The organism is Echinicola rosea, from assembly GCF_005281475.1.
Taxonomy (GTDB): Bacteria; Bacteroidota; Bacteroidia; order Cytophagales; family Cyclobacteriaceae; genus Echinicola; species Echinicola rosea.
On sequence record NZ_CP040106.1, the window covers coordinates 3,106,868 to 3,164,538 of the forward strand.

A 57,671-nucleotide genomic window follows, 5' to 3' on the forward strand; every position below is an offset into this window, starting at 1 on the left:
GAAGGATCCGGCTATGACGGCAGGAACAGTAGATAGCACTGCGAAGGAAAGCCGGAACGACTGAAAGCTGGCTGCCAGTAGCAGAAATATTACAGCTACTGCCAGCAAAAGGCCGGTGCTCAGTTCATCAAAGGTTTGGGTGAGAGGTTCTGCGAGTCCTCTGAATTTAACACTCATCCCGGCAGGTGGTTCACCCATTGCATTCACCTCATTACGTAGGGTTTTAATGGCGCTTCCCAGGTCTTTGTTATGCAGGTTTCCTGTGATGGTGATGAACCGTTGCTGGTTAAGGCGGTCGTATTCCCCAATCACGGTAGCCGGTTTCCATTTGCTCACGTCACCCACATAGACGGTTTTTCCATTTTCCGATTTAAGCGGCACCTTTTCGATATCACCGGGTTGATCTACCATATATTGTGGAAACTCTACCTGCACTTGATAAGCATTACCCGATCCGGCATCCAGCCAGTAATTGGGCTGGGTGAAACGGCTGGAAGAAGTGGAGGCCGTTACCGACCGGCTGATGTCTTCAATGGTAAGGCCCAACTGGCCGGCACGTACACGGTCGTACTCCAGGTCAATGGAAGGATAGTTCAACGGAATGCCAAACTGTACATCCCGCATAAAAGATAACCCTTCTATTCTGTTCTTTATTTCTTCAGCAAATTTTCGTGATTCAACAAGGTTTTTACCCTGCACGGCAATTTCCACCGATGTATTGGCCCCCTGGCTCATCACCTGGTCTACCAGGTCAGCAGGTTCGAAAGAGAGGCGCATTTCAGGTATGGTTTCCGCTATGCTTTTCCTGAGGGTTTCTTTGAGGACGTCCAAGTCTTGTCCTGTTTCTTTCAGCTTGATCTTGACAACTGCCTCATGCGGACCACTTGTCCATAGAAAAATAGTATTGACCGGGTAGCTCGGAGGCTGGATGCCGACAAATGCTGAAGTGATCTCTACATTTTCTCTACCCACCACCTCGTCTACTACCTCCAGGAATTTTTTTGTTTTCTCTTCAGTGTTTTCGATACGGGTGCCATCGGGCATCCTTAACCGGACTTGCAACTGTCCGGAGTTTACTTTTGGAAATATCTCTGTGCCGGTAGACTGCCAAACGGACGCAAGCATAGCAATAATGACTACCAGGTAAATACCGATGGCCCATCCGCCCATGTTTGTGATACCTTTTGTATATCCTGTTACCCGGTTTCTAAACCGTTGAAACTTTCCATCTTCGTTTTTAGGAACATGATCTTTCAAAAACCAATTGGAAAGAATGGGTACCATGGTTTGAGAAAGCAGAAAAGAGGCGATCATGGCAAAACCTACCGCCAGCGTAAGCGGTAAGAACATGGCCCGGGGCGTGCCGCTCATAAAAAAGGACGGGACAAATACGGCAAGGATGCTGATCAGGATGAGGAGTTTGGGCAAGGCAATTTCTTTGCAGGCATCCAGAATGGCCCGGGCCTTCGTCTTGCCCATTTCCTGATGCCGGTGGATATTTTCAATCGTCACAGTCGATTCATCTACGAGAATACCTATCGCCAGTGCCAGTCCGCCTAATGTCATGATATTGATTGTCTGTCCGGTCAGATAGAGGCACACTACTGCCGATAATATGGCAAGCGGTATGGTGAGAACCACAATGAGTGCACTGCGCCTGTCACCCAGGAACAGCAATACCATTAAGCCGGTAAGCACTGCTCCCAATACCCCTTCAAAGGACAGGGTTTTCAGGGAGTTGATCACGTAACCCGACTGATCAAATTCATAACTTACTTTGATGTCATCCGGCACAGCCGCCTGCATTTCCGGCAGGCTTGCCTTTATGCGCTTGACGACATCCCAAGTGGAGGCGCTCGCCCGTTTGGTTACAGGAATATACACCGAACGGCTGCCATTGATCAGAGCATAGCCTGATGCTACATCAGATCCATTTTGTACTTCGGCCACATCCCTTACATATACTGCTGGACCGGACCCTTTCTTCAAGGGAATATTGGCCAGTTCCTGAATATCACTAACCACCGTATTCTGATTTGCGATCAAGAGTTTGTCCGCTGTCCGGATGTTGCCCGAGGGAGATATGGTGTTGCCTTTGGCAATGGCCATAACCAGTTCTTCCGGGCTGATGTTGTAACTACGCAGCTTGGAAGGGTCTGCCTTGATGAGCACCGTACGCTGGTTTCCGCCAAAGGGAGGAGGAGCTGACACGCCCGGGATAGAAGCAAATTTGGGGCGTACTTTAAAAAGCGCCAGATCTTGTATTTCACCCAAGGACCGGGTTTCACTGCTAAAAACCAATTGGCCTACCGGTGCGCCTCCTCCGTCAAAACGGGTAATAAAAGGGGGTACGGTACCCGGAGGCATAAATGCCCTGGACCGGTTGACCTGGGCCACTACTTCCGCCAGGGCCTGAGACATATCGGTTCCTTCATGAAAGGTGAGCTTCATCAGGGATACACCCTGGATTGTTTTGCTTTCCACCTCCTTAATCCCATTAATGTAAAGGAAATGATATTCGTAGTAGGAGGTCATAAAACCCTCTATTTGGTTGGGAGCCAAACCTCCATACGTTTGAGCCACATATATAGTGGGTGTACCCAGCTTCGGGAATATATCGATCGACATGTTCCGGATAGCCAGCACAGCAAAAAACACGATAGCCAAAAGAGCTACCATAACCGTTAAAGGTTTCCTTAAAGCAGATATTATTAGTTTGATCATCTCTACAATTGGTTTAAAAAGATTTCCAGGTTACCATTTATGGCGGCTACATACAGTAATGCTTTCCAGGCTTCCCAATAGGATCTTCGAAGTTCGATTTCTGCTGTTACCAGCTCATTCCGGGCTTCAATCAGCTCCGTAAAGGTTATCAGCCCTGCCTGGTACTGGGATTGTATGGCTTCATACGCATAACGGGCATCCTGGAATTGTACAGGTGTTTCCCCGGCAATGGCCAGTGCAGTGATTAATGTGTTATCAGCAACGGACTTTTGCTTGTTGAGGGCCAGGCGAACTTCTTCCAGTTTCTGTTTATCGGCTTCAGCTTCCAGTTCCTTTGCTTTCCACTGGGTTTGATAGCGGCTGATCTGGGTCAGCGGTATGGCAAGTTGTACACCAATGCCATAATTGAACCGGTTGATATTAAATCCGTCAGACGGGTTATCGACAAAGGTGGTGCCGTTGTTGCTGAGCTGCACACCGGAACCACGACCATAAGCAGTACCCAATACACTTAGGGTGGGCAGCCAGCTTAGTTTCTCCGCTTTATATTGGAATTGTGATGTTTTCCACTCGGCTATAGCCAACTGTTCTCTCGGATGGATCATTTCTGTATCTCCTAATAACTGTGGTAATATTCTAAAAAAGGTCGAATCCACCAGGTTTTCAGGTAAATCAGCCGCAACCAATTCCGACAGTGTTGCTTTATATTCATGAAGGATATTTTGTTGTTGCAGGATCTTAATTTTCGTCTTGGATAGTTCGGTATGAAAACGTGCCGTATCCACCCCCGAAACCAATCCGGAAGTAGCCAGGCTTACGGCTTGTTCGTAATTTGCTTCGGCTCTTTTCCGATCGCTTTCCAGTACATCCAGGATTTGAAGGGCGAGGAGGTAATCCAGGTAGGTGCTAGATAATTGCACGTTATGTTCCAATAGCGTAAGGCTTTTCATGGCCACCCCGGCCTCATAGGTGCTTTCGGCTGCTTTTATCTCATTGCCTCTGCGTCCGAAGGTGTAAGGCTCCCATTTCATGAGCAAACCGGCAGCCGAACCCCAGACCATATTGTTGAGATTCTCAGTAGATGGGGGACCGCTCACCGGTAAAATGTATTCAGGATAGAACATCCCGGTGAGGTTGTTATAAGTCGAATAGTTGGCCTGGGCAGAAGCATTAATATCGGGTATAATTGTACGCCTGGTGGATTTGACCCTTTCTCCGGATGCCTCCTTTTGTGCCTCTGCGGCAAGAATTGCGGGGTAGTTTTTTGTGGCTGTTTCCAGTAGCTGTTTTATAGGAACCTGGGTCTGGGAATGTACATTCGTCCAGGCAAAGGTAATGATGGCTACTAGCAGGGGGATCTTGAATATTCGAACCATTTTTCAATTTTGTCATTAATTATCACAAACCTATGATGCGATTCTGTAGAAATATGGGAATGGAGAGGGAAGATGGAAGTTGGGAGAAGGAAGCTGGAAGAAAGGAGAGATGGGCGGTTCATCATCATCATTGTAGTTTTTTCCGATAAGCGATATCCCTGTTATCTTTTATGTTTTAAGTTAAAAACTTCCCCCTTCAATCTCCCTTCTTCCTTACAATATAAAATAATACAGGATGCCGCATATTATACTGACCAGGATTGTTTTCAGCATGTCCCATTTCAGGATGAAATAAACAAATGCAGCAATAAGTCCGATTACCAGTGAAGGGATGTTAATTGTAGACCACTCAGGCATCATCCACCTTATCCCCAGGGAATGGCTTTCGTTTACTTTTCCAAAAAGTGTATGGATAGCGAACCACACGCCAAGGTTGAGCACGACTCCTACAACAGCAGCCGTAATTCCGGACAAGGCAGTAGTGACGTTTTTATTGCCTCTTAAATACTCAATATAGGGAGCTCCGGTAAATATAAACAGGAAGCAAGGCACAAAAGTAGTCCAGGTTACCAGTAAGGAAGCTAAGATTCCGGCCAGAAGTGGATCCATCGTACCAGATAAACGATAAGCTCCCATAAACCCGACAAATTGCACAACCTGAATGAGCGGCCCGGGGGTGGATTCTGCCATGCCCAATCCGTCAAGCATTTCCCCACTTTTGAGCCAGCCGTAATCCTCCACAGCTTTCTGGGCTATATAAGCCAACACTGCATAGGCACCACCAAAGGTGACCACAGCCGTTTTGCTGAAAAACAGGCCTTCCGAAAAGAAAATATTTTCTGTTCCTATCCACAGGGCGATCAGTACTAACGGCAGTGCCCATAAGGTTATGAACAGCAAAACTGTTTTGACTGTTTTCTTTATTGAAGGCTTAACGGGCTGAATATAACTGTCAATGAAATAATTATTCTCCTGATCCGATTTGGCCTCATGTCCTTTTATTACATGAAATTTTTCTTCCCAAATTCTGCCACCAATAAAACCGGTCAGCCCTGCCACAATAATGATGTAAGGAAAATCCACCTCGAAGAAAAATATGGCCACAAATGCCAGTGCAGCCATTATTATCATCACTTCATTTTTTAGCGCCCTTTTACCTATTTTGATGACCGCACCAATAACGATGGCCAGCACTGCTGGCTTTATACCAAAAAATATGGCTTCAACGATTCCTACGTCCCTGTAGGCTGCATAAAGAATACTCAGGATTAGAATGGAGATGAATCCCGGCAGGATAAACAGTAATCCGGCAACCAGTCCTCCTTTGGTCTTGTGCAATAGCCAACCGATGTAAGTGGCCAGTTGTTGTGCTTCAGGGCCCGGCAACAACATGCAATAATTCAATGCATGTAAGAAACGGTTCTCGCTGATCCATTTTTTTTCTTCTACCAATATTTTGTGCATCACGGCAATTTGACCGGCCGGGCCTCCAAAACTGTAGATGGCAACTTTAACCCACACTTTTAGGGCTTCTTTATAGGAGACCTGTTTATCGATCATATATTATCTATATATGCTGAATATACTGGTGGTAACAGAGGAGAGGTCATGTGGTCTTAGTTCTATATTCCAACAAAAATTATCCGTGTAATTTTTTAGCTGTTACAAACCGTTCTGCCACATTGTCCCAATTGATAATTTCCAATACAGTGTCGACAAATTCTGCCCTCTTGTTTTTGTATTTCAGGTAATAAGCATGTTCCCATACATCAATGACCAACAGGGGAACCACACCCCACTGCGTGAGCTTCTGGTGGTTTTCGCATTGCAGTAAAGTGAGGGATTGTGAGTAGGGCTGATAGCCCAATATTCCCCAGCCACTCCCTTCTACAGATTTGGAAATTTTGGAGATGTATGCTTTCAGGTTATCAAAAGAGCCAAAGTCTTTCTCTATCTGTTTCAGTAATTCCGCTTTGGGCTGTGTTTTTTTATTGGTCAGATTAGACCAGAATATGGAATGCAGGACATGACTTGAAAAATGATAGGCCAGCTTACGAGTCCACATATCTACTTGATCCATCTCGCCTGATTGAAGGTGTTTTTTGATGTTTTCCAGGTCTTTATTCGCCCCTTTTACTGCTCCTCCATGATGGAATTCATAATGCAGGTGCAGGGTTTCTTCATCCATGTGTGGTTCTAAGAATGTCTTGTTATATGGAAGCGATTTTTGGATGAAATTACCATTGCTGTCCACCAGTTTATCCATGCCATTTTCTGTTACATTCTGTGAAAAAACGTTGTTGATGGGAAGGATGCTCGCTCCACCCAATATTGCCGAATTCCTGAGAAAATCCTTTCTGTTCATCATTGAGGTCATTTTATTTTAGATAATACACGTATTTATAAAGGTAAAGTAAATCATCAAATCTGTAGAAATTTGGGAAGATCGTCTGGTTACCCGAAATCCACTTCAAAAATGTGCAACCCTTCTTCTTCACGGTAATGAAGCTCCCACCCACTTGTATCGGCTATCTTGCGGGCAATTGCCAACCCTAGCCCCCAGGTATCGGGATTACCCGATTGTTTGTAAAAACGGCTGAATAATTTGTCTTTTTCTAATACCGTCCCTGTTTCTTGTTTTTCATGCCCTGTATTGGCAATCATGAACTTTCTCTCTTTTGTTTGAATGTTCACCGTGCCATTTTCCCTGTTATGCAGAAATGCATTTTTAAGCAGGTTCTGTACCAGTATCTCGGCAAGCATCGTATTACCCTGCACGATCAAATTATTTTGTATTTCCGTTTTCACCGATATATTCAGGGCAGCTTTCTGTTCTTCATAATATTCCATTGATCGGCTGATTATTGTGTTTATATCAACCTGTTCTGAAAGGAGAAACTGCCGGTTTTCGATTTTAGATAAGAGCAGCAGGGTTTTGTTCAATTTTTTTAAGCGCTGTGTGGAGCCGATAATGCCTTCCACAATTTCCGCCTGCTCTTGTGTGAGTTCTGCCTGTCCGATAAGCCCTTCCAACCTAGACTGGATAACAGACAGGGGTGTTTGCATTTCATGGGAAGCATTTTCGATAAATTGCTTCTGGCTTTCAAACACTTCCATATTTTTCCGGGTCAGCTCATTCACAGCTTCATTCAGCATCCGGAACTCATCAATATGTGTAGATGGCAGTGCAGGAAATTCTTGTTTATCAAATCGAAAGAGCCGGAGTTTTTCGAGTATTTCGAAAAACGGGCCCCATATTTTCCGGGAGATAACGCGCTGGGATACATAAAAAGAAAGCAACAGGGCCAGGAACAAAGATCCCAGCGTGATAGCAATGGTTCCGATCATTTCAGCCGCTTCCAGGTGAGGTTTTATGATTTCCAGCCGGTAATGTTTGCCATGTAGTCTCACAAAAGTGTTCAGCATGCGGTACTCATCGAACTCGTCATCAACAGGCTCATAAATGAGGGTATCGGTATAACTTTCGTATCTTTCCTGAAAAGCAGCTTCTTCAACAAGATAAAAAGTGAAATCGTCCAGCGGATTGTCCTCTTTAAACGGTGCTTCAGGGTTTTGTTCAAGGTAAGCCAGTAGGTTGACTTTACGGTTGTACAACACTTCATCTACATTTTGAAGTACGTTCCAGCTTAGCACCAGGTAAAACAATATGGAAAAAATTCCGAAAAGCATCAGGAAATAAAGCAATTGAATGCGGGAGGTGTAAGTAAGCAGCTTCATAATGCCTGGATTTGATAACCTACCCCATAGATGTTGTTGATTTCTAGCTGTGCCCCGGCATCTTTCAGCTTTCTTTTGAGGTTCCTGATCTGAGAGAACAGAAAATCAAAACTTTGGGCCTCATCCACATAGTCGCCCCAAATATATTCGGCCAGCGATACTTTGGAGATCACCCGCTTATGATTATTGATCAGGTGTGTAAGAATAGCATACTCCTTTTTTGTAAATGAAATAAGATTTTCAAGGTCGTTTACCCCGACCAGATACTGGTCCGGTTCTATAACCAGGTTTGCAAAGCGGACAAGTTTGTTGGTTTTGAATTGTTTTCTGCGGATGATGGCTTTTATCCGGGCATTGAGTTCCGAAAAATAGAACGGCTTGGTGAGGTAGTCATCAGCCCCAAGTCCCAAGCCTTTCAATTTGTCATCCAGCGAGTTTCGTGCTGAGAGGATGATCACCCCGTCCGTCTTTCCATTCTTATGAAGTGTTTCCAGCAGATCAAATCCGCTACCATCAGGAAGGTTAATGTCCAGTATTATGCAATCATATTCATAAAGGGAAATACGCTCCATAGCAGACTGAAGCCCTGTTACAGAATCATAAATAAACCCTTCTTCGGAAGCAAACTCTTCCAGGCTTTTTAACAATTGCGGCTCATCTTCGACAATTAACAACTTCATGCATTCAAAATAACAATTTAAATCTGTAGAAAAACGGGATTGCTGCGTTAACCATTCTATTACATCTGCTTCTTAGATTTAAAATTGCATGTAGTCCTTTTTTAGGCTCAAATCCTAGAGAAAGTCCGATATTTGCTCAATTGAAAAGATTTCATAATCAACACCAACTCAGCAACCTCAAATCCTCCACCAAATGGTTCAAGTTCAGTCCAGTCAGCTCCTTAAAACAGGATTAAAGGATATTATTTGAGCTTGAGGTATTTTGGCAAAACCACAATATTCCAGCACTTCTCTCTGGCTAGAGAATTTTATGAAAGCAAACTATGCTTAAATCAAATTTTTAGATTTAAGCATAGCATAAAGCCCCTCTAACAATCGTAAATCCCGTAGAAAAAGGTTCGACATTTGTTCAATAGAGGCTCCTTCACTGAACACAATATTTCTCATAAATTAGCTTACAAAGACCAGTTTAACAACCTCAAATCCTCCGCCAAATGGTTCAAATTCAGTCCAGCCAAATCCTCTAAAGTCCTATAAATGGTAGAAATCTAGATTAGTCAAAATCCATCATCCCATCAATTAATTTCTGATCACTTTTCTCATCCAGAATACTATCAATGTAAGCTTTGGTGGTCTTAATATCAGAATGGCCTAGCGATTCACCGACATATTCAATTGATGCATTTTTCCTGATGGCCATGGTAGCAAAGCTGTGCCTTGCCCAATAGGTACTGATATCCTCTTCAAATCCGGCATGTTTTGCAAAACGCTTCATGTGTTGGTTTACTAATCTAGTGAAGTTTTGCTTCGCTTTGAATTTTTCCTCTTCATTCATTTGATGATTGAGCACAGGGAAAACATAATCTTCTTGCCCTTTTTGTCTACCTCCATATTTCTTGATTACTTTTTTAGAGAAATCGGAAAGGGGTACTCGAATAATCAATTGGGAATCTGAGGTGTCTTTTGTCTTTTCTCTTATAAATTCCAAATGATTCCTGTTTACTTGCTTCCATTTGAGGTAGATGATATCTTTCATGTTCATGCCTTTGCAGACGTAGGAGAAAAACCAAAAGTCTTTGGCTTTCTGTTGGAAGTCATTTTGTGGATTGGATTCAAATAGTTTCTTTAATCCTTCTTTGTTAATGGCTTTCTTTTTGTTTCTTCCTTTGGGTATGGTGTATCCATCTTTCCCAAAAGGATAATTTGAAGGATTGGCTTTATTGAAGATATGCCTAAGGGGTCTAAGGTAAATCCCTACAGATGATCTTGATTTTCCATTTGAGATCATCCAGCTTTCGTACTTTTCTAAAAACCGGGGAGTAATTTCAGAAAAATACAATTGTTTAGGAACCCTGTTTTTGGTGGCTTTTAAAAACCTTTGGATTGATTTTAAGCTAAACAAGTAGCTCTCCTTGGTACCCAATTTATTTTTTTCTTCCAATTCCTGGATTTTGAGCTCGTATTGGTAAAAGACATCCAAGACATCACCTTTGGGTTTAAATAGGGTTTCCTCAAATTTATCAAAAGTAAAATCTTCTATGGATTCGGCAACTCGTTTGTAGTCTAACAGTAAGGATTGAATTTCCTCCCTAAGAGCTTTTTCCTCTTTACGAGGTCTTACTGTTTCAAAGACCTTCTTGTAGGTTTCCGTATTCATATCATAACCAGTCCCATAATATTTGTTTTTCTTGGTAGCTACAGAGTACAATCTTATCTTCAAAGGGAATAGTCCATTGGACTTTGTCCGTCTTGTGTCCAGATCAAGAGATAAAATAACCTCTCTTTCTGATTTAACTCTCTTATTGTCTGTCATATATCAAATATAATATTTGCAAAAAATTTGCAAAAGGAATAGCCCAAAAACATATAAAAATAGGTAAATAGACAATAAATGATATTTCATAAAGCACTGAAAATCAATTGTATTAATATTTGTAACTTTAAAAATTCATATTACTTTCTTGACTCATAATCAAGGGGTCCCTGGTTCGAGCCCAGGTGGGCCCACGAACCCCGGGAAGCCGGGGTTTTTTATTTTCTCGGGAGATTAGCTCAGTTGGTTTAGAGCACTACCTCGACAAGGTAGGGGTCACTGGTTCGAGCCCAGTATTTCCCACGGATAAAAGCCGCTTACAATTTATAATCGTAAGTGGCTTTTTTATTTGCAAAAATCTGCGCTTTATCCATGATCAGTCCTGAAGAGTTGGCCTTTAAAGCTGCAGCAAAGACAAGTTTAGGGTCAGCGATTGTTCCGGGAGTTCCACCAGTCGATATGTTGACTATTCCCAATACCCTGTTGGATCGGTTAAGTAAAATGACTTTAAACTGCTCCACGAATTGGAGCTTTGATTTGTCCCAGTTTTCCAAAAGTACGTTATAGGCTTCTTTGGAAGAAGTTATCTTCGGAACTTCGGAAAGTTTGACTTGAGGTTGGTAACTAAGAACATATCCATTTTGTAAAAGCAGAGGTGGAGAGGAGCTGTATGAAGGAGAATATTTTATTTCTATGCCAATGAATTTTGAAATCACCTATGGAGATAAAGAATTTATTCTAAACAGTTCTAAAATAAATGCTCACTTTAAAATTGAATAGATGAAAAAAGTTCTACCTGTTTTAGTCTTAATCTTTTTATGCTGCTAAAACAATGAGGTTATTTTTGATGTTTACCAAGGGTATTGCCCATGGCTAAGGTTATTACGTCCTTTCAGGGCTTTTTAATGCTATTTGTCTTTTCCACTTTAAGAAAACAATCAGCTATCGCAGTTATCATGCTTATCATTATTTCAGCTATACTTTTGGTGGAGGTGTTACCCATTCTCAACCATATGATTTTAGGTGGATGCCCCTTGATATTTGCCAATTCATAAAAGTCAGCATCAAAAGTTACAATTGTATAATTGTTTTGTTTTGCGTATTCCCAGATTTCCAAATCCCTGGCATTTTCCAATCCGAGCAACTTAACCTGTTTGGCTTCTGCGTAATGGTCTTTTAAAAGGTTAACTATCCGGAAAGAAACATTTTGGTCAAACAATACTTTCATCAAGCTACCCGGATTTTATGCTCCCTGTCAGCAGCATAGGCAAGACAGGCCTGGATATGTTCCTTGCTTATTTCGGGAAAATCTTCCATTATCTCTTCATAAATCATTCCATTGGCCAGCCAGCTTAGAACATCATATACCGCTATTCTACTTCCTTTAATGACTGGTTTTCCAAATCGGATATTGGGATCGATGGTGATATATGCTTTGTAATCTATTATTTATACATCCTTTTTCAGCAAGATATGAAAAAACAATGTCAGGGTTAAATATTTATGACCATCACTTACCTATTTTTTGACTAGTATTACCCTCGCTGATGTCCATCAGAAAATTAAATTTCGGAGGGAAATTGATGATAATTCAAGTGAATCTCAATGATGCTTAACCCATAGAAATCATATTAAAAGTTGGGCAGTAAAATTTACTTGCCGACCTTACGATTAATAGAGGAGTTCTTTTTAACCAAACAATTCCAGCAGCCCCTTAGTATCCAGAGACTTAAATAGCCCTTCCTCAGCCTGTTTTGAAGCGGTACCATTGGTAAGTTGATGAAAAGCCTGATAGTACATTTGATTGGTGTTCAGGAATTATTAAATACGCCAATCTCATAATTTTAATATTGGTATTGGGTGATATTGTACAATGAATGGGTAATGGTGGTCGGTATTTGGAAGGTTTACTTTTGTATGTTTGTAGATGTTTGATATCTTCATTCTGCTTATAGAACAAGTTACTACATGATGCTCCGGATACCTTTCCTTTTTATATTTTGTCTCTCCGTCCAATTGGTCCTTGGACAGGAGGATGCTCCGATAAGGCTGACAGGGTACGAACGAAATTATATTGGGATAGAAAGCGGCCTGTCCAATAATGCGGTAACGGCTATTTACCAGGACAAGAAGGGGTTCGTATGGATCGGTACCTACGATGGCCTGAACAGGTATGACGGATATGACTTTTTGGTGTTCAGGAATCAGCCTAGGGACAGTTCATCCTTGGTCCATAACCGGATCGTGAGCATTTACGGCCACCGGAACGAGGTATGGGTGGGCACCAAAAGAGGCCTCAGTGTTTATGATTACCACACAGGGAAGTTCCAAGCAAGGTATTACCTGGATCCCAAAACCAAGAGAAGGCATAAGCTCACGGCCAACATCAACGACATCACCGGTAGGCACGGCAAAATTGTAGTGGCTACGGCAGGACAGGGAGTGATGGTACGGACTGATGGCGGTCCACTATCAAGGGTTCCCTTGTGGGATGCAGGGGAACGGCATTATGATTACCATGCCCAGGGAACAGTAGTGGACAAGGACCAAAATATCTGGACCTTTATCCAAGGATATGGACTGGCCGTAAGGAAAAAGGAGGATTACTGCTTTAAGGTGGTATTAAAGGATATAAAAAGCGCCAACTGTATCGAGCTGGACAGCGAGGGGGATATTTGGATTGGCTCGGACTATGGCTTGGCCCGTTTCCATGTCCAAAAGAAGGATTGGTATTTATATCCAGCACAAATTACCAAAAACAAGATTACAGATATCATGAACGTCGCAGATGACGGACAGATATGGGTCGCCACGGATGGAAACGGGTTGCTGGTTTTGGAAAAGGGATCGAAAAAATCCTATTATCTGAAAGAAGGTACTGTCGCATCCGATTTGGTCAGCAATGCCGTATATGGCCTGGCCCTTGACCGACAGGGAAGGAAATGGGTAGGCACCCTGAGGGGAGGGATCAATATCCTTGAAAAGAAGCAAAACCGGTTCATTACCATCGATAACCCCGATAATCAGGAAAATGGCCTGCCGAGCGATTTTATCCTTTCTTTTTGTGAAACCAGTCGTGACAGCCTATGGGTCGGTACTGACGGAGGCGGAGTAAGCATATGGGACCGGAAGCGTGACCGGTTCACCAATTACCGCCACCATAGCGGAAAGCCGGGCTCTCTTCCAAATGATTTCGTAACGGCCATCGTGGAAGGGGAAAACAACCTGTGGCTTGCTACATACGGTGGGGGCGTTTGCAGGTATGATAGCGGAGCCGATACCTTCGTCCCCTATACCCTGAGCAACCCGGAGGGTATGGCTCATTGGTACATTTGGGTCCTGTTCAAGGACTGGTCAGGTGATTTGTGGGCGGCTACCTCAAACGGGGAAGGGCTCTATCGGTATAACAGTCGAAAGGACCGTTTTGACTTTGTGGACGTGGGGATATATGGGATCATCTCGATGGCCCAAGACCATAATGGGAATTACTGGGTAGGGACTTTTGACCATTTGGTGAAGCTCGACCTATCCAAGGAGCAGGACCATGAAGTAATCGATATAGGCTATCCTGTCAGGGATATCCTGTCCCTAGGGCCGGAAGACCTTTTGGTGGCTACCGAAGGCAGTGGGGTCTGGAGGCTCGACAGGGAGAGGGGGACTGTCAAAACCTATCTTCAGGAAGAGGGGCTGCCCAATAATTCGGTTCTGAAATTGGTGGGTGACGGACACGGAAAGGTTTGGATGAGCACCTACAGGGGGTTGGCAAAATTTGATCCCATAGGGGAAAAATTCACTAGTTTTTTTGCCTCTGACGGACTGCAGAGCAACCAGTTCAATTACAACGCCGGGACAAGGCTCTATGATGGGAAATTGGTCTTTGGTGGCATAAAGGGTTTTAACCTCATAGATCCCTTGCACCAAGAATGGGAAAGGAGTTTTCCCAGCATTCACCTTACCCAACTTAGGGTGAATAACCAACCAGGGCACCCTGACGGCAATACCATATTTTCCCTTGACAAGCTTGAACTACCATATGACCAATCCATGGTCTCCCTGGATTTTTTGGCATTGGAGTACGCACATCCCGAAAAGATAGAATACGCATACCACATGGAGGGTTGGGACGAGAAGTGGCACTTTGTCAAGAATTCCAGAATGGCCAATTATTCCAAGCTTAGGGAAGGGGAATATACTTTTCATGTTAGGGCAACTAATGCTCAGGGAGAATGGAGCCCCCAGGTGGTTTCGCTCCCTATTGTCATTCTGCCACCGTGGTACAGGACCTGGTGGGCCTATGGACTCTATATTGTCATTGTTGGGGGATTGGCAGGCATATTGGTCCTTTACCAAAGAAAACAGGACAAGCTGAAGTACCAGGTAAGCCTGTCTAGGGAAATGGCCCACAGGGAAAAGGAACTCAACGAAAAAAAAATGAATTTCTTCACCAATATATCCCATGAGTTCAGGTCTCCGTTGACTATGATTATCAACCCGTTAAGGGAGGTGATGTACGGGGAACGGAAACAGTTGGAAGCGGGGGCCGTTGAGGTGGTCTATAGGAACTCGAAAAGACTTCTAAGCCTGGTGGACCAACTGCTGCTCTTCAGGAAGGTTCAGACCGAAGTGGGGAATGTCAAAATGGTAAAGCTGGACGCCATTGGTCTTTGTAAGGAAGTGTTTACCTGTTTTATCCACCATGCCAAGGGGTTGGACATTTCCTATCAATTCCATGCAGACCTTGATTCCTTCGAACTTATAGCAGACCGGCAGAAATTGGAAATTGCGGTGTTTAATCTGGTATCCAATGCCCTGAAATTTGTGTCCCCTCATACGGGAAAGGTCTTGGTCAGTGCCATACAGGCCTCTAATAGGTTTATGGTAACGGTGGAGGACAACGGAAAGGGAATTGGAGAGCAGGACCGTGAAAGGATATTTGACCTGTTCTACCAGGGGAATTCCCAATCAGGGGCAAAGGGGTTTGGAATTGGACTCTATTTGGTGAAAAAGCTTGTTGAAGAGCATAAGGGATCCATTGACCTTACCTACAGCAAATGGGGAGGGGCAAAGTTTACCATTGGCTTGCCTACCGGTAAATCCCATGTCCCGGACGGCCTGGTCCATGAGGACGTTGGGGAACAAATGGTATTCCTGGAGGAACTGCTTGATTTTGAAAATAACCACATGCCCCAAAAAACGGAAACAGGGGACGGGCTGGTCACGATCACCGATGGAGTCGTGACGGCCAAAAAAAGGGTGCTGGCAGTCGATGATAATCCCCAGCTCCGCCAATATATCAAGAAAATTTTTGAAACACAGTTTCAAGTAGTGCTGGCAGAGAGTGCAGAGCAGGCACTTGAAATTGTGGAAGGACAAGAGATCGACCTGATAATTTCCGATGTGGTCATGAAAGGAATGAATGGTGTGGAGTTGTGCAAGGAGCTGAAATCCAGGGAGGAATATCGCTATATTCCAATGGTGCTCCTGACGGCCAGTGCCTCAGACAGCGTCAAGCTCAAAGGCATTGAAGTAGGAGCCGATGATTACATTACCAAACCCTTTGATAAAAATTACCTCATGGCCAGGGTAAAAGGGATACTGAGGCAGCAGGAATCGGTTCAGCGACATCTGCTGACATCGGTTTCCAAGAAACCCACGGACAGGAAACTATCCAAGGAAGACAAGGAATTTATCGATAAAATGGTAAAGGTAATCGAAGAAAATCTGGACAATGAAGAGTTTTCCATCCAAGTGCTGGCCGTTGACATGTGCATGAGCCATTCCATGTTGTACAGGAAAGTAAAATTGGCCACCGGTAAAACGGTCAACGAGATAATTCGCTTTGTGAGGTTAAGGGCGATCGCCACTACCCTGATCACCACCGATGCCCAGGTGAACGAAGCCGTATCAAGCGCCGGCTGGCACGACCTTAAATATTTTAGGAAACAGTTCAGCCAGCAATACGGCATGACCCCTTCGGCCTTTCAGAAAAAATATAAGGGAGCGGTTACCGAACGCCAGTATATCCTGAATGCAGGCTTTTTAAAATTATAGCCATAATATTGCCTGCAGGTTACCATTCAGGTACTTATGTTTCCCAAATGTTATTTTACCCCCCTTATTAGCCGAAAAAACCCCGCCCATTGTTGAGCTTTCCATGCCAAATTTGAAAAGATCGGGGAAGTAGTCCGGATCTTGGAATTTATTGTTTACCCAAAATACTGATGTAATGAGAAAACATTTACAGTGCATGGGCATTCTCTTGTTTGCCCAACTGCTACTGTTGCTGTTTCACGGTGCTGCTGCTTACGGGCAGCAAACTACCGTAAGCGGAACAGTGACCTCTGGGGAAGATGGAACCACCTTGCCTGGTGTGAATATCCTTTTAAAAGGTACCGGAAAGGGTACCATTTCGGATATCGATGGTAAGTACTCCATCACCGTGCCCTCCACGGGCACCTTGGTCTTTACCTTTATTGGCTATAAGTCCAGGGAAATGGCCATTGGGAACCGAACGGTGCTGGATGTCGAAATGAATCCAGACCTCCAGGCGTTGGACGAAGTAGTGGTAGTGGGATTTGGAGAGCAGAAGAAGGCGACCATGACAGGGGCGGTGGCCAGCATTGGAGACAAGGAGCTGGTACAGAGCCCAGTGGCCAATATCAGTAACTCCCTTGTAGGCCGGCTACCAGGGCTTATTGCCGTGCAGTCCAGTGGGGAACCCGGCTATGACCAATCCAGTTTGAAAATCCGGGGAATTGCTACCCTCAATACAGGGGCCGAATCAGATCCGCTGATCTTGGTGGACGGCGTTCAGCGTTCCAACCTTAACCAGATCGATCCGCATGAAATCGAAACTTTGAGTATCCTTAAGGATGCCTCTGCCACTGCGGTATTTGGGGTGCGGGGAGCCAATGGGGTGATCCTTATCACCACCAAAACCGGTAGCAAGGGAAAGCCCGAGATCAACTACACGGCCAATTTTGGGCTCCAAAGTCCAAATTCACTGCCAGATTTGCTGGACAGCTATCAGTATGCCATGCTGCGAAACGAAGCCAGCGTCAATTCCGGACAGGAACCTTACTTTAGTGAATCTTCGCTGGAACTGTACCGGAACGGGGGCGATCCCTACTTCCATCCAAATGTGGACTGGTTTGACCTTGTGCTAAAAGACTATTCTGCCCAACAACAACATAATTTTAATATCAGCGGGGGAACGGACAACACCCGGTACTTTGTATCCCTTGGATATTTTGACCAGAACGGAGCATATGATGTCCAAGATGTGCAGACAGCCTATTCGGCCAATCCAAAATTTAAGCGGTATAACTTCCGCTCCAATTTTGATATTGACTTCAATAAGGACTTTTCCGCTTCGGTAAAGCTCAGTGGCCAGTTTACCGATTCCAATTATCCAGGCTACGGGGCAGGAGAAATCTTTTTCAGGATCCTTAATTCCAATCCCATGATGAATCCCGGGGTCATTGAAGGGAAACTGATCTCCGGTGTGGAAGGGCTTCCTTCCAGCTCGGGAAGCCCGTTGGATGCCATTGTCAATAACGGCTACCAACGGAATTTCGGGAGTACCATGAACACCAATGTGAGCCTAAAGCACAAGTTGGGCTTTATTACAGAGGGATTGAGCGTACGGGGGATGGTGGCCTATGACAACTACTACCAGCATAATGTGAGCAGGAGTAAGGAAAGCATGAAATACCGGATCGTAAAGGATCCAGAAGACCCTACCCAACCGGTGTTTTTGCCCCAGGGGATGGATGCGCCGTTTTCCTTTGGTGAAAGCTATGGAAGGAACAGAAAGACCTATTTTGAAGGGGCTGTGGACTACACGCGCAGTTTTGGGCAACACAACATCACTGGTATGGCCCTTTATATGCAGGAACGCTATACCGCTCCCGGACAGGAATACAACGTGCCCAGAGGCTATCAGGGGCTGGTCGGAAGGGTGACCTATAACTATAAGGAAAAGTACCTTTCCGAATTCAACATGGGCTATAATGGTTCGGAAAACTTTCCAGAAGGCAAGCGGTTCGGTTTTTTCCCTTCCTTTTCCTTGGGCTGGGTGCTGACCGAAGAGTCCTTCATACCAACGGGAGATTTCTTGTCTTATATCAAGATACGTGGTTCGTATGGTGAAGTAGGGAACGACAAGATCGGCGGGGCTCGGTTCCTTTACCTGCCATCAGTCTTCTATCCCAACAGTGGAGGGTACCATTTTGGCCAATATGGAAACAATTACCAGTGGTATTCCGGATCCCAGGAAGGCCGAGTGGGCAATCCTGATGTTACTTGGGAGAGGGCAAAGAAATTCAACCTTGGGATAGAGACCGGTTTTTTTGAGGACAAGCTCCGGATCAATGCCGATATCTTTGCCGAAAAAAGGGACAATATCCTCTGGTACCTGGGTACCGTGCCTGATTTGGTGCAGGCTGACCTGCCCCCAGTGAACATAGGTAAAGTGGAAAACAAAGGTTTTGAACTGGAAGTGAACTTCAACGACCAAATCGGGGAATTCAAATACTGGGTAAAGTCTAATTATTCCCTGGCCAAAAACAAGATCCTGTACATGGACGAGCCCAATAGGGCCCATGAATGGCTGCAGCGTACCGGGCATCCGGTAGGTCAATACTGGGGATTGCAAAGCGATGGTTTTTACAATACCGAAGAAGAGCTCGCATCGGCCCCGACATCGGCATTTACGGCCGAACTCCAAGTAGGGGATATCCGCTATATAGACCAAAATGATGACGGTACCATCGACCAGTACGATGAAGTGCCCATCGGGAATTCAAATTTCCCACAGGTCATCTATGGGCTTTCCTTTGGAGGACAGTACAAGGGCTTTGATTTTTCGGTGCTGTTCCAAGGTGCCGACAGGGTGTCCACTTACATCGACCAGATGGGTGCCTGGGCATTTGATACCGATTGGCGGAATGCCACTTCCCGGCACTTGGAACGTTGGACGCAAGAGCGGTATGAGCAGAACCTTCCCATTACCTATCCGCGGGTGGAACTGTCCCCCACATCAGGGAAGCATAATTACCGACCTTCTGATTTTTGGTTGGAGGATGCCAGCTATATCCGCTTGAAAAATGCGGAGATCGCTTATAATTTCCAAAGCCGTTTTTTGAACAGGCTCGGAGTGACCAACCTTCGGGTATTTGCCAATGGTAACAACCTGTTGACCTGGAGCGATATGGTGAATTTTGACCCTGAAGCACCTGCAGGAAGGGGTGGTTTTTACCCTCAGATGCGGGTGTACAACTTGGGACTGAACGTCCGCTTTTAACCGTAAACCTTAAGATGATGAAAGCCATAAAAAGAACGATATTATATATGGGAATGGCCACAGCCTGTTTGCTGTCGTATTCCTGCGATGATGAATTTTTGGGCAAGCCAGAAAGCAATGATGTATCCATAGAGGACATCTTTTCCAATAGGGTGCAGGCCGAATCCTTCCTTTGGGAAACCTATAACAGCTGTATGCCACTTGGATTTCCCATTGATTGGGGAAAGCACAATGGTATGTATGCTTCCATGTTGATGGCCGCAAGTGACGAAGGGGACGTGTACGACACTTGGCCTTCCTCAAATGACCATAACACTGGGGTCTGGAGTACCGCCGACAACAGGGAAGACGATTTTGGCACACACTACAAGGGGATAAGGAACACTTGGATTTTTATCGAAAATGTGGACATGGTACCCGATATTCCCGATAGTGAAAAACAACAGCTAAAAGCTGAGGCGATGGTTCTGATGGGCCTCCAATACCATGAACTCATGAAACGGTATGGGGCAGTGCCATTGGTGACCGAAGTGCTGAGTGCCTCTGGGGACATCATGCTACCGAGAAATACCTATGGAGAATGTGTCGAATTTATCGTCAATAATTGTGAAGCTGCCGCCGAGGTACTTCCAGACAGCTATCCTTCGGAATTCATGGGGCGGATTACCAGAGGGGTGGCCCTGGCACTCAAGGCACGGGTACTGTTGTACGCGGCCAGTCCATTGCACAATACCGACGCACCCTATCTGCCGGGGGAGGAAACCCTGACCGGCTATGGGGATTATGATGCGCAACGGTGGCAAAGAGCGGCAGTGGCCAACAAGGCCGTTCTTGATTGGGCAGCTGAGAACGGGACCCACCTGGTACGGGCTTCGGAAGATCCGGCAGCCAATTATCGAGAGGCCGTAGAGGTACAGGGCAATCCGGAGATGTTGCTAGCCAACCAGTCCAATGGATGGTGGGGTGCATGGAGCCCCATGTTTCAGCAATTTGTCATGCCCCGAGGGATCTACGGAGGATGGTATGGACACGGAGTGACCCTGAACCACGCCAACCAATACCATACCCTTTCAGGGGAGGATCAGGTATGGGAAGACCAGGGCAGCTATGCCGAATTTACCTCCAAAATGCAGGCCATGGAGCCTCGCTTCCAGTATTCTGTGTTCTATTCCGGGTCAAAATGGAACGATGAGATTGGGACGAGGGAATTTTTTAGGCGCACGGACGGCACCTGGTCGGACGGTGCCCCGGTCAATGGAGTAGGCTACATGAAAAAGTACTTGGGAAGGGGCAACTGGAGCGGTGGCCAGTTCCATTGGATGGTCTTCCGTCTGGCGGAGTTTTACCTGAATTATGCAGAGGCCCTAAACGAAGCCAGTCCCTTGGATCCGATGGCCATCGAAGCGCTGAATGCCATCAAGGAAAGGGCAGGTATTCCGGCCATAGATGCCGCAGACCCACGCTACAATACCCAGGATAAGCTTAGGGAAGAAATCAAACGGGAAAGGGCCATTGAACTGGCCTTCGAGGAACACCGGTTTTTTGACGTGAGGAGATGTAGGATTGCAGGGCAAGAGGGAGTCATGAGCGGCCAGATGTGGGGACTAAACCTTTATGAACAGGAAGCCGGGAACTTGGTGTACCGTAGGGAGCCATTTGAGTCTCGGGTATGGGAGGACCGTATGTACCTGTACCCAATCCCGCAGAGTGAAATCGATAAAGGTTACCTACAGCAAAATCCAGGTTGGTAAGGGAAATGCAACCTAAGGCATTTCCAGGAAATCGTTAAATCTGAAATACCAAAATCCATGAAAAATTCATTAATCAGCTATATAAAACAACCGGGAACTCGGATGATGGCAGCGGGGTGCCTGTTGGCAGCATCCGTTACCTTTTCTTTTCCTTCCATGTCCCAGTCCATGGCTCCAAGCATTGCAATGGAGCGGGATTCGATAAAAAAGGAAAATACCGCAATCCCCGCTTCCTATGAAAGGAACACCCATATTGCTTATGGTACCGAACGGGCACTCCGGGTTACGGGATCGATGGCAACCATAAACGGTGAGTCCTTGCAGAAAACCTTTGTGCCCACCCTGAGCAATACGCTCTTTGGCCGGCTCCCTGGCCTTACGGTCATGCACGGTTCGGGGGAACCGGGCTATGACGAGCCCAATCTATTGGTCAGGGGCCTAGGGACCATGAACGATGCCACTCCCTTGGTCATGGTAGATGGTTTTGAGGCTTCATTTGACCAGCTTTCTGCCTATGAAATCGAAAGTGTATCCGTACTCAAGGATGCCGCAGCAGTAGCACTGTACGGTATGAGGGGAGCCAATGGCGTATTGCTGGTGACGACCAAGAGGGGAAGTGCAGGGGATACACAGATCCGTTTTACCGCAAGGACAGGGTTCCAAAAACCCACCAGGTTGCCCGATTTTGTCAATGCCTCCCAATATGCCAGCCTTTATAACGAAGCCCTTTCAAACGATGGCCTCCCTTTGCGGTATTCGGAAGAACAGTTAGAAGGCTACCGCAACGGGGCAGATACCTACCTTTATCCAGATGTCAACTGGTACGATCAGGTGTTGCAGCAAAGTGCTCCCATAAGCGATTATAACCTTTCTTTTTCCGGGGGGAGTGAAAATACGCGTTATTTTATCCTGTTGGGCTACCTGCAGAACCAAGGGCTGTACGCTAATACCGATGGGGACAGGAAGGAAAATTCCAATGCCCATTTTGAACGGGTGAATTTCAGGTCAAATATCGATATAGCCCTTTCTCCAAAAGTGGCTGCATCCCTGGATTTTGGAGGAAGAATAGAAGACCGGTATTTTCCAAACTATAATGGTGCAGCCCTATGGGAAAACATGGCCCGCTATCCGGCAGGTGCATTTCCGGTAAGGAATCCCGATGGTTCTTGGGGAGGGAACACCATTTATCCGGATAATCCCGTAGCCTCCGTACTGGGCAGGGGATATACTTCCTCACATGACAGAAACATCATGGCAAACCTCAGGCTTTCTGAGGACTTGGGGGATTTTGTTCCCGGCCTGCGGTTTTCCCAGGCACTGGGGATCAATAATTGGCATCGCGGGAATTACAACCGGACCAGGAACCTGGCGTTTTACGAACTTTTGCCCGGAGAGGGCACAGAGGATTACCGCTATATCCAGCGGGGGCTGGACACAGGTTTTACCGTGGACGAAAGCGGGAATGACCAATGGAACAGGTTGAGTGTACAGGTGGGATTGGACTATCGCAAAAATTGGGACAGCAGTGAGCTTTCGGCCATGCTCATGTACCATCAGGACGTACTCTTCGTAGGAGGAAACAATGTGCCCTACGCACAGCAACGTCTCATGGGAAGGTTGTCATATGGTGTGAAGGATACCTATTTCACCGAACTTGCCTTTTCTTATAGCGGTTCGGAGCGGTTTGAAAAAGGGAGCCGGTTTGGGTTCTTCCCGGCCCTGTCGGCAGCTTGGCTGGTCAGCAATGAGGACTTCATGAAAGGGAACAATGTGCTTACATTTCTTAAAGCCCGTGCCTCGGTAGGCCTTGTCGGCAATGACCAATTTGGCGGAAGCCGGTTTGCCTATACCCAGGATTTCTACTATTCGGGGGACTACAGGCTCGGGGCGGACAACAATTCCATCGGCACCATTGTGGAGGGGCCCTTGGCAAACCCCGATATCGGATGGGAAAAGGACCTTAAGTTCAACTTTGGCTTGGATGGGCAATTGTTCAAAAAACTCGATGTCAATCTTGACCTGTTTTACAACCGGCGCAATAATATCCCCATTGATGGCTCCAATATCTTCCCAGGTTACCTGGGCGTAACGGCTCCCTACCTGAATTATGGCACCGTGCATAATAGGGGCTTTGAGGTCAACCTGCTTTATAAAGGTAATTTCCGCAATGGTGGATACTACCTTGGCGGTAGTGTATCCTATGCGAAAAACAAGATTATGGATATGCAGGAAATGACCTATCCCGAATCCTATATGCAGCGGACAGGCCACCCCATAGGGCAGCCTTTTGGCTGGTTGTCAGATGGCTTTTACCAAGAGGATGATTTCAACGCCGATGGCAGTCTTCGGGACGGGGTGGTGTCGTCGGCCTTTGCACCGGTCAGGCCAGGCGATATAAAATATAGGGACCTGAACGGTGACGGAACCGTCGACCAAAACGATGAGACGTCCATTGGTAACCCTTGGCAACCCATGGTAAACTATTCCTTTACCCTGGGGATGAACTACAAGGGATTTGATCTGGAAGCGCTGTTCTACGGATTGGCAGGAAGGGATGTGGCCCTTAACGGGACCTATTTCTGGGCCCTCCAGGACGACGCCAATATCGGTGTGAATGCCTTGGGGAGATGGACGCCCGAAACAGCCGGATCGGCCACATATCCACGGTTGACCACACTTTCCGATCCACACAATTACCGGCCTTCGGATTTTTGGCAGGAATCGGGGAATGTCCTGCGCTTGAGGAATGTGGAGCTAGGCTATACCCTCCCCGAAAGCCTGACAGAAAAAATCAGCGTGGATAGGGTAAGGGTGTTTGCCAATGCGGTAAACATGTTGACCTGGGACAAAATGGAAATGGTAGATCCGGAAAGTTACGGGGGATATCCACCGTTAAAGTCATTTAATTTAGGATTGAGTGTCCAGTTTTAAACCGATAAACCCGCAATGATGATGAACATAAAACAAATGATACCGATGTTGGCACTGTTGCTTGCCTGTGCATGTGTGGAAGATGTGCTGGACAGGAGAATGGATACCAATTATACCGAGGAACAGGTGTTTTCCTCCTATACCACTATAAGGAATTTTGGAATAGGCATTTACAGCCACCTTCCGGCGGGCTTTGACCGTTTTGGTGGGGGCACACTGGCCTCGGCAACCGATGACGCCCTGCATTCCGGACAGGATGGCCAAGTGCAACAATTGGCACAGGGCAATTGGGGCGTCTTTTCCAACCCTGATGACCAATGGGGAAACCTATATGATGGGATCAGAAAGGCCAACCTGTTTCTGGAAAATTCCGTGGACTTTGAAAATACCATCCTGCGCGATACCATTACAGAACAGGGCAAGCAGACCTATCAGACACAGGTAAACGACCTGGGATGGTTAAGGGCAGAGGCACATTTTCTAAAGGCTTTCTTTTACTTTGAGCTGACCAAAAGGTACGGAGAAGTGCCCATTATTGAAGAGGTGTTGGACCTAGAGGACGTGGCAGGATATGAGCGCCGTCCGTATGGGGAGTGTGTGGATCATATGCTGTCCGAACTGGACCTGGCTATGGAAGGAATGAGGGACACTTGGGAAGGATATGACGAAAACAGGATGTTGGGCAGGGCGACCACTGGAGCAGCGATGGCACTTAAGGCAAGGATCCTACTGTATGCAGCCAGTCCGCTCCACAATCCGGAAAATGACCTGTCCAAATGGCAAAGTGCGGCCCAAGCGGCATATGAGGTGATCAACAGTGGCAGGTATGGGTTGTTTGATAACTATGGCAACCTGTTCAGGAGCAGTGACAATACAGAGATCATTCTTTCTCGCCGATATGCGGCCTCGAATTCCCTGGAGCGGAGCATGTATCCTGTAGGGTTTACCGGAGCATTGGGCGGCACCAATCCCTCCCAAAACCTGGTGGATGCCTATCAGACCATTAATGGCCTTTCCATCACTGAGGATGAACGTTACGACCCCCAACACCCTTATCAAAATAGGGATCCCCGCTTGCAGATGTCCATCCTGACACATGGGGCAAGCTACAAGGGCCGACCCTTGGAAATTTGGCGAGGGGGACTGGATGGTCCGGGAAGGGCCAGGGCTACCAAAACGGGATATTACCAGAAGAAATATGTGGATGAAAACCTCGACCTTCTGCAGAACAGGACCAGTGTCCACGCCTGGATTTATTTCAGGTATGGAGAGATATTGTTGAACTATGCCGAAGCCATGAACGAGGTACATGGTCCTGATGGAACTTCGGAAATGATGCCCTGGTCAGCAAGAGAGTCACTGAACGCGTTAAGAGCACGGCCCGGCGTAGGGATGCCCCCTGTAACCGCTGACAGCAAGGAAGCGTTTCGCACCATGGTCAGGAACGAACGAAGGGTGGAACTGGCATTTGAGGAGCATCGGTACTGGGACGTGAGAAGGTGGATGACTGGAATGGACCACTTCAACAGCGCTGTACGAGGAGTACAAGTGGAAAAAATCTCCGAGAACGAGTTCTCTTTGGAATACGTGGAGGTGGATGACCGTTTCTTTGCCCCTCAAATGAACCTCTATCCCATCCAAGCGGAAGAAATCAACAAGTCTAAAGGAAGCCTTTCCCAGACACCTGGATGGTAACCGTAATAACCTTGAAACCATAAAGATAATGATAAAGACTACCATACTGGCAATGGCCTGTTTGATCAGCATCACAGCGTTAGGTCAGCACGCAAAACAGCAGCACTTTTCTCCTGGAAAGATATGGGAGGATACGGAAGGAACACATATTAATGCCCATGGTGGCGGTGTGCTTTTCTATAACGGGACCTACTATTGGTTTGGAGAACATAAGACTGCCGGCAGAGGCGGAAACAGGGCCAATGTGGGCGTGAGGTGCTATTCATCCCAAGACCTTTATAACTGGACCGATGAGGGGGTAGCCCTGCCAGTCGCAGCCGAAGGAAGCGGTTCGGACATTGAAAAAGGGAGCGTCATTGAAAGGCCAAAGGTCATCTATAATGCTTCCACTGGGAAATTTGTGATGTGGTTCCATCTTGAACTCAAAGATCAGGGCTATAATGCCGCACGTACAGGGGTGGCCGTCAGTGACCGACCGGAAGGTCCCTATACCTTCCTGAGGTCACTACGGCCCAATGCCGGGACCTGGCCGGTAAATTTTCCCGAACCTTGGAAATCTAAAGAAGTGACCGAAGCGGACCTGGAAGCTTGGAGTCCTACATGGAAAAAGGAAGTGGCCGAGGGCTTGTTTATCAGACGGGATTTCGGTACCGGGCAGATGTCGAGGGACATGGGACTTTTTGTCGATGATGACGGAAAGGCCTACCATATCCATTCCGCAGAAGAAAACCTCACCCTGCACATTTCAGAGCTGACTGATGACTACCTAGGATTTACTGGGAAATGGGCAGTGATGGAACCGGCCGGCCATAACGAAGCACCTGCACTCTTCAAAAAGGACGGGAAATACTATATGATCACCTCAGGCTGTACCGGGTGGGATCCCAATGCGGCACGTTCCTTTGTGGCAGATCACATCATGGGGCCATGGAAGTCCTTGGGGAACCCCGCAAAAGGGGAAGGGGCCTCCATAACCTTCGATTCCCAAAGTACCTATATCCTTCCTGTCCAGGGCAAGGAAGATGCCTTTATCTTTATGGGCGATCGTTGGGAACCGAAAAATGCCATTGATGGCAGGTATGTCTGGTTGCCCATTGAATTTAACGATGGGAAGCCAGAGCTGACATGGCGTGAGAAGTGGTCTTTGGATTTCTTCGATCAATAAACGAACAATTACTATCATAAACCTATTAGACCAATGAGAAGAATATTTTCTATCCAGCTAGGAGCAATATGTAGTGCCTGGCTTCTTACAGGGTGTGCCAGCGGAAATGCCTCGAACAATTCAACCGAAACCCCTGACTCACCTTACCAAGGGTATGAGTTGGTATGGCAAGATGAATTTGATATCGATGGAAAGCCTGACAGCAGGTTCTGGTCCTACGAGGAGGGCTTTGTCCGGAACCGGGAACTGCAATGGTACCAAAGGGACAATGCCAATGTAAAGGGAGGGTTCCTAGTGATTGAAGGGAAAAGAGAACAGGTACCCAATACTGGCTATGAAGAAAATAGCAGGGACTGGAAGAAAAACAGGCCCCATTCCGAATACACTTCCGCCAGCATCAATACGGCCGGAAAAAAGACCTTTCAATATGGAATAGTAGAGGTAAGAGCCAAGCTGGATACTGCACTGGGCATGTGGCCTGCCATATGGACCCTGGGAGAATCAAAGGGCTGGCCAGCCAATGGGGAAGTGGATATCATGGAGTATTACCGCGTCGATGGACAATCGACCATTTTGGCAAACGCCGCCTGGGCACACGAACAAAAAAGAGCGGCTTGGGATGAAGCAAAGGTGCCCTTTTCGGAATTTTTGAAAAAAGATCCCAGTTGGCCGGAAAAGTTTCACATCTGGAAAATGGAGTGGACACCTGAAACTATCCGTCTTTCCCTGGACGGGGAGTTGCTCAACGAAATAGACTTGGCCACCACATTGAACCCAGATGGCAGCAACCCCTTTCACCAGCCCCATTATATTCTGTTGAATCTGGCCATTGGCTCGAATGGTGGCGATCCTGCCAAAACCGACTTTCCAAAAGAGTATCTTGTGGACTATGTTAGGGTGTACCAAAAAAAGTGAATGGGGAAGATTGTTGGTTAGTGGGGAATGCTTTAAGGTCATGAAAGGAGTATGCCTCAAGCAAACTTCTTTCATGACTTTTTAAGCTGTTCATTAACAGGGTGGCTTAAAAGTATTTGATTATATATCATGGTTTTTTAGTGCTGGATAACAGGTTTGGTCGTACAAAAAAAATACCGCTATTTCTTTGAACTTGATTCCCTGACTATCAATTCAGTCTTTAGGGTGACGATTTCCGATTCGATCAAATCCTCTCCATCTTCTTCAATTTGCCTGATAAGAAGTTTGGCAGCTGCTTGGCCCATTTCGAATGCCCGGTCGTTCACCGACGATAGGTTGGGCTCAATGATCTTGGAAATGGGGTAATTACTGAAGCCAACAACAGCCACTTGGTCAGGGACCTTGAACCCATTTTTTTGGAATACCTGAATGGCACTGACTGCAGTATAGTCATTGGAACAAAAAATACCATCTGGCTTGACAGGGTGGGATAGGAGTGCTCTTGCTGCGGAAAGACCTTCGTCATAGGTTAAACCTTTTGTAAACTGGATGAATTCGGACGAAACCTCAAGATGGTGGTTTTCCAAAGCTTTTCTAAAGCCTTCATACCTGGATTTGAAAATCCCGGTTGTTTGGGGACCACCAATATGGGCTATGTTTTTACACCCCTTCTCGATCAAATGCTCGGTGGCCCGCAATGAAGATTCGAAATCATTGATGATCACTTTGTTCGCTTCAAACCCAATGGGTACGCGGTCGTAAAACACCATGGGCATTTTCATTTTTTTTAGTTTCTTAAAGTGGTCTATGCCCCTTGTTTCGGCTCCCTGGCATATGATCACCCCTGCAAACATATTGTTCTGCAACGTTTCTGTAATTCGTTTTTCCCGTTTAAACGAGTTTCTGCTTTGGAAGATCGTTACGTTGTAACCCGACTTGTGTGCATATTCCTCTATTCCGCTGATGACAAGGGAATGGAAGTGGATGTCTATTTGAGGCACAATTACTCCGATGGCAAGTGTTTTGCTTTTTCTGAAACTCGAGGCAATGGAATTCCGCGTAAATCCCAGTTCAACAGCTTTTTGCTTGACCCTTTCCTTCGTTTCTGGGCTTATTCCAGGATGGTCGTCCAAGGCCCGTGAAATCGTAGAAACAGCGAGGCCCAGTTCTTTTGACAAATCCTTTAAGGTAATTCTTCTTTTATTCATGGAAAACTTTCGGCAAACGTTTGCAATATAAGCATTATTTTTCAGGGTTCTATGTGGTTTACTGTGGGTAACTGGTTTAACCTTATTGCTCAGATTCAGTCTGGTTTTCATTTTTACTGTTGTTACTTTTTTTTCTACAGGTAAAAAAAGTAAAAAAAACGCCGCTGTGTAGCTATTGAGCTAAAATTAAACCCCGCCCTCATGCAGGCAAACTCCTCTTGTTTAGCCACCAGCCACCTTTATTCTCATCACTTCGTCAAACAAGCCTACCTCTTTTTCCACGCGCTTGTTTTATTTCTTTACGCCCAATAGCTGCAAGGCGGATAAAATCTATCAGGCTATTTCATTATAAGAGAAAAGGCTAATGGAGGAATAATTTACCCACTATAATCCGCATAGAACCTTTTTCAGAAAGGGCTTTTGCATAAACTTGCTGAGGCGAAATCGCTCTTTCCAGAATGAAGCTCAGGACGACTATAGCGCTAAACTTCCCTTAACTTCATAGCAATGAGCCCATTAAAGGAGAAATCACTTCGGTTGAGAAGAAGCAATCTTCCGATTTTTCAATCTTACAACTTCCCAATCCTATTATTAAGCTCCCCTCAACCTTCTGACTGATCCAAGAAGAGTCAGGCCCACATCTTTCGGCGGGGAGCCAAAAAGGGATTTTCCCGAAACTGGCCATAAATGCTCCCATTCCACGCGGCAACCCTGCTGTATTACCATTTGGATAAATAAATATGAAAAATATATGCAAACGTTTGCTATTGTTTTGCATTGAGTTTACATTTGGATAATACGATTTTGATAATTCTTCTGATAACATTTTAATCCAAATTCTATGGGGCATTTTAACAGGTTTGTACAGGCCAAACCATGGTTTTCAGTAATGATTATTCTATTAAATATGGTATGGTCTTTTAGTTTGTTTGCGCAAGGGGAAAATGTGGCAGGAGTGGTAAAGGACGGGGAGAATGGGGAGCCTTTGATCGGGGTATCTGTGTTAGTAAAAGGTACTTCCAAAGGCGTGGTCACCGATTTGGATGGGGCTTATTCTATTCAGGGCGTGTCTATGGAAGATGTGTTGATTTTCTCTTATTTGGGGTATTCCACGAAAGAAATCCCCATTAGTGGGCAGTCAGTACTTGATGTGACACTTGTTTCAAGCGCAAGTGATTTGGACGAGGTGGTCATCGTCGGGTATGGTGTCCAGGAAAAAAGAAACCTGACGGGGTCTATTGCCTCTGTGGGAAGCGATGAGGTGCGCAAAACAAATATGCAGGATCCCATATCGCTTTTGCAGGGAAGGGCGGCCGGAGTTCAAGTAACATCCAATTCCGGGGCACCTGGGGGAGGCATGACAATCAATATCAGGGGAAGTTCCTCTCTCAATGCCGGGAACAGTCCCTTATATGTGGTGGATGGAGTACCGATCGAAGCCAACGTAACGTCTTCCTTAAATGGCTCAGAGAATTTCGGCCTCAACCCATTGGCAGCCATCAACCCAGCGGATATTGAATCAATTGAAGTATTGAAAGATGCTTCCTCAACGGCCATATACGGTTCCAGGGCGGCCAATGGGGTTGTGTTGATCACTACAAAAAGGGGCAAGGATGGCAAGGCGCAAATTACATTGAACGTACATTCAGGAGTGAGCCAAATCACCAGAAAGCTGGATGTGCTCAATGCCAGCCAATATCGGAGTGCCGTACTCGATTCCTATGCCAATTCCGCTGATGGCCGGGAGCCGATTTTTGCAGTCGTCGATTCATTGAGCGCTACAAACAATGGGGATGTGGATTGGCAAAGTGAACTGCTGAGAAAAGCCGTTCAGACAAATGTGGACCTGTCCGTTCAGGGAGGATCTGAAAATGTCAAGTACGCTTGGAGCTCCTCGTTTTTGGATCAGGACGGTATCGTCCTCAACTCGAATTACCGTAGGATCACTTCCCGGCTCAATGTGGATTTCAATGTAAACGATCGCCTCACGGTGGGCCAAAGTATTTCATACTCAAACGGTGTGAACAACAGGATCAATGCCGCAGGTACGGGCAACCTGAGCATCATCCGCGAATTGCTTATTCGGCCTCCATCTTATTCGATGTACCTTCCGGATGGCTCCATCAATGGGTACCAGTTTGGAAAACGGAACCCGGTGGGGCTTGCGGAGCTGTCCACTAACCTCAATAAAACCAACCGGATAATTGCCGGACAATACTTTGAGTACAAATTGGCCGAAGGCCTGAAGTTTAGGACTTCTGTCAACGTGGACTTCCTTTCCATGAAAGAGGACACGTTTATTCCCTCAACCCTGGATTATCGGGAGGGGTACAATACCGGCTCGGTAAGATCAACCAATAACCTGACCTGGTCCAATGAAAACATAGTGACCTACCAAAAGCAAATTTATGGAAAACACAATTTGGGTGGACTTTTGGGATTCAGTTATCAGGATTGGGACTATGAACGAACAGGTTTGGACGGGATGTTTTTTCCCAGCGATGACATCCGAACCCTAAACGGGGCGGGGACCATTTCCAACCAAGGTGTGAACATCGCCACGTCACATTCCCTGCTGTCTTACTTTGGAAGGGTTTCTTATGACTATGACCGGAGGTACCTTTTCGAAGCCAATTTAAGGGCAGATGGGTCCTCCCGGTTTGGAAGTGAAAACCGATTTGGATTCTTTCCTTCGGCTTCTGTCGGTTGGAGGTTTTCCGATGAACCATTTTTGAGTGGTGCAGGAGTGCTTGATGATGGCAAGTTGCGCTTTAGTGCCGGTCAGACAGGTAACGAGGCCATTGGAAATTACACTTCACAAGGTGAGTTCATGGTGGGAACCAACTACTTGGATTATTCGGGAGCTGCCCCTACTGTTATGCCCAATTCGGGGTTGTCCTGGGAAACCACCACACAGTATAATGCGGGAATAGATCTGGCCTTTTGGCAGGGACGGCTGGGTCTGACCGTAGATGCATACATCAAGGATACAAAAGACCTGCTCTATAACGTGCCCATACCAAGGGAAACTGGCTTTGGTTACATCACCCAAAATATCGGAAAGATCCAGAACAAGGGAATCGAAGTGGTGCTCAACACACACAATGTGACCACCCGGCATTTCAACTGGAGTACTAGCCTTAATATTAGTAAGAATACCAATGTCATCAAGGAATTGCCAGAAGAACTGTTGACCAATGGGTTTATCCAAAACGGAAATTACCATATTCTCCAGGAAGGTTTTCCGATCGGTACGTTTTACGGATGGCGATTTGATGGTGTTTATGCCAGGGATGAAGACAATGTCAACGGCATCACCAACGGAACCCAAGGGCCTGTATTTGAAGGAGGTGACCCTATTTGGCATGACCTTAACGGTGATAATGTGATCGATCAAAATGACAGACAGATAATTGGTGATGCAACGCCGGATTTTTTCGGGGGGATCACCAACGACCTTTCCTACAAAAACTTCAGCCTGAGCTTTATGTTTCAATTTTCCTATGGTGGGGAGATCTACAGTGAGATCAACCACCAGCGCAATTCGATTGTACGGTACAACAACCTGTCCACAGCTGCACTAAACAGATGGAGAGAGCAGGGAGACATCACGGATTTTCCCAAGCCGGTACAGGATGATCCATTGCAGAGTGATAGCAGGATACAGAGCAGATGGGTTGAAGATGGTTCATACATTAAACTGAAGAATGTCAACTTCCGCTACTCCTTTCCACTGGAGTTGGTCAACCGTATTGGGCTGTCCCGGCTGGATGCCTATGTGACAGGAACCAACCTGGTCACATGGACAGATTACACGGGATTTGATCCTGATGTCAGTTCGTACAGTGGACTGAGAATAGGAGTGGATGAGGGATCATACCCCCAAAGCAGAACGGTGATCGTAGGCTTATCAATTGGACTGTAAATGAAAAAACTTATGAAAATTAGCAGGAATATCTTTATGTCAATGTTGACGCTCGTTTTCTTCTCATGTGCAGAGAATTTGCTGGAAAAAGAGCCGGTCAGTAGTTTTTCCGCCCAGGGATTTTATAAGACTTCGAGTGATGCACAGTCCGGGGTGTATGGGATATACGATGCCGCACAGTCCGCCTTCTCCCTGAACTTTTCCCTATGGGGAGAGGGGAGGGCGGATGCGGTCAGTACCAACCAGTCCGGAGATCCTTTTTTGCTCCAGGAAAACAACCTGAACCCCACATTGAACTCGGCCAGATGGGATAACCTCTATGAGACCATCAGCAGGGCCAATTATGCCATTAAATATGTTCCCCCTGTATTTGAGGAAGGAGAAGAGTTTGGCTTACAGTTAGTGGGGCAAGCCAGGGCCTTGAGGGCTTTGTGCTATTTCTATGCCGTACGGGTGTGGGGCGACGTGCCGTTGATTTTGGAGCCTTATGAAAGTGTCCAGCAGGACCTGTTCAATACGCGCACCGATGCCGAAACCATCCTCGATCGCATGGAGGAAGACCTTTTATTTGCCGCTGAGCATTGTAGGGCTAGTTTTGGGGGCGAAAGGGATCGGAATCTGATTACCCAAGGAGGTGCCAATGCCTTGTTGGTCCAGCTGTATATGTGGCGAGGAGAATATACCAGTGCCATTGCAGCGGCAGAAAAAGTTATGGATAACTCATTGTACCAGTTGGTATCCATCAATGACTGGTCAAAAATCTTTACGCAAGGGTACTCTAACGAAAGCATTTTTGAAATAGGCTACAATGAAGTGCAGACCAATTCCCTTCGTGTACTGTACGCATTGGGTTCGGACAGTAATTTCTTCCCCAGTGAATCCTTTCGAAACTCATTTGAGGAAAGTGACCAAAGGCAAGCCCTCATATATGATGTAACGGCTGCCCAGCCTCGAAAGATCTGGAAGTTTTTTGGAGAGGGCTTCAATGACGAAAGTCCCGATCCATCTGCAAACAATATTGTTATGGTCAGGCTGGCAGATATCATATTGCTGAAAGCGGAAGCCCATAACCAACTGGGAGAGGTCGATGAGGCCTTAGCCTTGCTGAATACCATTCGGGCCAGGGCGGGGTTGGAAAGTCTTACCTTGAACTCTGCCCAGACTCTTTATGGAAACCTGGAGACTGCCATTTTGCACGAGCGCTCGATCGAACTTTGTTTTGAGGGACATCGGTGGTTTGACCTGGTGAGGACAGGGAAAGCCATGGAGGTAATGGGGCCCATCAACGGCTTGAGCCAAGAGGCAAATTTAGTATGGCCTTTACATCAGGACGCCATTAACAGGAATCCGAACTTGGTTCAAAATGGGTTTTATGATTAAAGCTTTTTGCCAAAATTTTCAACGCAAAAACCAAAAGGAATGAAGAGTTTACCGATAAAAATAAATGGAGCCATACTTGCGCTCATCCTTGCCGGAGCGGTGATTTACGGCTGCACGGTCCAAGAGGACTTTGACTACCAGCCGGCAGGCACCACTGGAAAGCTGGGGGTGTCAGCATTGGAGTATTTCCAATCGCACGAATCGTTTACCATGCTCGGTTCCGCCATTTCCCTAGCCGGATTGTCCGAAACGTACGATACAGACCAAATCAGGACCTTTATCGCGCCTACTGATAGGGCTTTTGAGGAATACCTGCAGGCAAATGCCTATGAAAGTTTGGAAGATGTGCCAGTGCCGATCTTGAAGAATCTCCTGAGATACCACATCGTCGATAATAAGGTGTTGTTTACTGATCCTGAATTGTTCGAAAGCAATTTACCGATAGCCTATCCTACAGAAAGTGGCCAGGTGATGTACCTTTCCCATAATACCAACTTCGTGGGGCTGGTCAACCAAGGGACCAGCAAGCAATGGGAAATTTCCACCTCAAATCTGGAACCTACCAATGGGGTGATCCATGTGGTAAATGAAATAGTCTATTTTTCGGCAGCATCTACGGATCTGGATGAGCTGGATCCTTCCGTAAAAACGGATACCATATTCCCCTTGGCAGACACGTATATCAATGGGGGAGCAGCAGCCAATAGAAATTTCGGCGCTGACAATCTGTTAAAAGTGAAGAACGTGACAGGGGATGGGGATTATGACCGAAAGGCCTATTTAATGTTTGATTTGAATGAGTTGCCTGCGGAGGGTGTTATCACGGATCTCCGGCTTGAAGTGGGCGTATCCTTTACCCATGCAAAAAATCTGGACATGAACCTTTTTCAGGTTCCCGATACCACGTGGACCGAGATGGGCCTGAACTGGAACAACGCCACCATGCCTGTTGACCCGCCAATCACGACCATTACCACGACCAAAGTCAGTTCCTTCAATTTTGATTTGACGGATTTCTTCGGAAGGATGGAGCAAAGAGGGAAACTTTCGCTGATGATCGATGGACAGGATACGGGAGATGAAACAAATGATTTGGCCTCCAAAGAACACGAAACCCTGCCTGCACCGATGATCATCGCCATCATCGCCACTGGAAACAGTGTACTTGACTTGGTGACCAATACTGGAATATCCGTGGAGTCAGGAGGTAGCGTGGCCTTGGACTCGGAGATGCTGGAAATAACTGGAGCCTCCGCCAATGACATCATCTACACCGTGGAGGAAGTGGCTCAGCATGGCTGGTTGATCAGCGGTGCGACCATATTAAAACCTGGTGATCGATTTACCCAAAATGACATCAATGTCATGAACCTAGTCTATATCAGTAATGGTGAAGGCAGTGAAGACCATCTTGTCCTTTCAGCAAGAGATAGGGCGGGAGCCAAATTAGATCCATTCGAGGTGGAGGTAATTATTGATTGAATTTAATTGCCCCCAAAAGGAATTGATATTTATTGAATTAATAGCGTTATAACTAACTTAATAGTGGGTAAGGGACGGTCTTATCTGGTTGCAGACGGAGATGTCCTGCCCACTTCTTATAAAAAAATGATAGACCTTCAAAAAGACATATATGTCTTTTCCAACCGAGAACTTGCGGGAATAGCTGCAGGTAAAGAAGTAGAGCAATGCATCGTGAACTTGCAGGCTGCGCAAGATGAAGTAAGAATTGTTTTTGCAGCAGCACCCTCCCAAACAGGAATGCTATCTTATTTGGCTTCATCAAATAAAATACGATGGGAAAAAGTTGTAGCCTTCCATATGGATGAATACATAGGTTTGGAGAAAAATGCCCCGGAGTTGTTCGCATCTTATCTAAAGGAAATATTGTTTTCCAAATTGCCTTTTAAAGAAGTAAATTTGATCAAGCCCCAAGGAGATTCACAAGCTGAACTTGCCCGATATGAGCGCTTGATTGCCAAAGCACCCATAGACTTGGTATGTCTGGGGATCGGCGAGAATGGACATATCGCTTTCAATGATCCTCCAGTTGCGCAATTTGATGATCCACAGGTGATTAAACTAGTTGAATTGGAGGAGGCATGTAGGGTCCAGCAAGTAAATGACCAGTGTTTTGACCAATTGGAAGACGTGCCGACCACCGCTGTTACGCTTACTATCCCTACCTTAATGGCCGCAAAGGCAATGGTATGTGTCGTATTGGGTGAAAATAAAAGTCAGGCTGTCAGCGATACATTGACCAAAGCGGTCAGCACAGATTGTCCTGCATCCATCCTGACTACTCATCCCAACTGCAAGTTTTATTTTAATCAGGCGGCCGTGAGTAAGATCGATGGCCAATCCTATACAGTAATAGAATAAATACAATTATATTAAATAAGCATCCTCTTGGTAACAAACAACAATAGCAACAACTGGCACAAGCAATCTCTACCTACACTTGGAGTCTTTCGCTTGATTATATGTCTTCTGTTCTTTTTTCAGTCCATCGCTGGCTATTCTCAATCCAAGAATGATCCGGGAGACAGTGACTTTAAGGTGAAAGGCTTCCATTTGGATCTCCGCGTTCAAGTGATGACGCCCGAAGCGTTGAAGCATTTTGCTAGGCAAATGGCAGATTTTGGATTGAATACGCTCGTGATGGAATGGGAGGCGACCTATCCATTCAAGGAACACTTGACTATCGCCAACCAGTTTTCATACAGCCGTGAGGAAATCGATGATTTTATCGCTTACTGTGATCATTTGGGGATTCAGGTCGTTCCCTTGCAACAAAGCTTGGGGCATGTGGAGTATATTTTAAGAAATCCCAGGTATAGTGAGCTGAAAGAAGACAGGAAGGACATTTCCCAGCTATGCCCGATGAAAATAGCACAAAGTGAAGTCTTGTTCCAGTCCCTTTTTAAGGACTTGGCAGCAACCCATAATTCCGATTATATCCATATTGGTGGAGATGAGACGTATTTGCTGGGGCACTGCGACCTTTGCAGTGCTAGGGCCGAAGAGGTCGGCAAGTCCCAGCTTTTTGTGGACCATATGAAAATGATTGCCAACTTGGTAATTGAAAATGGAAAAACGCCGCTAATGTGGGCGGATATCATCCTAAAGTACCCTGAAGCTGCGGCCGAGCTGCCTAAAGAAACTGTATTTGTCGATTGGAATTACGGTTGGAAAACCAACCACTTTGGAGATGTATCCAAACTCCAGGAGTTAGGGTTTACATTCTGGGGAGCGCCTTCTATCCGCAGTCATCCAGATAACTGGTACATGACCAATTGGTCCACGCATTTTAATAATCAACGGGACTTTATTCCCTATGCCAGAGCAAGCCAGTATGAAGGAATGATCATGACATCTTGGTCCACTTCCGGGCTTTATGGATTTACTTGGGACGTTGGCTACGATGTGGCCGATATGGTCCAGATCAGAAATACCTATCCGATGTCAGGGTTTAGGGTTTTGATCGCCAGCTACGCTGCGGCCTTGTCCCATCCAGAGGAGTTTCAGCCACAGGAATTTGTGGTTAATTATGCTTCTGATAGGTTTGGCCTCAACGAAAAGGAAGCCAATCAGCTGTGGGAGTTTTTGGTGTTTCCTCGGGAGTTGATCTCCAACGCTAAACCCGTAAAAAGCAAAAGCGTGTCCGAGGTAAAGGAAAACTATCGGCAAGTCAGCGATCCATTATTTCAGCTTAGTCCAAACCAGCACGAAGAAGAGTTCGATCATTTTAGGCTAATGGCCAACTTGCGGATGCTTTATTTGGACTACAAACAAGTCGATGAAGTGTATAATTCGCCTGAATTCACCAAGCTCCTCCTTCCAGACCTTACCAAGCAAATGGAAGCCATTCTGGAAAGGTCAGAAGAACTGAACAAAGCGTTTTACAAATTGAATACAGGTTTTTTATACGATGCAGAAATAGAAGAACTCAATAGGCAGAGAGTACTGCCAATAAAAGTTTTGTACCACCGACTGGCTAAGTTAAAGTAACATGGAGCTGCTGGATTGGATCGTACTTGGGCTATATTTTGTCATGCTGCTGTCCATTGGGCTGTGGGCTTATCTGAGGGTAAGGAATTCCGAGGATTTCTATACGGCGGGAGGAAAACTTCCTTGGTGGCTTTCTGGAATTTCCCATCATGTTTCTGGATATAGTGGGGCCGTATTTGTGGCCTATGCGGGGATAGCCTATACGCATGGTTTTACCATTTATGTTTGGTGGGCTTTTACGGTGGCTGTGGCCGTTTTTGTGGCAGCCTTCTATATCGCACCCAGATGGGCGAGGCTTCGGGTGAACTTTGGAGTCCAGTCTCCCACAGAATACCTGTTGATGCGATATAATCTTCCGACACAGCAGGTGATTGCTTGGGTAGGCACCATTATCAAAGTTTTTGATACAGGAGGAAAGTTGGCCGCGATCGCCATTTTATTGAATGTGTTCAGCGGTACTTCCATCACTTTTGGTGTACTGCTGGTCGGATTTATCTCTTTGATCTATATCACTATTGGAGGGCTATGGGCTGATGTATGGAATGACTTCGGCCAGTTTTTGATCCAATTGCTGGCGGGGGTGACCATGTTTGTGATGATCCTGTACAAGTTGGGTGATGGTGTTTCAGGGGTTTTCACTCTCTGGGACCGGCTTCCCGAAGAGCATGCCGCATTCTTCCATGATCCCTATACCATCGGTTTTGCAGCCGTTTTGCTGGTGATCAATTTCTTTAGCTACAGCGGTGGAACGTGGAATCTCGCTACTCGCTTTATTTCTACGACCTCCGGAAAAGTGGCCAAAAGAGCAGCATTGCTATCTTCTGTACTTTATTTTACTTGGCCTTTGATCCTTTTTTATCCCATGTTTGCTGCGCCGGTTTTTTTCGAAAATCTGGCGGACCCAACGTTATCCTATGGCAAAATGGTATTGGAATTTCTCCCCAATGGGCTTATAGGGCTGGTACTGGCATCGCTTTTTGCCAACACCCTTTCCATGACCGCTTCGGACTCCAATACTGTTTCAGCGGTCATAAGTAGGGACATTTTGCCTGTTTTGTTTCCACATGTCAAAGAATTTTCCAAGGCCCAAGCATTGACCTTGGCACGGGTTACTACATTCTGTTTCACCATTTTGACCATTTTCACAGCCATCAATGCGGCCAACTTCGGAGGTGTATTCGGTTTGATGATTTCTTGGTTTGCAGCCTTATTGGGCCCGATAGCAATTCCTATGATCTTGGGGTTACTTCCTGCATTCAAAAGGAGTGATGCCATGTCCGCCATGTGCGCCATAGTTTCTGGACTTGTCACCTTTATTTTGCTCAAAATTTTTCCTGTGAGTTCTTTAGCTTTGGAAATAGGAGCACCAACGTTGGTTTCCTTTTTTACCTTCGTCGTGACAGGTTTTTTCAGAACTGTAAAAGTAGCCCCAAAGGTCGATGAATTAATTAATGGATTAAGCAAAAAGGATTAGCATGGAAAAAATAAAGCATGTCGATGGTATTCACTACCAAACACAACGTCCTATCCGACTAACGTTTGATCACGGTTTGATCAGCGGAATGGAAGCATTGGAAGAAACGTCCTCTTCCATGCTAATAGCTCCCGGGTTGGTGGACTTACAGGTAAATGGATTTCAAGGAGTGGACTTTAATGCCCCCGACCTTTCGGTAAATGATGTGGTATTTTGTACTGAGAAACTTTGGGAAAATGGCGTGACTACGTTTTTGCCGACATTGATCACCGCTAGTGAACAGGCCTTGTCTGAATCCATCAAGAAAATAAGCCATGCCTGCGAAGATCCGCTGATAGCCGCATCAATAGCCGGGATCCATTTGGAAGGACCTTTTATCAGCAAGGATGCAGGGCCTCGGGGAGCACATCCCCTGGAGTTTGTGCAGGAGCCAAACTGGGAATTTATCTCCCGTTTGCAAAAGGAGGCAAATGGTAAAATTAAATTGATCACCCTTTCTCCAGAATATCAGGGGTCAAACGATCTGATAAAAAAATGTGTACCCGAGAATATCCAGGTAGCCATTGGGCATACCGCTGCCCAAGCGGGTCAGATAAATAAAGCCGTTGAGGCAGGGGCGAGTCTTTCTACCCATTTGGGAAATGCCGCCCATTTATCATTACCGCGACATCCTAATTATATCTGGGATCAGCTGGCAATGGATGACCTTTGGACAAGTATGATATCCGATGGGTTTCATTTGCCGGATGCTGCTATGAAAGTATTTATGAGCGTAAAGCCGGATAAAACTTTCTTGGTGAGCGATTCGACCAAGTTTGCTGGCTTGCCAGCTGGAACGTATCAAAGCCCTATTGGTGGGACGGTGCAGTTGACTTCGACAGGGAGGCTCTGCATGCAGGACAATCCGGATTTACTCGCAGGATCAGCAGTTTCCCTCAAATCTTGCCTGGAATATTTGGTCCAAACAAACTTGGCGACATTGCCCAATGCGATTAACATGGCATCCGTCAAGCCATTGTCCTACTTGGGGAAGGGCAGGAAGATCAGGGCCTTCCAAGAAGGAAGCAAGGCAGATGTGGTCCTGTTTGCGCACAACGACAGTAAAATGGTGATCTACAAGACCATCAAGAGCGGAAGGCTAGTTTATTCATCAGAAATATAGGACGAGTTACTCGGAATTAAATTGATTATGAAATACGCTAAATCAGTTGGTTTTCTCTTTATTTGGGTAGTAGGCTTGATGGCCATTACCGATCTGCGAGCCCAGGTTATCCCATATCCCTTAAGTAAAATGGCACTAGAGGGAGAATTTGTGTTGAAGGCAGGAATGCCAATTGTTGCCGGGGAAAGCTTAAGGACAGAAGCCGAGTTTTTGTCCACCTATTAAAATGTATCCATGCTACCCGGTAATCCTTAGCGATTGGATAAGATTTTCCTTGATGGTGAAGTGGTATTTTAGAATAAGGGGACTTCCTGGAAAAGTCCCTGAGTTTTCTGTTGTCAACAGCACTTTGTCCGTCATTTCTTCATACTTCAGGGGCACCACTACAGTATGGTATTTTTTATTGGCCGCTGCAATCCATTTTTCAATTTCACCTCTTCCCTTAAAGGTTTTTTCTTCATCAAAAACGACCGCGTCCTCGGAAAAGCAATTGGCGTAAGCATAGCTGTCAAAATTCTTTTGTGCCGCTATCAGGGCGGAAATAATGTTTGGTAAGTTCATGATATTTGGTTTTCTGATTGATCACTTTATTTAATTCCTTCCACTAGTATGCCGTGATAGACCGCTCCCTTTTGTCTATGGATAGCCGCCTTTTTATAAGGTTCGCTATTGTACCATTTTTTGGCAAGTGCCATGTCGGGAAATTTAGCGATGACGACTCCCTCGATTGGCTCGCCCTCAAGGACCTCAAATTTACCGTAGGTTACGAGGACTTCGACAGGGTATCCTTCCATGGTTTCTTCCACTAAAGCCCAATATTTTTCCAACTCCGATTTATCGATTGTTTTTGTTCGGGTAAAGATGATGTATGCTGGCATAACGGTATGGTTATATGGTTGGGATGGTTCCTCCATCGATCACGTATTCGGTACCTGTCAAATACCCCGCCCTTGGCGAGGCAAGAAAGCCGACCAGTTCAGCAACCTCTTCTGGAAAGGCAGGTCTTCCATAGGGGATTCCTCCCAAAGCCGTCATGATGGTTTGGGTTGCTTCTTCTATTGTCAGGTTGTTGCTTTGAGAGATTCTCTCGGTCATCCTTTTAGCGGCATCTGTCAAGATCCAGCCTGGAGAGACCGTAAGTACCCGTACTCCCTTTGGTGATACCTCCTTGGATAATCCTTTGCTATAGTTGACCAACCCCGCTTTAGCAGCGGCATACGGAAGGGTGGAATCGTACAGGGGCAGTCTCCCTTGGATCGAGGCGATATGGATGATCACACCACTGTTTTTTTCAAGCATTTGTGGTAAAAATGCCTTGTCAAGGCGTACCGGCGCCAGTAAATTTATCTGGAGTGCTTCTTCCCAATCCTTGTTAGAGAGTGCGGCAAACCCACCTCCGTGCGTTTCGGCACCGCCCAGGTTGTTGACAAGAATGTCCAGCCTGCCAAATTTCTCCAGTACTTTTGAGGCCACGGTTTCGGCTGCTTCCCGTTTGCTGAGGTCTGCGGCTATGAAATGTACGCCATCATTGGAAGGCTCGGGCTGGTTTCTTGCCGTGACAATGGTCTTTGCCCCAGCATGTAGTAAACGGTCGGCGATTGCCTTTCCGGCACCTTTGGTCCCCCCGGTCACGAGCGCGACTTTTCCCGCTAATTCTTGTGGGTATTCTTGATTATGTTGCATCTTAATTTCTTTTATGCAAATTTGGAGCGTACTGCCCTTTGAAACAAGTAGGGAATTTCGATTCAGGTAGGGATAAATTATTCCCCTATTGAGTCTTAAGGGACATAGGCTTAATTTTGTACCATGTATAAAAGAAAAATAGTGCCCAACTTAAATTGTGGACTTGACCTGGTAGGAGAGGTCCTGTATGGAAAATGGAAGATGCGGTTACTTTGGTTTATCGATCAAGGACATAAACGGCCCAGTGAATTGCAGCGCAAAATTCCCGATGCTTCCCGGAGGGTTTTGAACCTCCAGTTGAAGGAATTGCAGGATCATGAGCTGGTGAGCAAGGTCATCTATCCAGTGGTACCTCCGAAGGTCGAATATAGCCTTACCGCTTTCGGGAAGAGCTTGATTCCGATAATAGCGGCAATAGGGGAATGGGGAGACAACAATGCTGACAGGTTAAAGGAGTTGATAATTAAAGGGTTGTCTGAAGATGGTGAATAGGTCAAAATTTGATTTGATGAAGTGATATCTTATGGCCATTTTCAATGGGGTAGTTTTTTTGGTTTCAAGTTTTAATTGCCCATTTCACCGTTCTGGTGTATAAATATCATTTAACTCTACATGTTAAAAGAAAATCACTTACGATAACCAGGGACATTGTCCGGAACGAACATCACATCATCTATTTGACAACTAGCTCCAGCTTCTCCATGGGCAACAAACCCAATTTCGACTTTTCCATTGGTCACGGATATATCCTTAAGTGTAACGCTGTTCCATTTCCCTTGATCCTTCTCCAAGGTGATGCTTTTTTGATGGCTTCCACTTTCGGCATATGCTTCCAATTGGTCAAAATGGCCCGTATGTTTAACTTTCAGTGACAGGGTATAGGTACCGTCCTCTAGGGGCACATATGGCGTGGAGGTGATCATCTGATAAACCTTCCTCTTAAAAGTAACATTATCAGCGATATTGAGACTTCTTTCCCCGATGACATGCATGCGGTCCTCTTGGGTATTGTCATGGTTCAGTACGGGGGATTGGTCCGAATCAATTACGATGGTATTGCCCTGCTTGACGTCTGAATACCAGCCCAAAAGCTGCTCTTGGATCGGTTTTACGGAGCTTGGGATGGCTTTCCTGTCAGCTTCGAAACTGCTGTTCTTTACAAAATTATTGTCCTCGGCAACGCTCCATTCCCCGGTGGATTCGTTCAGGTTCCAAGAGTTGAGGGAGTTAAAGAAAGGCGTCTCCCCATCAAAGGAAAGCGGACACCATTGGTTATAGCCCAAGCCATTTCCTGCAAAGTCTGCCCAGCGGTCCCCGCAGTAAATGACCGTTTCCTTTTTACTGCCCTTTACATTGACAAAAAAGCCCGTCTGGGTAATGTGGGCATAATCATCATAACTTCCGGGAGTGATCAACATGTTGTTTTCGGGTAAATAGGGGCCTCTGATGTCATCGGCCACCAAATAAAAAGCATGACTGGAATCCCAACCGTACAGATTGGAGGCAAAAACATAGTATTTTCCTTTGTGTTTTACCATACAGTTTCCTTCACGGCCTGCTCCCTTGAATATTTGGGTGACGTCAAGCAGGTCCACTTTTCCGTCCTTTACGCCGATTTCGGAAATGTAAATCTTATGCCTTCCCTTGCCATAAGAATATACCAAGTAGGAAATGCCCGTGTCTGGATCAGTGAATACCGTTTGGTCACCGGTGTTGGGAGTTCCGATCCTTTCGGTCATGTCCAGTCGATTATGGGGTTTGAAAGGCCCCGCAGGACTGTCCGAAAGGGCAATGAGCACATTGCTGTTGTGCTGGACAAGCAGGGCATATTTATCCATCTCTTTTACATAGGCTACCCCCAATCTCCCCATCCAGAATATCCGTTGGTAGGCTTCTTCCACCGCTGCTTTTTCCAGTACGTTGCCTTTGGATTTCCAGTTGACCAAATCCGTGGAGGTATAACAGGTTACGCCTTTAAAGTGTGTTCGTTGATAGTTTACAGAAGGATCTTCCCGGTATTGTTCTGCTTCTTCATAATGTACTCCGTACCAAAAGTACTTTTCTACCCCATCTTCGGGGTCGGTAAAAGTAAATATGCCGCCTCCCTGGCTATAAATGGGATTGCCGTCCTCAGTGTCCCAGAAAGTGTCGTTCTTAATATTGTAGCTTTGGGCATAAACACCAGGGCAGCTGATGAGAAGTAGCCCCACTATCATAGCAACTACCTTGGCCCGAACTTGTGTCTCTTTTTTTAAATGATGCATTGGTTTGCTGTTTTGGGTTATTCTTGTGTTCAATTAGTTTTCCACCGATTCATAAAACTCTATTTCTACAATATCCAGCTCCCCTTTAGATTTCTTCTCATCTCCAGAAGGCTCCACCTTACCGGTGATTTCCACGATACCAAAGGCATCTCCATCGATGTTTGCACCGATCAGTTTGATCAGAACTTTTTTCCCTTCAGTAGGGGGAAACTCCATGGTGACATACCCCAGGCTTTTGGGGGTGTTCCCTGAATAGACTTCTTTGCCGTCAATGCTAATGGAGATGGGATAGCTCCTGTTTCTCCAGTTGCTCAGTTTCATGGTGATCTCACTGAGGGCGGCCTCCCGTTCAAGTTCATACTCGATCCATCCAGTGGAAAGTTCACCGTCATTTTCCCAGCTGGTCATCTCATTGTCATCGTAGGAATTCCTCACCGTTTCCGGATGTGCCTGCGCCTTGGCGGATTTGATGCCAATCGGAATCCTAGATACTTCATAGGAAGGACCTTTTGGCGTTGGTCCCCTGTCCAAATAGGAGTGCAGTTCCTCACCAGGGAGGGAATTACTAAGGCCATTGTTCACTTCAAAGGGCCGGGATGTCCAGCTGATGGTTGCGGGTTTTAGTCCTTTGGCGGTGGCTGTTAAGGTAATATTCCCGGGAGTTTCAGAAGATCTGACGAATACCCTGTTCACCCCACCTTCCACCGGTAAAGATTTGGAGAGGACATAATTGTCTTCAGGACCTTGGGCTATTCCGCCCCGCCATTCTCCAGCTCCTTCAAGGTCAAATTTCACCATGTCCAAAGCTGTTGGACAACGGTTTCCTTCCTTGTCCACTACTTCCACTTGGATGAGCCCAAGGTCATGGCCATCGGCCACCATGCCATCAGGATGCTGGGTAAGGGTCAGTTTCAGTGTAGCAGGCTCACCGGCGGTAATGATGCTGTCTTCACTTACCCTTTCACCGTGCTCATTGTAGCTCACGGCCTTTATCGCTCCAGACTTCCATTGGACATCGGGAAATGTAAAAAGGAAACGGTGGGATGGCGTTCCCTTTCCGATTGATTGGTCATTGACAAACAGTTCTACTTCTTCTGCATTGGAGACGACATAGATCGGTTTTTCCACCCCCTCTTCATAATTCCAATGACCAATAATATGTGTTCTTGGATGCTCAGGATCTACCCAGCCATCCCACATGACCTGATGGGCAAAGTAGCCATCTTTGGGAACGCGCATGGGATCCACTTCGCCACTTCGTCTATAATTTTCCGCACCTCTAAAATGGGTCTGGGTATCGGAGAAGATGATGTTGACACCTCCTGAGCTTACGCGCTTGCCGGTACCGGGACGCTCCCGGTAATAATCATTCCACCTGACAATGTCCTCGATGGCATGGGAATCCTGGTTTCGGTTATAGATGCTTGCATCTTGGCCTTTGTAAGGTGGGCCGTCTCCATCTTTATGATAGGGAGGAGTGTATTCGTCCCAGTATTTGCGAAGGCCCTCGTCCCTGGAATATTCAGTAGCCCACATGGGTTGGTCTGCGCTTTTGTTGATATAGAGCATTTCTCCACCATATTCTGCGACTTTGCTGTCCAGCATCTCACGGCTGCCAATGGCCCTTCCACCATAGGGGTCATATTGGTTCCGGATTTTTTTCATTTCACTCATGTGGGGCTCACTGATATTGTCATTTCCACATTCGTAGAATAAAATACTGGGGTTGTTGCGGTTGTAGATAATAGCGTCCCTCATCAGGTTTTTGCGCTGTTCCCACCTGGTGCCTTGTACGTCTCTTTCTGCATCACCGGCGGGCATGGCCTGTATCAGGCCAACCCTGTCACAAGACGCTACATCCTGCTTCCAAGGCGTGATGTGCATCCACCTCACGAGATTGGCATTTCCTTCTACCATCATCCTATTGCTGTAATCGCTGATCCATGCAGGGACAGCCATCCCCACACCCGGCCATTCGTTACTGGTGCGCTGTGCATACCCCTTCATCTGGAGCACGCGGTCGTTAAGGTAAACCATTCCTTCTTTGAAGGCGGTTTTTCTAAAGCCTGTGGTGGTCTTTACTTGGTCCACGGTTTTCCCATTTACGATTAAGGAAGTATAGACATCATACAAATACCCGTAACCCCAGCTCCAAAAATGAAGGTTGTTTACCTCAGCAGTTGCCTTGAGTTTGGTTGTTTGCCCTGGAGACAGGGTAGTTTGAAACCCCTCAAAGTCTTTGACCAAGGTACCGTCCTTTTCTTTTATGGTCACTTGGTATTGGACGTCTATGGCTTGATCGTGCTCGTTCCGGACTTGGCTTTCTGCTGTTACCAATGCCGTACCACTATCCACTTCTATTTCCTGGGCATAAACATAGGTTCCTTCGGTTCCCAGATTGGAATACAATGGCAAGGTTTGGTATAGTTTTGAGGTAATGTGTAAATAGACATTTTTGGGAATTCCTCCGTAATTCACATTAAAATTACGGTCGCTCCATTGGAATTTGGTATTGGTGGACTTCTCCCTATAATCCCAGTCATTGTCGGTACGGACGGCAATGACATTAGTGGCAGGAGCGGGGTGTAACAAGTCTGATATGTCAAAACCCACTGCCATGGCACCATTTTCATGGCGGCCAATATGGTTGCCGTTGACATAGAATTCACCTCCTTGGCGCACACCCTCAAATTCCAAAAAGATTTTTTTGTCATTGGCACTCTCCGGAAGCACAAAGGTCTTTCTGTACCAGGCAATGCCCGTGGACATACTATGGATATCGACCTTAAAAGCTTCATCTTCGTTCCAGGCGTAAGGAAGCGTGACTTCTTTCCAGTCGGAATCGTCATATGTGGGCTTTTCAGCTAATGAGGGATCACCGACTTCCACTTTCCATTCAGCATTGAAATTGTAGGTCGTTCGCTGGGCTTGTAAGGAAGGGATGGAAACGATCCACCAAAAAAAGAACAGTAGGCTATATTTCATGGGTAAAATTGGTTGTTGTTAAATCAAGTCGCACTTTTTTGACATGCCCAACTGACCGGTAACAGGGAGATCATAGGTTTCGGTTGTGCCTATGGTTGGATAAAGACAAACCATTTTGCACATTGAAATACCGCCCTATACTATTTTTTATTAGCCATGGACATCATTCAAAGCTTTTGTGAAAATATTGAAGAAATGGAAGGAAAGTATGCTGTATCATGCTGTACAAGGAGTTTGTAAATGGATTACCTGTCTCAAATTATGGTTATAACCTCGGTACGATTATAGAACCGTCATCGATAGGCTTAGGGGGGCAATGCTCTTAAGTTAGGAGGAAGTACAACACGCTTGTCACCCTGAGCAGAGTCAAAGGGTAGTGTAGGACCTCGACTCCGCTCAGGCCTGACCTCTCTTAATTTCATTAACTTAAAAGCATTTTTTGGGGAGGGTTGGAAAAGGGTGTGGCAACTCGCCGCGGCGAGCTGCCACGGCTTCCACGCTCAGACCTACCTCTAAGCCTCGCACTGACGGTTTTATAATCGAACTGAGGTTACGAAGTGAACCCTTTCGGGTCAAGCAATATCTCTTGGAGGGAAGAATGTTGACATGGTCGTATGAAAGAAAATTTCATGCCGTTAAAACGATGGGCTTCCTCCATCCGCATGAAGGGGGGTAGCGGGAATTTTTTGGGAATTGGAAGGGAAATGCGGCTAAAACGGAAAACCTTGGATGGGCAATTTACCAAGGGCATCACCCATGGCTATACATATATCGCCCCTCTGGGGCTAGCTTTTGCGTGTAATCTTTCAATTCCGGTCCAACATGCACTTGGTGCCTTTGTGGCATTTTTATGTATCGGTTGTTTTTCCATTAAGAAAACTGGCAGCCCCAACTTTTCCTCTTGATCTAGGTTCAATATACCCTATAAAATACTATGACCATCAACCATAAAATATCAAAAACCTTTATTTCCAGAAATTTTAAAACCAACAAGTAGTTGGACGAATACTTATTTTAATCGATCCTTTACATATTCAATTTGATGTTTGCCATGGGGCTTTGGTAGGCCATCTTCTCCTAGATTGACCATAATGATTTCATCAATGGTGATGATGGTTTCCCGGGTCATTTTATTCCTTACCTCGCATGATAAAGTAAGGGAGGTTTTGCCAAATTTTGTAGGCTTGATGCCGATTTCAATTATATCGTTGACACGGGCGGAAGACATAAAGTTGATGGAGGACATGTACTTGGTCACCACATGCTTGTTTTCCAATTGAATGATGGCATATAGAGCTGCTTCTTCATCTATCCACGCCAATAAGCGTCCACCAAAGAGTGAATTATTGGCATTAAGGTCTTCCGGTTTAATCCATTTTCTGGTATGAAATCGCATAAGCTTAGTCTTTTTTGAGTAAACATGAATTTATCGATAATAATTTCAATGCATTTGGATATTTTTCACCTGGATCAAGTCAAGAATGCCATCTGAGGCCAGATGAATAACTACGGGAAACGAACAATAGGCTTGTCCCTGTTTTGTCATAAAGCCTGCTAATCTGTTGATGGCAAATTTGGTTTTTATAGAATCGTTCACCGATGGAAACTAACAGTTTAAATGGACTAAAATATAGTATTTTACAATTATTGACTTTGCGGAATAATAGAGAATAAATTTTGATACTTATTAAAACATGAAGACAAACAAAGTAATCCGAATAGCCCAAAACCTGGTTGTTTTTGCTCTCTTAATTACATCAATGAGTGCTTTGGCACAGGATACAGATCTTACTGGGGGAGTCTCGTCGTCCGGTCAGATTCCGCCGCATCCTCCTCGCTTACCAGAAGGGGAGATACCCGCCTTTCCAGGAGCGTGGGGTGGAGGCATGTTTACTTCGGGAGGCCGTGGCGGAAAAGTAATCGCCGTGACCAACCTGAACGATCGAGGAGAAGGCAGCCTCAGAGCGGCTTTAGAATCCGAAGGACCCCGGATTGTAGTTTTTAGGGTAGCTGGTAATATTAAGATATCGGATGACATCAATATAGATCATCCGCATGTCACTATTGCAGGTCAGTCTGCTCCAGGAGATGGTATCTGCCTTCAAGGCACCCTTAACATCAATACGCATAATGTTATTATGCGACATCTGCGGGTTCGACGCGGCGTTCCGCAAGGGGGACAAGGAGACGATAATATCGGTGGTAATCCTGAGGATCATATCATTATCGACCATTGCTCTACCAGTTGGGGCATGGATGAAAACATTTCACTCTATAGGCATATGCGGTCATCTCTTGATGGAAAAACTAGAATAAAGGATCCGGCAAAGCACATCACGATTCAGTGGACCATTTCCAGTGAGGCCTTGGACACAAGAGGGCATGCTTTTGGTGGTACTTGGGGAGGAAATCCATCTACTTTTCATCATAATCTTTTTGCATGTAATACGGCAAGAAACCCATCCATTGGGATGTCAGGAGATTTTGACTTTCGTAACAATGTCATCTTCAACTGGCAACACCGTACCATGGACGGTGGGGATGAAACCTCGCAAATCAATGTGATCAACAATTACTATAAACCCGGTCCTGCTACCAATGAGAACATGAAGGCCGTGTTTGCGCGAATCGAGTCCCGTCATATGTATTCACCGGGAAGTGCTTGGGCCGCAGGCGGTTGGTATCCAGAGGCGGATGACAGGCCAGGTAAATGGTATGTCGCCGGAAATATCATGTACGGAAACCAATCTATAAGCCTTGACAATTGGAAAGGGATGCGCGGGCCGACATCGCTTGCGAAGGTCAATACGCCCTTCGTAGGGTGGCCGGTAGCGCCGCACCAGACCGCAAATGAGGCTTTTGAGGCTGTTCTGGAGAAAGCAGGGGCGACCTTGCCCAAGCGTGATGCAGTGGACCAACGTGTCACCCAAATGGTACGTACCGGCCAGCCTTCGACCCCAACAGGAGTAATTAAGGATATTTCAGAAGTAGGTGGGTACCCCGATTTGCAATTCGAAGTAAATGAGGTTCCCGTGGACAGCGATGGGGATGGAATGCCGGATGAATGGGAGCAAAAACATGGTCTTGATCCACAAAATGGTAAAGATGGGGCAATGGACAGCGATGGAGATGGCTATACCAATGTAGAAGAGTACCTAAACGGTACCGATCCTAATGAAAATATAGACTATAGAAACCTCGGCAATAACGTGGATAGCATCAGTTGATCCGATGCTAGTGTCAAGTCAACCCTAAACCTACGTGTAACACGGTGCGTCTTTTGGCCGATCTCTGTGTTCAAAAAGCCTTCTCTAGCTGCGGCTAGGGAAGGCTTTTGTGCCTTGATCTAGTCCATATCCCACTGCCGCCTTACCCATCATTTAAGCATTGACTTGACACTGGTGTTCCTTTCGCCGGGAACATTGGATGTAGCCTGTTCTTCCTTGGTAGAATCTGAAATATTACCTAATAAACGGCATTCACTTCGGGTTTAAGGAAAGGGATCCTCAAATGAAGCGGGGTCCAGACGGAGGGCTTCTTCATAAGAGCATAAACAAGTTTGAAGTTCGTGTTCGATTTGGTTTTGGTCCAGCACGGTGCCGATGATCACCAACTCATTTGTACGGTCTCCAAAGTCTGGATGCCAGTTATTATGGAGGGATTTTTTGATTTCGGAATAGTACGGATGGTTTTGCCATTCAGCCTGTGGGATAGAAGCCCACCATTTGCCGTAAGGCTCTGCTTGGACAGATTTTCCAGCTTGGTTCCAGAGAAGTGCCTGGTCAGGTCTGGAAGCTATCCAAAACAGCCCTTTGCTTCTCAAAACAGCCGATGGCCAGTTTTTCGTGATAAACTTCCAAAACCTCTGTGGATGAAATGGTCTTTTCTCCCTGAATACAAATGAGCCAATGCCATATTCTTCCGTTTCAGGTGTGTGTTGGTTGTTCAGCTCTTGAATCCATCCCGCTGACTGGGAAGCTTTATCAAAGTCAAACAGTCCTGTATTGATGATTTGGTGTGGTGATACCTTACCACGTGTAGTTTCGATCAGTTTTGCCACAGGATTGAGCTTTTTGATCAGTGCTTTTACCATTTCCAGCTGTGGAATTGTTACCAAGTCAATCTTGTTCAGGATAATTACATCTGCAAACTCTACCTGGTCTGTAAGCAGGTGTACGATGGATCTGTCATCTTCTTGTCCTTCTTGCATCTGTCGGTCTGCCAGTTTATCAGCAGAGGTATAATCTTGCAAGAAATTTAGTGCATCCACCACCGTAACCATGGTGTCCAACCGTGTGAGCTTATCCAGATCCAGTAGTGGCTCTCCCGTTTCGAAAGTAAAGGTCTGAGCAACAGGAATGGGTTCCGAAATCCCCGTGCTTTCTATGATAAGGTAATCGAACTTGCCTTGGATTGCCAACTTTTGGACTTCCTCTATGAGGTCCTCCCTCAGGGTGCAACAGATGCAGCCATTGCTCATCTCTACGAGTTTTTCTTCTGTCCTTGAAAGCTTGACCTGATTTTCTATCATTTGGGCATCGACGTTGATCTCGCTCATGTCATTGACGATTACGGCCACTTTCAGGCCTTCGCGATTGTGGAGGACGTGGTTTAGGATTGTGGTTTTTCCAGCACCCAAAAAGCCACTTAGGACAGTTACTGGGAGCTTTTGACGGGTTGAATTCATAGTATGCTTAACGGTATATGTATTTCCAGTTGATGAAATGGGACAAGGCGATGATGCAAGCTCCTACGCTTATGATAATGTGGCTGAGACTGTGGGTATGATGGTCATGTAGAAGATGACCGATCCCAATAATCATAAAACCTGATGCTGCAATACTCAACGGTAAAGGACGGTGGTGGTGCTTTCGATATCCATGCCCTAGCGAAAGGGTCGCAAAGATAAAGCTGATGACCAGTACACTATACTCGATCCAAGGTTCAGAAAGAAACTTGAGTCCTGCGAGGGGTGTCAGGAAGAGAATGAACGGCAGGGCAGCACAATGGATACCGCAAAGAAGAGATGCAGAGATTCCAAAAAAATCCAATGGACTGTCTTTGAATATGGTTTTCATGCCTTTTTTGTTTTTTTGCAACGGTAGGGCAAATATATAACAAATTATATAAATGCAACTATGTTGCAATTAAAAAGTTCAGATCTATCGAAAGAATCGCAAAAGCATGTGGGCTTGCTTTTCTCAAAAAAAGATTACCTTAGCAAAGAGGCAAGGGCTTTTCGGTCTAATGGAGGTGGTTTTACCTGATTCTGGTCATTTTTCTTGCTTCAATGAAGTTTTAAACAATAAAGATACCCGTATTCGATAAAGTATCTTTTTTAATAGCAGGGCAAATACTGTTGAAATTTGGATCAACAGTTTCACCTTTATCCAGATAAAACCCGATTAATGCATTAGGACTGTTATGGGAGCTGAAAGTGCATGAAAATCAGTTTGTTTGGAGGGGTGAGCGTAGCACTGCTAAAGTTATGCTGTCATGCTGCCAATTAGAGCCAGAAACTAAATCGAATCGTTTGATTTTAAGGTAGTTTTGTGTCGAATTAATTGGATACCGTGGCGTAGAAATGCTAATGCTATTTCGGGATAAATAATCTATACATACCCCTTATGAAAACACATGTTTTATTGCTATTTCTTCTTGGCTCAATTACGCATTATGCCATTGGGCAGGAAGTAAAGGACAACCGTCCAAATATTGTTTTTTGTCTTGCCGATGATTGGGGCTGGCCGCATGCAGGGGCATATGGAGACAGCCTGATAAACACCCCAAACTTTGATTGGCTTGCCAAGGAAGGCGCACTCTTTAATCATGCCTATGTTTCCAGCCCTTCTTGTACGCCCAGTAGGAATGCCTTTATTACCGGAAAATATCATTGGGAGCTTGGTGCTGGGGCTAATCTTTGGAGCACACTTCCTGTGGAACATCAGAGTTTTATCCATCTTTTAGCGGATGAAGGCTATGTTACGGGAAGGACTAAAGCAAAAACCTGGGGACCTGGAGATCTTGAAAGCTGGATTTCCCACCATGGAGCGCATCCCTCCAATAAGGCTTACAAAGATTTTGAGGAGTTTGTCACCAATACGGCGGCAAAAGAAAGGCCATTCTTTTTTTGGCTTGGTTCTGCGGATCCTCACCGGCCATATCAAAAAGGTGTGGGCCAGAAGAACGGCATAGACCCGTCGAAAGTCCACCTGTTCAAGCATTATCCAGACGTGGAAACGGTGCGAAGTGATGTGGCCGATTATTACTGGGAAGTGCAGCGATGGGACAGCCTGGTGGGATCGGTCATTGCGCAGCTCAAGGCCTTGGATGTGCTGGACAACACCATCATTATCGTGACGGGAGACCATGGTATGCCCTTTCCACGGGGTAAAGGCAATCTATACGATTCGGGTGTTCGCGTGCCTTTTGCTGTGTACTGGGGGAGTCAGGTGTTAAAAGGCCGCCAGGTGGAGGATTATATTTCCTTTGCGGATATTGCCCCGACGTTATTGGAAGCGGCTGGTGTGGCAGTACCCACTGATATGACGGGCCAGAGCTTTCTGGATATTTTAACGTCAGAAAGATCAGGAAGGGTCGATCCGCAAAACCGTTCCGACATCGTGTTTGGTAGAGAACGGCATGTGCCTGCCCAAGAAAAGCCCAACTTGGGAGGCTATCCCTCCCGTGGATATCGTAATGACGATTTCCTTTATATCCGAAATTACCAACCTGCCTTATGGCCGGCGGGAACCGGACTGCTGGGATCGACCAATTATCCAAATCAATGGTACGCGGATTGCGATGGCGGCCCCACCAAGGATTATATCATTGCCAATAAGGACAAGAATCTGGAGCACATTTTTGCTTATCAACTCTGCTTTGCAAAAAGACCTGCAGAGGAGCTTTATGATCTAAAAAAAGACCCAGACCAGCTGATCAATGTTGCTGCACAGGCAGACTATGCTGAGGTGTTGGAAAGTCTCCGGCAAAAGCTACAGCAAAGACTACTTGAGTTAAACGATCCACGGGCCTCAGATCCGGATTATGATGGATTTGACAACCATCCCTATTTAGGGGGAGGAGGTGGAAAAAAACCATAGCAGGATCTTTCCAACATCAGGAGTTTTCGTGCAGAAAATCAACTTGAATCAGAATTCAAGAAGGTATTGGCATGGGCTTCTGCAAGCCCAAACCCACTTTGTACCTTTTTTAGAAACGTGAAGATGTCGATTTATTTCAGTGCTAATTTGATTTAGCATTGAAATAAATCTCTGCTAAAATATTGGGGATGTTGATTTGATGCGTAAATTGTACGTTATCTTCACAATAATTCCCATGGACCTATGAACTATTGTACCATAAAGGACGTATGCTGTTTCCTTTTTCTATTGATCATTTCCGGAAATCATGTTTTTTCGCAGGAACATACGTCGAACCAAAGCTTCTATCTTCAGAATAAAGCACCATTGGCACCTTCGCCCTATTTAGCCCTTCCCTTGGGGAATATATCTCCGGAGGGGTGGCTAAAGGAGCAACTGGTACGAATGAAAGATGGGCTTACCGGAAAGCTGGACTCCATCTATCCATCAGTGATGGGGCAGCGGAATGGTTGGCTGGGAGGAGATGGAGACGGTTGGGAGAGAGGCCCCTACTGGATTGATGGGCTTTTGCCCCTTGCATATATCCTGAAAGACGAGCAGCTGATCACCAAAGTCCAGCCTTGGGTGGAGTGGACACTTGAAAACCAAGCCGAAAATGGCTATATCGGACCGGTACCATTTGCCGAGGAACCTGCCTATGAAGCGGGTTTGCAAAAAGGCATGAGAAAGGACTGGTGGCCAAAAATGGTGATGCTGAAGGTCCTCAAGCAATACCATGAAGCCACGGGTGACCAAAGGGTCATCGACGTACTTACCAAGTATTTTAAGTACCAATTGCAGGAGCTGCCCAACACGCCATTGGACAAATGGACCTTTTGGGCCAACCGTCGTGGTGGGGATAACCTACAAGTAGTTTATTGGCTATATAATATTACGGGAGATGAATTTTTGATGGATCTTGGCGACCTCATTGCCGAACAAACCTTCCCGTGGACCAGGGTGTTTTTGAATGATGAAAATAACGTGGATCCGCAGTCCCCGTGGTATTTTTATCAGATGAAACGATATCCTTTTGATCAGGAAGAGATAGACCTCTTGACGGTGTCCAAAATAGGAGGGATCCACACCGTGAATTTGGCACAAGGCTTAAAAATGCCTGCGGTCAGGTATCTTCAGGATAAGGACAAGCAGCATCTTGCCGCCACCAAAGAAGCGCTTGCCGATATTAGAAAGTACCATGGTCAGCCACAGGGGATGTATGGAGGGGATGAGCCATTGCATGGAAATGACCCTGTCCGAGGCGTGGAATTTTGTTCTGTTGCAGAGGGAATGTTTTCGCTGGAAACCATCCTAAAGATAACCGGTGACATGTCCTTTGCAGACCAGTTAGAGAAGATCACCTATAATGCTTTGCCTACACAGGCATCTGATGATTTTATGACCAGGCAGTATTTTCAGGCTGCCAACCAGGTGAAGTTGACCGATAAAATGGAAGTTTCTTTTGAGACCAACCACCATAAAGGGACAGACTTTGTTTTTGGGACGCTGTCCGGTTATCCCTGCTGCACCTCCAATATGCACCAGTCTTGGCCAAAATATGTGCAGAACCTTTGGTATGCCACTGCGGATGGAGGAGTGGCAGCGCTGTTATATGCTCCCAGTGAAGTAGCCCTCAAAGTAGGGAATGGGGCAACCTTGAAAGTAAAGGAGCAAACAGGGTATCCTTTCCGGGAGACAGTTAATTTCTCGATGACACTTAGTGAGCCTGCAGCATTTCCTTTTCATCTGAGAATTCCCGCTTGGACCAACAACCCCCAAATTCGTATTAATGGAAATTCTTGGAAAGGAACCATCAGGGATCAAGTAGCCATCATCGACCGAGCCTGGAAAAGCGGTGACCAGGTCACTTTGCAGTTGCCAATGGAAATTAAGTCATCCCAATGGTACCAGTTTTCTACGGCCATCGAAAGGGGCCCTTTGGTTTATGCTTTGAAGATTGAAGATAAAAAAGTGCCAAAGGATCGGCACGATGGATACGGTAAATTTTATGAAGTACATCCTGTGTCCGACTGGAACTATGGCCTCTTGCAACATGAACTGGACGACATACAGGAGCATGTGAAAGTAGAAGAGGCAGATTGGGATGGAGCTTATCCGTGGAACCTTGAAAATGCCCCTGTCCAACTCAAAATGTCAGGTGCTAAAGTGCCGGAATGGAGCCTTCACCGGGATGTGCCTGTGATGCCGGGTTTTTGGAGCAAATCCATTCAGGATACCTCCTTGGTTGAGGAGATTACCTTGGTGCCCTATGGCTGTACTACTTTGAGGATAACAGAATTTCCGGTGTATAATGTGCCTCACTGAAATTGATAGTTGTTTTCTAT

General features: G+C 46.0%; 39 protein-coding genes and 1 tRNA gene (1 of these 40 cut by a window edge). 20 read left to right on the forward strand and 20 right to left on the reverse strand.

Features of this window, described 5'->3' with window-relative positions:
* From FDP09_RS12530 to FDP09_RS12560, 7 genes are all read right to left on the reverse strand, one after another.
* A protein-coding gene (locus FDP09_RS12530) for an efflux RND transporter permease subunit (RefSeq protein ID WP_137402988.1) crosses the window boundary here: on the reverse strand, positions 1 to 2,724 show its 5' portion. 411 nt of this gene lie to the left of the window's left edge; the window shows 2,724 of its 3,135 coding nt (coding positions 1–2,724); it begins with the start codon at positions 2,722 to 2,724; its stop codon lies beyond the left edge, outside the window.
* Between the two features lie 2 nt (positions 2,725 to 2,726).
* Positions 2,727 to 4,100 carry a TolC family protein gene (locus FDP09_RS12535; RefSeq protein WP_137402989.1) on the reverse strand — a complete coding sequence of 458 codons (1,374 nt, stop codon included), beginning with the start codon at positions 4,098 to 4,100 and terminating at the stop codon, positions 2,727 to 2,729.
* A 213-nt stretch (positions 4,101 to 4,313) separates the two neighbouring features.
* Positions 4,314 to 5,660 (reverse strand): chromate efflux transporter, encoded by a 1,347-nt coding sequence (chrA, locus tag FDP09_RS12540; RefSeq protein ID WP_137402990.1) that lies wholly within the window; start codon positions 5,658 to 5,660, stop codon positions 4,314 to 4,316.
* A 79-nt stretch (positions 5,661 to 5,739) separates the two neighbouring features.
* Complete coding sequence (locus tag FDP09_RS12545) at positions 5,740 to 6,468, reverse strand: superoxide dismutase (protein WP_226334942.1); 729 nt, start codon at positions 6,466 to 6,468, stop codon at positions 5,740 to 5,742.
* A gap of 86 nt (positions 6,469 to 6,554) precedes the next feature.
* Positions 6,555 to 7,838: a sensor histidine kinase gene (locus FDP09_RS12550; protein ID WP_137402991.1), complete on the reverse strand. Its 1,284-nt coding sequence runs from the start codon at positions 7,836 to 7,838 to the stop codon at positions 6,555 to 6,557.
* Complete coding sequence (locus tag FDP09_RS12555; RefSeq protein WP_137402992.1) at positions 7,835 to 8,518, reverse strand: response regulator transcription factor; 684 nt, start codon at positions 8,516 to 8,518, stop codon at positions 7,835 to 7,837. The genes FDP09_RS12550 and FDP09_RS12555 overlap by 4 nt, the downstream gene beginning before the upstream one ends.
* Before the next feature lie 553 nt (positions 8,519 to 9,071).
* Complete coding sequence (locus FDP09_RS12560) at positions 9,072 to 10,331, reverse strand: tyrosine-type recombinase/integrase (RefSeq protein WP_137402993.1); 1,260 nt, start codon at positions 10,329 to 10,331, stop codon at positions 9,072 to 9,074.
* A 228-nt stretch (positions 10,332 to 10,559) separates the two neighbouring features.
* Between FDP09_RS12560 and FDP09_RS12565 the strand changes: the two genes are divergently transcribed.
* A tRNA-Val gene (locus tag FDP09_RS12565) sits at positions 10,560 to 10,634 on the forward strand.
* A gap of 14 nt (positions 10,635 to 10,648) precedes the next feature.
* Here the strand turns inward: FDP09_RS12565 and FDP09_RS12570 are convergent.
* The 3 genes from FDP09_RS12570 to FDP09_RS12580 all read right to left on the reverse strand — a co-directional run bounded on the left by FDP09_RS12570 (position 10,649) and on the right by FDP09_RS12580 (position 11,780).
* On the reverse strand, positions 10,649 to 11,047 hold the full coding sequence (locus FDP09_RS12570; RefSeq protein WP_229683442.1) for a JAB domain-containing protein: 399 nt from the start codon (positions 11,045 to 11,047) through the stop codon (positions 10,649 to 10,651).
* 176 nt (positions 11,048 to 11,223) lie between these two features.
* On the reverse strand, positions 11,224 to 11,559 hold the full coding sequence (locus FDP09_RS12575) for a DUF5615 family PIN-like protein (RefSeq protein WP_137402994.1): 336 nt from the start codon (positions 11,557 to 11,559) through the stop codon (positions 11,224 to 11,226).
* Positions 11,559 to 11,780, reverse strand: a complete 222-nt coding sequence (locus tag FDP09_RS12580; RefSeq protein WP_317130442.1) for a DUF433 domain-containing protein — start codon at positions 11,778 to 11,780, stop codon at positions 11,559 to 11,561. The genes FDP09_RS12575 and FDP09_RS12580 overlap by 1 nt, the downstream gene beginning before the upstream one ends.
* 519 nt (positions 11,781 to 12,299) lie before the next feature.
* Here FDP09_RS12580 and FDP09_RS12585 point away from each other — a divergent pair.
* From FDP09_RS12585 to FDP09_RS12615, 7 genes are all read left to right on the forward strand, one after another.
* Positions 12,300 to 16,382: a hybrid sensor histidine kinase/response regulator transcription factor gene (locus FDP09_RS12585; protein WP_137402995.1), complete on the forward strand. Its 4,083-nt coding sequence runs from the start codon at positions 12,300 to 12,302 to the stop codon at positions 16,380 to 16,382.
* 175 nt (positions 16,383 to 16,557) lie between these two features.
* Positions 16,558 to 19,635 carry a SusC/RagA family TonB-linked outer membrane protein gene (locus tag FDP09_RS12590; RefSeq protein ID WP_137402996.1) on the forward strand — a complete coding sequence of 1,026 codons (3,078 nt, stop codon included), beginning with the start codon at positions 16,558 to 16,560 and terminating at the stop codon, positions 19,633 to 19,635.
* 14 nt (positions 19,636 to 19,649) lie between these two features.
* Positions 19,650 to 21,386, forward strand: coding sequence for a RagB/SusD family nutrient uptake outer membrane protein (locus tag FDP09_RS12595; RefSeq protein ID WP_137402997.1), 1,737 nt, complete (start codon positions 19,650 to 19,652; stop codon positions 21,384 to 21,386).
* Between the two features lie 57 nt (positions 21,387 to 21,443).
* Positions 21,444 to 24,317 carry a SusC/RagA family TonB-linked outer membrane protein gene (locus tag FDP09_RS12600; protein WP_137402998.1) on the forward strand — a complete coding sequence of 958 codons (2,874 nt, stop codon included), beginning with the start codon at positions 21,444 to 21,446 and terminating at the stop codon, positions 24,315 to 24,317.
* A gap of 21 nt (positions 24,318 to 24,338) precedes the next feature.
* A complete protein-coding gene (locus FDP09_RS12605) occupies positions 24,339 to 26,012 on the forward strand; it encodes a RagB/SusD family nutrient uptake outer membrane protein (RefSeq protein ID WP_187328669.1) in 1,674 nt (557 codons plus the stop codon).
* A gap of 28 nt (positions 26,013 to 26,040) precedes the next feature.
* Entirely contained in the window at positions 26,041 to 27,177 is a 1,137-nt protein-coding gene (locus FDP09_RS12610) for a glycoside hydrolase family 43 protein (protein ID WP_137403000.1), read from the forward strand.
* A gap of 33 nt (positions 27,178 to 27,210) precedes the next feature.
* Complete coding sequence (locus tag FDP09_RS12615; RefSeq protein WP_137403001.1) at positions 27,211 to 28,092, forward strand: glycoside hydrolase family 16 protein; 882 nt, start codon at positions 27,211 to 27,213, stop codon at positions 28,090 to 28,092.
* A gap of 179 nt (positions 28,093 to 28,271) precedes the next feature.
* Here FDP09_RS12615 and FDP09_RS12620 read toward each other — a convergent pair whose 3' ends face one another.
* Complete coding sequence (locus FDP09_RS12620; protein ID WP_137403002.1) at positions 28,272 to 29,300, reverse strand: LacI family DNA-binding transcriptional regulator; 1,029 nt, start codon at positions 29,298 to 29,300, stop codon at positions 28,272 to 28,274.
* A 499-nt stretch (positions 29,301 to 29,799) separates the two neighbouring features.
* A complete protein-coding gene (locus tag FDP09_RS12625) occupies positions 29,800 to 30,126 on the reverse strand; it encodes a hypothetical protein (protein ID WP_137403003.1) in 327 nt (108 codons plus the stop codon).
* A gap of 63 nt (positions 30,127 to 30,189) precedes the next feature.
* Between FDP09_RS12625 and FDP09_RS12630 the strand changes: the two genes are divergently transcribed.
* The 8 genes from FDP09_RS12630 to FDP09_RS12665 all read left to right on the forward strand — a co-directional run bounded on the left by FDP09_RS12630 (position 30,190) and on the right by FDP09_RS12665 (position 41,477).
* Entirely contained in the window at positions 30,190 to 33,225 is a 3,036-nt protein-coding gene (locus FDP09_RS12630) for a SusC/RagA family TonB-linked outer membrane protein (protein ID WP_229683441.1), read from the forward strand.
* 12 nt (positions 33,226 to 33,237) lie between these two features.
* Positions 33,238 to 34,605 carry a RagB/SusD family nutrient uptake outer membrane protein gene (locus FDP09_RS12635; RefSeq protein WP_137403005.1) on the forward strand — a complete coding sequence of 456 codons (1,368 nt, stop codon included), beginning with the start codon at positions 33,238 to 33,240 and terminating at the stop codon, positions 34,603 to 34,605.
* A 39-nt stretch (positions 34,606 to 34,644) separates the two neighbouring features.
* Positions 34,645 to 36,087 carry a CBM96 family carbohydrate-binding protein gene (locus FDP09_RS12640; RefSeq protein WP_137403006.1) on the forward strand — a complete coding sequence of 481 codons (1,443 nt, stop codon included), beginning with the start codon at positions 34,645 to 34,647 and terminating at the stop codon, positions 36,085 to 36,087.
* 126 nt (positions 36,088 to 36,213) lie between these two features.
* Positions 36,214 to 36,987, forward strand: coding sequence for a 6-phosphogluconolactonase (locus FDP09_RS12645; RefSeq protein ID WP_137403007.1), 774 nt, complete (start codon positions 36,214 to 36,216; stop codon positions 36,985 to 36,987).
* Between the two features lie 27 nt (positions 36,988 to 37,014).
* A complete protein-coding gene (locus FDP09_RS12650; RefSeq protein ID WP_137403008.1) occupies positions 37,015 to 38,616 on the forward strand; it encodes a family 20 glycosylhydrolase in 1,602 nt (533 codons plus the stop codon).
* 1 nt (position 38,617) lies between these two features.
* A complete protein-coding gene (locus FDP09_RS12655) occupies positions 38,618 to 40,090 on the forward strand; it encodes a sodium:solute symporter family protein (RefSeq protein ID WP_137403009.1) in 1,473 nt (490 codons plus the stop codon).
* 1 nt (position 40,091) lies between these two features.
* A complete protein-coding gene (locus FDP09_RS12660) occupies positions 40,092 to 41,252 on the forward strand; it encodes an N-acetylglucosamine-6-phosphate deacetylase (protein WP_137403010.1) in 1,161 nt (386 codons plus the stop codon).
* A gap of 27 nt (positions 41,253 to 41,279) precedes the next feature.
* On the forward strand, positions 41,280 to 41,477 hold the full coding sequence (locus FDP09_RS12665) for a hypothetical protein (protein WP_137403011.1): 198 nt from the start codon (positions 41,280 to 41,282) through the stop codon (positions 41,475 to 41,477).
* A 12-nt stretch (positions 41,478 to 41,489) separates the two neighbouring features.
* On the opposite strand, the gene FDP09_RS12670 is transcribed toward FDP09_RS12665, so the two are convergent.
* Genes FDP09_RS12670 through FDP09_RS12680 form a run of 3 tightly spaced genes read right to left on the reverse strand, consistent with a single transcriptional unit; the run spans position 41,490 to position 42,935 of the window.
* Positions 41,490 to 41,813, reverse strand: a complete 324-nt coding sequence (locus FDP09_RS12670) for a Cif family virulence factor (protein WP_137403012.1) — start codon at positions 41,811 to 41,813, stop codon at positions 41,490 to 41,492.
* 26 nt (positions 41,814 to 41,839) lie between these two features.
* Positions 41,840 to 42,130, reverse strand: a complete 291-nt coding sequence (locus tag FDP09_RS12675; RefSeq protein WP_137403013.1) for a DUF1330 domain-containing protein — start codon at positions 42,128 to 42,130, stop codon at positions 41,840 to 41,842.
* Positions 42,131 to 42,140: 10 nt separating this feature from the next.
* A complete protein-coding gene (locus tag FDP09_RS12680; protein WP_137403014.1) occupies positions 42,141 to 42,935 on the reverse strand; it encodes an SDR family oxidoreductase in 795 nt (264 codons plus the stop codon).
* A gap of 123 nt (positions 42,936 to 43,058) precedes the next feature.
* On the opposite strand from FDP09_RS12680, the gene FDP09_RS12685 reads away from it, so the two are divergent.
* Positions 43,059 to 43,427 carry a winged helix-turn-helix transcriptional regulator gene (locus tag FDP09_RS12685; RefSeq protein WP_137403015.1) on the forward strand — a complete coding sequence of 123 codons (369 nt, stop codon included), beginning with the start codon at positions 43,059 to 43,061 and terminating at the stop codon, positions 43,425 to 43,427.
* Between the two features lie 134 nt (positions 43,428 to 43,561).
* On the opposite strand, the gene FDP09_RS12690 is transcribed toward FDP09_RS12685, so the two are convergent.
* From FDP09_RS12690 to FDP09_RS12700, 3 genes are all read right to left on the reverse strand, one after another.
* A complete protein-coding gene (locus FDP09_RS12690; RefSeq protein ID WP_137403016.1) occupies positions 43,562 to 45,199 on the reverse strand; it encodes a family 43 glycosylhydrolase in 1,638 nt (545 codons plus the stop codon).
* A gap of 33 nt (positions 45,200 to 45,232) precedes the next feature.
* Positions 45,233 to 48,184 carry a glycoside hydrolase family 2 protein gene (locus tag FDP09_RS12695; protein ID WP_137403017.1) on the reverse strand — a complete coding sequence of 984 codons (2,952 nt, stop codon included), beginning with the start codon at positions 48,182 to 48,184 and terminating at the stop codon, positions 45,233 to 45,235.
* Between the two features lie 1,009 nt (positions 48,185 to 49,193).
* A complete protein-coding gene (locus FDP09_RS12700; RefSeq protein ID WP_137403018.1) occupies positions 49,194 to 49,580 on the reverse strand; it encodes an acyl-CoA thioesterase in 387 nt (128 codons plus the stop codon).
* A gap of 298 nt (positions 49,581 to 49,878) precedes the next feature.
* Here FDP09_RS12700 and FDP09_RS12705 point away from each other — a divergent pair, with 298 nt between their 5' ends.
* Positions 49,879 to 51,411 (forward strand): polysaccharide lyase, encoded by a 1,533-nt coding sequence (locus FDP09_RS12705; RefSeq protein ID WP_137403019.1) that lies wholly within the window; start codon positions 49,879 to 49,881, stop codon positions 51,409 to 51,411.
* Positions 51,412 to 51,674: 263 nt separating this feature from the next.
* Here the strand turns inward: FDP09_RS12705 and FDP09_RS12710 are convergent, their stop codons facing one another.
* Positions 51,675 to 52,871, reverse strand: a complete 1,197-nt coding sequence (locus FDP09_RS12710; protein WP_137403020.1) for a GTP-binding protein — start codon at positions 52,869 to 52,871, stop codon at positions 51,675 to 51,677.
* A 7-nt stretch (positions 52,872 to 52,878) separates the two neighbouring features.
* Positions 52,879 to 53,262: a MerC domain-containing protein gene (locus FDP09_RS12715; RefSeq protein WP_137403021.1), complete on the reverse strand. Its 384-nt coding sequence runs from the start codon at positions 53,260 to 53,262 to the stop codon at positions 52,879 to 52,881.
* A 549-nt stretch (positions 53,263 to 53,811) separates the two neighbouring features.
* Here FDP09_RS12715 and FDP09_RS12720 point away from each other — a divergent pair.
* Both FDP09_RS12720 and FDP09_RS12725 read left to right on the forward strand, forming a co-directional pair.
* Entirely contained in the window at positions 53,812 to 55,287 is a 1,476-nt protein-coding gene (locus tag FDP09_RS12720; protein ID WP_137403022.1) for a sulfatase family protein, read from the forward strand.
* Between the two features lie 243 nt (positions 55,288 to 55,530).
* Positions 55,531 to 57,651 (forward strand): beta-L-arabinofuranosidase domain-containing protein, encoded by a 2,121-nt coding sequence (locus FDP09_RS12725; RefSeq protein WP_137403023.1) that lies wholly within the window; start codon positions 55,531 to 55,533, stop codon positions 57,649 to 57,651.
* Positions 57,652 to 57,671: the final 20 nt, after the last annotated feature.

What these genes read in the sequence shown, in the direction of transcription:
- FDP09_RS12715 (WP_137403021.1), bottom strand. Translation starts at nt 53,262, where the DNA reads ATGAAAACCATATTCAAAGACAGTCCATTGGATTTTTTTGGAATCTCT.
- FDP09_RS12655 (WP_137403009.1), top strand. Translation starts at nt 38,618, where the DNA reads ATGGAGCTGCTGGATTGGATCGTACTTGGGCTATATTTTGTCATGCTG.
- FDP09_RS12605 (WP_187328669.1), top strand. Translation starts at nt 24,339, where the DNA reads ATGAACATAAAACAAATGATACCGATGTTGGCACTGTTGCTTGCCTGT.
- FDP09_RS12660 (WP_137403010.1), top strand. Translation starts at nt 40,092, where the DNA reads ATGGAAAAAATAAAGCATGTCGATGGTATTCACTACCAAACACAACGT.
- FDP09_RS12675 (WP_137403013.1), bottom strand. Translation starts at nt 42,130, where the DNA reads ATGCCAGCATACATCATCTTTACCCGAACAAAAACAATCGATAAATCG.
- FDP09_RS12545 (WP_226334942.1), bottom strand. Translation starts at nt 6,468, where the DNA reads ATGATGAACAGAAAGGATTTTCTCAGGAATTCGGCAATATTGGGTGGA.
- FDP09_RS12670 (WP_137403012.1), bottom strand. Translation starts at nt 41,813, where the DNA reads ATGAACTTACCAAACATTATTTCCGCCCTGATAGCGGCACAAAAGAAT.
- FDP09_RS12710 (WP_137403020.1), bottom strand. Translation starts at nt 52,871, where the DNA reads ATGAATTCAACCCGTCAAAAGCTCCCAGTAACTGTCCTAAGTGGCTTT.
- FDP09_RS12690 (WP_137403016.1), bottom strand. Translation starts at nt 45,199, where the DNA reads ATGCATCATTTAAAAAAAGAGACACAAGTTCGGGCCAAGGTAGTTGCT.
- FDP09_RS12610 (WP_137403000.1), top strand. Translation starts at nt 26,041, where the DNA reads ATGATAAAGACTACCATACTGGCAATGGCCTGTTTGATCAGCATCACA.
- FDP09_RS12720 (WP_137403022.1), top strand. Translation starts at nt 53,812, where the DNA reads ATGAAAACACATGTTTTATTGCTATTTCTTCTTGGCTCAATTACGCAT.
- FDP09_RS12620 (WP_137403002.1), bottom strand. Translation starts at nt 29,300, where the DNA reads ATGAATAAAAGAAGAATTACCTTAAAGGATTTGTCAAAAGAACTGGGC.
- FDP09_RS12695 (WP_137403017.1), bottom strand. Translation starts at nt 48,184, where the DNA reads ATGAAATATAGCCTACTGTTCTTTTTTTGGTGGATCGTTTCCATCCCT.
- FDP09_RS12630 (WP_229683441.1), top strand. Translation starts at nt 30,190, where the DNA reads ATGATTATTCTATTAAATATGGTATGGTCTTTTAGTTTGTTTGCGCAA.
- FDP09_RS12685 (WP_137403015.1), top strand. Translation starts at nt 43,059, where the DNA reads ATGTATAAAAGAAAAATAGTGCCCAACTTAAATTGTGGACTTGACCTG.
- FDP09_RS12575 (WP_137402994.1), bottom strand. Translation starts at nt 11,559, where the DNA reads ATGAAAGTATTGTTTGACCAAAATGTTTCTTTCCGGATAGTTAACCTT.
- chrA (WP_137402990.1), bottom strand. Translation starts at nt 5,660, where the DNA reads ATGATCGATAAACAGGTCTCCTATAAAGAAGCCCTAAAAGTGTGGGTT.
- FDP09_RS12535 (WP_137402989.1), bottom strand. Translation starts at nt 4,100, where the DNA reads ATGGTTCGAATATTCAAGATCCCCCTGCTAGTAGCCATCATTACCTTT.
- FDP09_RS12625 (WP_137403003.1), bottom strand. Translation starts at nt 30,126, where the DNA reads ATGTTATCAGAAGAATTATCAAAATCGTATTATCCAAATGTAAACTCA.
- FDP09_RS12590 (WP_137402996.1), top strand. Translation starts at nt 16,558, where the DNA reads ATGAGAAAACATTTACAGTGCATGGGCATTCTCTTGTTTGCCCAACTG.
- FDP09_RS12665 (WP_137403011.1), top strand. Translation starts at nt 41,280, where the DNA reads ATGAAATACGCTAAATCAGTTGGTTTTCTCTTTATTTGGGTAGTAGGC.
- FDP09_RS12615 (WP_137403001.1), top strand. Translation starts at nt 27,211, where the DNA reads ATGAGAAGAATATTTTCTATCCAGCTAGGAGCAATATGTAGTGCCTGG.
- FDP09_RS12705 (WP_137403019.1), top strand. Translation starts at nt 49,879, where the DNA reads ATGAAGACAAACAAAGTAATCCGAATAGCCCAAAACCTGGTTGTTTTT.
- FDP09_RS12585 (WP_137402995.1), top strand. Translation starts at nt 12,300, where the DNA reads ATGATGCTCCGGATACCTTTCCTTTTTATATTTTGTCTCTCCGTCCAA.
- FDP09_RS12555 (WP_137402992.1), bottom strand. Translation starts at nt 8,518, where the DNA reads ATGAAGTTGTTAATTGTCGAAGATGAGCCGCAATTGTTAAAAAGCCTG.
- FDP09_RS12640 (WP_137403006.1), top strand. Translation starts at nt 34,645, where the DNA reads ATGAAGAGTTTACCGATAAAAATAAATGGAGCCATACTTGCGCTCATC.
- FDP09_RS12550 (WP_137402991.1), bottom strand. Translation starts at nt 7,838, where the DNA reads ATGAAGCTGCTTACTTACACCTCCCGCATTCAATTGCTTTATTTCCTG.
- FDP09_RS12680 (WP_137403014.1), bottom strand. Translation starts at nt 42,935, where the DNA reads ATGCAACATAATCAAGAATACCCACAAGAATTAGCGGGAAAAGTCGCG.
- FDP09_RS12725 (WP_137403023.1), top strand. Translation starts at nt 55,531, where the DNA reads ATGAACTATTGTACCATAAAGGACGTATGCTGTTTCCTTTTTCTATTG.
- FDP09_RS12635 (WP_137403005.1), top strand. Translation starts at nt 33,238, where the DNA reads ATGAAAATTAGCAGGAATATCTTTATGTCAATGTTGACGCTCGTTTTC.
- FDP09_RS12700 (WP_137403018.1), bottom strand. Translation starts at nt 49,580, where the DNA reads ATGCGATTTCATACCAGAAAATGGATTAAACCGGAAGACCTTAATGCC.
- FDP09_RS12595 (WP_137402997.1), top strand. Translation starts at nt 19,650, where the DNA reads ATGATGAAAGCCATAAAAAGAACGATATTATATATGGGAATGGCCACA.
- FDP09_RS12560 (WP_137402993.1), bottom strand. Translation starts at nt 10,331, where the DNA reads ATGACAGACAATAAGAGAGTTAAATCAGAAAGAGAGGTTATTTTATCT.
- FDP09_RS12600 (WP_137402998.1), top strand. Translation starts at nt 21,444, where the DNA reads ATGAAAAATTCATTAATCAGCTATATAAAACAACCGGGAACTCGGATG.
- FDP09_RS12645 (WP_137403007.1), top strand. Translation starts at nt 36,214, where the DNA reads ATGATAGACCTTCAAAAAGACATATATGTCTTTTCCAACCGAGAACTT.